This is a genomic window from Streptococcus pseudopneumoniae (genome assembly GCF_001074565.1).
GTDB lineage: Bacteria > Bacillota > Bacilli > Lactobacillales > Streptococcaceae > Streptococcus > Streptococcus pseudopneumoniae_J.
Genome location: NZ_JUQX01000057.1, coordinates 1 through 57,671, shown reverse-complemented (window position 1 = coordinate 57,671; position 57,671 = coordinate 1). Strand labels below are relative to the sequence as shown.

Annotated in this window: 57 protein-coding genes, 1 other RNA gene and 1 pseudogene (1 of these 59 running past the window's edge); 6 read left to right on the top strand and 53 right to left on the bottom strand. The window is 43.0% G+C overall.

Annotation, left to right across the window (positions count from 1 at the left end; translation table 11 throughout):
• The 4 genes from ADI74_RS08355 to ADI74_RS08340 all read right to left on the bottom strand — a co-directional run.
• Positions 1–406: the 5' portion of a potassium channel family protein gene (locus ADI74_RS08355; RefSeq protein ID WP_049538265.1), read on the bottom strand. It extends 260 nt beyond the left edge of the window; 406 of the gene's 666 nt are visible here — the first part of the coding sequence; it begins with the start codon at positions 404–406; the stop codon falls past the left edge of the window.
• Positions 407–419: 13 nt separating this feature from the next.
• Positions 420–1,799 (bottom strand): TrkH family potassium uptake protein, encoded by a 1,380-nt coding sequence (locus ADI74_RS08350; protein ID WP_049538264.1) that lies wholly within the window; start codon positions 1,797–1,799, stop codon positions 420–422.
• A gap of 33 nt (positions 1,800–1,832) precedes the next feature.
• Positions 1,833–2,597, bottom strand: coding sequence for a nucleoside phosphorylase (locus tag ADI74_RS08345; RefSeq protein WP_049538263.1), 765 nt, complete (start codon positions 2,595–2,597; stop codon positions 1,833–1,835).
• Positions 2,598–2,890: 293 nt separating this feature from the next.
• Positions 2,891–3,454, bottom strand: a complete 564-nt coding sequence (locus tag ADI74_RS08340) for a sugar O-acetyltransferase (protein ID WP_049538262.1) — start codon at positions 3,452–3,454, stop codon at positions 2,891–2,893.
• 153 nt (positions 3,455–3,607) lie between these two features.
• On the opposite strand from ADI74_RS08340, the gene ADI74_RS08335 reads away from it, so the two are divergent.
• The 3 genes from ADI74_RS08335 to ADI74_RS08325 are packed head-to-tail and all read left to right on the top strand — an operon-like array spanning position 3,608 to position 5,878.
• Positions 3,608–3,916, top strand: a complete 309-nt coding sequence (locus tag ADI74_RS08335; RefSeq protein ID WP_000468875.1) for a rhodanese-like domain-containing protein — start codon at positions 3,608–3,610, stop codon at positions 3,914–3,916.
• A gap of 20 nt (positions 3,917–3,936) precedes the next feature.
• Positions 3,937–5,592, top strand: a complete 1,656-nt coding sequence (locus ADI74_RS08330; protein WP_049538261.1) for an FAD-dependent oxidoreductase — start codon at positions 3,937–3,939, stop codon at positions 5,590–5,592.
• Positions 5,582–5,878, top strand: coding sequence for a rhodanese-like domain-containing protein (locus ADI74_RS08325; protein ID WP_049538260.1), 297 nt, complete (start codon positions 5,582–5,584; stop codon positions 5,876–5,878). Before ADI74_RS08330 ends, ADI74_RS08325 begins: the two co-directional genes overlap by 11 nt.
• A gap of 40 nt (positions 5,879–5,918) precedes the next feature.
• Here ADI74_RS08325 and ADI74_RS08320 read toward each other — a convergent pair whose 3' ends face one another.
• The 15 genes from ADI74_RS08320 to ADI74_RS08245 all read right to left on the bottom strand — a co-directional run bounded on the left by ADI74_RS08320 (position 5,919) and on the right by ADI74_RS08245 (position 18,734).
• Positions 5,919–6,407, bottom strand: a complete 489-nt coding sequence (locus tag ADI74_RS08320) for a prolyl-tRNA synthetase associated domain-containing protein (protein ID WP_049538259.1) — start codon at positions 6,405–6,407, stop codon at positions 5,919–5,921.
• Between the two features lie 42 nt (positions 6,408–6,449).
• Positions 6,450–6,707, bottom strand: a complete 258-nt coding sequence (locus ADI74_RS08315; RefSeq protein WP_049484505.1) for a metal-sensitive transcriptional regulator — start codon at positions 6,705–6,707, stop codon at positions 6,450–6,452.
• 196 nt (positions 6,708–6,903) lie between these two features.
• The gene (locus ADI74_RS08310) at positions 6,904–7,446 is read right to left on the bottom strand and encodes a DUF3592 domain-containing protein (RefSeq protein WP_049538258.1); all 543 of its coding nucleotides are present in this window, start codon (positions 7,444–7,446) and stop codon (positions 6,904–6,906) included.
• A 78-nt stretch (positions 7,447–7,524) separates the two neighbouring features.
• Positions 7,525–8,196, bottom strand: coding sequence for a hypothetical protein (locus ADI74_RS08305; protein ID WP_049538257.1), 672 nt, complete (start codon positions 8,194–8,196; stop codon positions 7,525–7,527).
• 13 nt (positions 8,197–8,209) lie between these two features.
• Entirely contained in the window at positions 8,210–8,875 is a 666-nt protein-coding gene (locus tag ADI74_RS08300; RefSeq protein ID WP_049538256.1) for a hypothetical protein, read from the bottom strand.
• A gap of 1 nt (position 8,876) precedes the next feature.
• Positions 8,877–9,449 carry a hypothetical protein gene (locus ADI74_RS08295; protein ID WP_049538254.1) on the bottom strand — a complete coding sequence of 191 codons (573 nt, stop codon included), beginning with the start codon at positions 9,447–9,449 and terminating at the stop codon, positions 8,877–8,879.
• A gap of 301 nt (positions 9,450–9,750) precedes the next feature.
• Positions 9,751–10,605 carry a VOC family protein gene (locus ADI74_RS08290; protein ID WP_049538252.1) on the bottom strand — a complete coding sequence of 285 codons (855 nt, stop codon included), beginning with the start codon at positions 10,603–10,605 and terminating at the stop codon, positions 9,751–9,753.
• A gap of 106 nt (positions 10,606–10,711) precedes the next feature.
• Entirely contained in the window at positions 10,712–11,749 is a 1,038-nt protein-coding gene (locus ADI74_RS08285) for an aldose epimerase family protein (RefSeq protein ID WP_049538251.1), read from the bottom strand.
• A gap of 146 nt (positions 11,750–11,895) precedes the next feature.
• Entirely contained in the window at positions 11,896–12,891 is a 996-nt protein-coding gene (gene lacD / locus ADI74_RS08280; protein WP_049538274.1) for a tagatose-bisphosphate aldolase, read from the bottom strand.
• Between the two features lie 10 nt (positions 12,892–12,901).
• Positions 12,902–14,068, bottom strand: coding sequence for an SIS domain-containing protein (locus ADI74_RS08275; protein ID WP_049538248.1), 1,167 nt, complete (start codon positions 14,066–14,068; stop codon positions 12,902–12,904).
• Between the two features lie 257 nt (positions 14,069–14,325).
• Positions 14,326–14,730 carry a PTS sugar transporter subunit IIA gene (locus ADI74_RS08265; RefSeq protein WP_071852005.1) on the bottom strand — a complete coding sequence of 135 codons (405 nt, stop codon included), beginning with the start codon at positions 14,728–14,730 and terminating at the stop codon, positions 14,326–14,328.
• Positions 14,731–14,733: 3 nt separating this feature from the next.
• Positions 14,734–15,555: a PTS system mannose/fructose/sorbose family transporter subunit IID gene (locus ADI74_RS08260; protein ID WP_000185285.1), complete on the bottom strand. Its 822-nt coding sequence runs from the start codon at positions 15,553–15,555 to the stop codon at positions 14,734–14,736.
• Positions 15,542–16,447, bottom strand: coding sequence for a PTS mannose/fructose/sorbose/N-acetylgalactosamine transporter subunit IIC (locus tag ADI74_RS08255; RefSeq protein WP_000616995.1), 906 nt, complete (start codon positions 16,445–16,447; stop codon positions 15,542–15,544). Before ADI74_RS08255 ends, ADI74_RS08260 begins: the two co-directional genes overlap by 14 nt.
• 26 nt (positions 16,448–16,473) lie before the next feature.
• Positions 16,474–16,950: a PTS sugar transporter subunit IIB gene (locus ADI74_RS08250; protein ID WP_000156956.1), complete on the bottom strand. Its 477-nt coding sequence runs from the start codon at positions 16,948–16,950 to the stop codon at positions 16,474–16,476.
• The gene (locus tag ADI74_RS08245; RefSeq protein ID WP_049538246.1) at positions 16,947–18,734 is read right to left on the bottom strand and encodes a glycoside hydrolase family 35 protein; all 1,788 of its coding nucleotides are present in this window, start codon (positions 18,732–18,734) and stop codon (positions 16,947–16,949) included. The genes ADI74_RS08250 and ADI74_RS08245 overlap by 4 nt, the downstream gene beginning before the upstream one ends.
• Positions 18,735–19,013: 279 nt before the next feature.
• On the opposite strand from ADI74_RS08245, the gene ADI74_RS08240 reads away from it, so the two are divergent.
• Positions 19,014–19,772 carry a GntR family transcriptional regulator gene (locus ADI74_RS08240; protein WP_192833037.1) on the top strand — a complete coding sequence of 253 codons (759 nt, stop codon included), beginning with the start codon at positions 19,014–19,016 and terminating at the stop codon, positions 19,770–19,772.
• A 304-nt stretch (positions 19,773–20,076) separates the two neighbouring features.
• Positions 20,077–24,108: an LPXTG-anchored beta-N-acetylhexosaminidase StrH gene (gene strH / locus ADI74_RS08235; RefSeq protein WP_049538242.1), complete on the top strand. Its 4,032-nt coding sequence runs from the start codon at positions 20,077–20,079 to the stop codon at positions 24,106–24,108.
• Between the two features lie 57 nt (positions 24,109–24,165).
• Here strH and purB read toward each other — a convergent pair whose 3' ends face one another.
• The 23 genes from purB to ADI74_RS08115 all read right to left on the bottom strand — a co-directional run bounded on the left by purB (position 24,166) and on the right by ADI74_RS08115 (position 48,508).
• Positions 24,166–25,464, bottom strand: coding sequence for an adenylosuccinate lyase (gene purB / locus ADI74_RS08230; protein ID WP_049538241.1), 1,299 nt, complete (start codon positions 25,462–25,464; stop codon positions 24,166–24,168).
• Between the two features lie 158 nt (positions 25,465–25,622).
• Entirely contained in the window at positions 25,623–26,432 is an 810-nt protein-coding gene (locus ADI74_RS08225) for a hypothetical protein (protein WP_152906318.1), read from the bottom strand.
• Between the two features lie 107 nt (positions 26,433–26,539).
• Positions 26,540–27,052, bottom strand: coding sequence for a hypothetical protein (locus ADI74_RS08220; protein ID WP_049538239.1), 513 nt, complete (start codon positions 27,050–27,052; stop codon positions 26,540–26,542).
• Positions 27,053–28,144 (bottom strand): 5-(carboxyamino)imidazole ribonucleotide synthase, encoded by a 1,092-nt coding sequence (purK, locus tag ADI74_RS08215; protein WP_049538238.1) that lies wholly within the window; start codon positions 28,142–28,144, stop codon positions 27,053–27,055.
• Positions 28,131–28,619, bottom strand: coding sequence for a 5-(carboxyamino)imidazole ribonucleotide mutase (gene purE, locus ADI74_RS08210; protein ID WP_000805604.1), 489 nt, complete (start codon positions 28,617–28,619; stop codon positions 28,131–28,133). Before purE ends, purK begins: the two co-directional genes overlap by 14 nt.
• Positions 28,620–28,818: 199 nt before the next feature.
• Complete coding sequence (purD, locus tag ADI74_RS08205) at positions 28,819–30,084, bottom strand: phosphoribosylamine--glycine ligase (protein WP_049538236.1); 1,266 nt, start codon at positions 30,082–30,084, stop codon at positions 28,819–28,821.
• A gap of 122 nt (positions 30,085–30,206) precedes the next feature.
• Entirely contained in the window at positions 30,207–31,754 is a 1,548-nt protein-coding gene (gene purH, locus ADI74_RS08200) for a bifunctional phosphoribosylaminoimidazolecarboxamide formyltransferase/IMP cyclohydrolase (protein ID WP_049538234.1), read from the bottom strand.
• Between the two features lies 1 nt (position 31,755).
• Positions 31,756–32,220, bottom strand: a complete 465-nt coding sequence (locus tag ADI74_RS08195) for a GNAT family N-acetyltransferase (protein ID WP_049538233.1) — start codon at positions 32,218–32,220, stop codon at positions 31,756–31,758.
• Between the two features lie 44 nt (positions 32,221–32,264).
• The gene (gene purN / locus ADI74_RS08190) at positions 32,265–32,816 is read right to left on the bottom strand and encodes a phosphoribosylglycinamide formyltransferase (RefSeq protein ID WP_049538231.1); all 552 of its coding nucleotides are present in this window, start codon (positions 32,814–32,816) and stop codon (positions 32,265–32,267) included.
• Complete coding sequence (gene purM, locus ADI74_RS08185; protein ID WP_049538230.1) at positions 32,813–33,835, bottom strand: phosphoribosylformylglycinamidine cyclo-ligase; 1,023 nt, start codon at positions 33,833–33,835, stop codon at positions 32,813–32,815. The genes purN and purM overlap by 4 nt, the downstream gene beginning before the upstream one ends.
• A 209-nt stretch (positions 33,836–34,044) precedes the next feature.
• Entirely contained in the window at positions 34,045–35,487 is a 1,443-nt protein-coding gene (gene purF / locus ADI74_RS08180) for an amidophosphoribosyltransferase (RefSeq protein WP_049538227.1), read from the bottom strand.
• Between the two features lie 94 nt (positions 35,488–35,581).
• Positions 35,582–39,307 (bottom strand): phosphoribosylformylglycinamidine synthase, encoded by a 3,726-nt coding sequence (locus tag ADI74_RS08175; protein ID WP_049538226.1) that lies wholly within the window; start codon positions 39,305–39,307, stop codon positions 35,582–35,584.
• 56 nt (positions 39,308–39,363) lie between these two features.
• Positions 39,364–40,071 carry a phosphoribosylaminoimidazolesuccinocarboxamide synthase gene (gene purC / locus ADI74_RS08170; RefSeq protein WP_049538225.1) on the bottom strand — a complete coding sequence of 236 codons (708 nt, stop codon included), beginning with the start codon at positions 40,069–40,071 and terminating at the stop codon, positions 39,364–39,366.
• A gap of 168 nt (positions 40,072–40,239) precedes the next feature.
• Positions 40,240–41,589, bottom strand: coding sequence for a competence pheromone export protein ComB (gene comB / locus ADI74_RS08165; protein ID WP_049538223.1), 1,350 nt, complete (start codon positions 41,587–41,589; stop codon positions 40,240–40,242).
• A 12-nt stretch (positions 41,590–41,601) separates the two neighbouring features.
• Positions 41,602–43,755, bottom strand: a complete 2,154-nt coding sequence (gene comA, locus ADI74_RS08160) for a peptide cleavage/export ABC transporter ComA (RefSeq protein ID WP_049538221.1) — start codon at positions 43,753–43,755, stop codon at positions 41,602–41,604.
• A gap of 165 nt (positions 43,756–43,920) precedes the next feature.
• Complete coding sequence (locus ADI74_RS11355; RefSeq protein WP_001080063.1) at positions 43,921–44,115, bottom strand: hypothetical protein; 195 nt, start codon at positions 44,113–44,115, stop codon at positions 43,921–43,923.
• 208 nt (positions 44,116–44,323) lie between these two features.
• Positions 44,324–44,512 (bottom strand): hypothetical protein, encoded by a 189-nt coding sequence (locus ADI74_RS08145; RefSeq protein ID WP_049479242.1) that lies wholly within the window; start codon positions 44,510–44,512, stop codon positions 44,324–44,326.
• Between the two features lie 9 nt (positions 44,513–44,521).
• Entirely contained in the window at positions 44,522–44,689 is a 168-nt protein-coding gene (locus tag ADI74_RS08140) for a bacteriocin (RefSeq protein ID WP_000415688.1), read from the bottom strand.
• Between the two features lie 17 nt (positions 44,690–44,706).
• Complete coding sequence (locus ADI74_RS08135) at positions 44,707–44,895, bottom strand: class IIb bacteriocin, lactobin A/cerein 7B family (RefSeq protein WP_000180817.1); 189 nt, start codon at positions 44,893–44,895, stop codon at positions 44,707–44,709.
• A gap of 447 nt (positions 44,896–45,342) precedes the next feature.
• Positions 45,343–45,579: an acyl carrier protein gene (locus ADI74_RS08130; protein WP_049538219.1), complete on the bottom strand. Its 237-nt coding sequence runs from the start codon at positions 45,577–45,579 to the stop codon at positions 45,343–45,345.
• A gap of 3 nt (positions 45,580–45,582) precedes the next feature.
• The gene (gene plsX / locus ADI74_RS08125) at positions 45,583–46,575 is read right to left on the bottom strand and encodes a phosphate acyltransferase PlsX (protein WP_049538217.1); all 993 of its coding nucleotides are present in this window, start codon (positions 46,573–46,575) and stop codon (positions 45,583–45,585) included.
• Positions 46,572–47,342 carry a DNA repair protein RecO gene (gene recO, locus ADI74_RS08120; RefSeq protein ID WP_049538216.1) on the bottom strand — a complete coding sequence of 257 codons (771 nt, stop codon included), beginning with the start codon at positions 47,340–47,342 and terminating at the stop codon, positions 46,572–46,574. The genes plsX and recO overlap by 4 nt, the downstream gene beginning before the upstream one ends.
• Positions 47,339–48,508 carry a pyridoxal phosphate-dependent aminotransferase gene (locus ADI74_RS08115; protein ID WP_049538213.1) on the bottom strand — a complete coding sequence of 390 codons (1,170 nt, stop codon included), beginning with the start codon at positions 48,506–48,508 and terminating at the stop codon, positions 47,339–47,341. Before ADI74_RS08115 ends, recO begins: the two co-directional genes overlap by 4 nt.
• A gap of 151 nt (positions 48,509–48,659) precedes the next feature.
• On the opposite strand from ADI74_RS08115, the gene ADI74_RS08110 reads away from it, so the two are divergent.
• On the top strand, positions 48,660–49,670 hold the full coding sequence (locus ADI74_RS08110) for a YeiH family protein (protein WP_049538212.1): 1,011 nt from the start codon (positions 48,660–48,662) through the stop codon (positions 49,668–49,670).
• A gap of 26 nt (positions 49,671–49,696) precedes the next feature.
• Here ADI74_RS08110 and ADI74_RS08105 read toward each other — a convergent pair whose 3' ends face one another.
• The 11 genes and pseudogenes from ADI74_RS08105 to ADI74_RS11490 form a co-directional block, all read right to left on the bottom strand.
• Positions 49,697–50,134 (bottom strand): CoA-binding protein, encoded by a 438-nt coding sequence (locus ADI74_RS08105; protein ID WP_049538209.1) that lies wholly within the window; start codon positions 50,132–50,134, stop codon positions 49,697–49,699.
• A 120-nt stretch (positions 50,135–50,254) separates the two neighbouring features.
• Positions 50,255–51,223, bottom strand: coding sequence for a ribose-phosphate diphosphokinase (locus ADI74_RS08100; protein WP_049538208.1), 969 nt, complete (start codon positions 51,221–51,223; stop codon positions 50,255–50,257).
• A gap of 214 nt (positions 51,224–51,437) precedes the next feature.
• Positions 51,438–51,932, bottom strand: a complete 495-nt coding sequence (locus ADI74_RS08095) for a beta-class carbonic anhydrase (RefSeq protein WP_049538206.1) — start codon at positions 51,930–51,932, stop codon at positions 51,438–51,440.
• A gap of 72 nt (positions 51,933–52,004) precedes the next feature.
• Positions 52,005–53,366 (bottom strand): DNA repair protein RadA, encoded by a 1,362-nt coding sequence (gene radA, locus ADI74_RS08090; protein WP_080980388.1) that lies wholly within the window; start codon positions 53,364–53,366, stop codon positions 52,005–52,007.
• A 13-nt stretch (positions 53,367–53,379) separates the two neighbouring features.
• On the bottom strand, positions 53,380–53,895 hold the full coding sequence (locus tag ADI74_RS08085; protein ID WP_049538204.1) for a histidine phosphatase family protein: 516 nt from the start codon (positions 53,893–53,895) through the stop codon (positions 53,380–53,382).
• A gap of 1 nt (position 53,896) precedes the next feature.
• The gene (locus tag ADI74_RS08080) at positions 53,897–54,340 is read right to left on the bottom strand and encodes a dUTP diphosphatase (protein ID WP_049538203.1); all 444 of its coding nucleotides are present in this window, start codon (positions 54,338–54,340) and stop codon (positions 53,897–53,899) included.
• A gap of 59 nt (positions 54,341–54,399) precedes the next feature.
• Positions 54,400–54,493: signal recognition particle sRNA small type (gene ffs / locus ADI74_RS10615), an RNA gene on the bottom strand.
• A gap of 32 nt (positions 54,494–54,525) precedes the next feature.
• Positions 54,526–54,993, bottom strand: a complete 468-nt coding sequence (gene tadA, locus ADI74_RS08075; protein WP_049538202.1) for a tRNA adenosine(34) deaminase TadA — start codon at positions 54,991–54,993, stop codon at positions 54,526–54,528.
• A gap of 199 nt (positions 54,994–55,192) precedes the next feature.
• Positions 55,193–56,479, bottom strand: a complete 1,287-nt coding sequence (locus tag ADI74_RS08070; RefSeq protein WP_049538270.1) for an adenylosuccinate synthase — start codon at positions 56,477–56,479, stop codon at positions 55,193–55,195.
• 245 nt (positions 56,480–56,724) lie between these two features.
• A complete protein-coding gene (comW, locus tag ADI74_RS11345; protein WP_049538201.1) occupies positions 56,725–56,958 on the bottom strand; it encodes a sigma(X)-activator ComW in 234 nt (77 codons plus the stop codon).
• A 341-nt stretch (positions 56,959–57,299) separates the two neighbouring features.
• Positions 57,300–57,460: pseudogene (locus tag ADI74_RS11490) on the bottom strand (transposase); the annotation flags it as partial.
• Positions 57,461–57,671: the final 211 nt, after the last annotated feature.

The window sequence follows — 57,671 nt, the reverse complement described above, 5'->3', positions numbered from 1 at the left end:
GAAAGAGGATGGTCTGTGCCAATGAGCGCCCCATTTCAAACTCTGGTGAAATGACTGCGTCTGCACCAATTTTTTCCAACACCTTTTTAGCTGTATGGCTTTTGACCTTGGCAATGACGGTCGGCACTCCTAGACTCTTACAGTGCATAACCGCGAGAACACTGGACTCCAGATTTTCACCCGTTGCGACGACTACGGTATCACAGGTGTCAATCCCCGCTGATAGAAGGAGTTCTTCATCCGTAATATCGCCCACTACCCCACGAGTTAGCACAGGTTCTAATTGATTGATACGTTCCTCGTGGTCATCAATAGCAATGATATTCATGTCATGCTTGGCAAGGGCAGCCAAAACACTGCTCCCAAAAATTCCCAAGCCTAAAATTCCAATTGTTCGATCTGACATCATTTATCCTTTCTTATCCAATGGTGATATCTGCTTTCATATAGTGAATTGTGTCTTTCTTATCTGGCTGGTATTCCGCTACACTGACCAGTAGTGTCAAGGGACCAATACGGCCGATAAACATCAGCAACATAACGATACTGAGGGCTAACTTACCTAACTCCGGCGTTAAATTTGCCGTCACTCCAACTGTCGCAAGGGCTGAAATGGTCTCAAACATGAGGTAAATAAAACGCGGATTTCCCTCTGCTGTTATCCCTAGTAGGATCAAGCCCAGCAAGAAAGTCAGCAAGAAAATAATAAAGACACTGAAAGATTTTTGCACGGTTCGGGGTTCAATCGTCCTCCGAGCAACATTGGCATGAGGCAAGCCCAATAGTTCGCTACGAGCAAAGACCAACAAGACAAAGAAGGTCGTAATCTTAAGCCCCCCTGCTGTCCCTCCAGGTGCCCCGCCCAAAAACATCTGCAAGATGTAGATCAGTAAGGTAACTGGTCGAGCCTGGGTGTAGTCAATGGAAGCAAAGCCAGCCGTTCTCATGCTGACGGTCTGGAAGAAACTAACCAGCAGTTTCTCTGGAGCGCTGAGATTTCCAATCGTCCCAGGATTGTTCCACTCAATTAAGAGAGTCGATACTGTTCCAAAGAGTAAAATTCCCACCGTTAAAAAGAGAACTAACTTGGTATGGAAACGCAGGCGGCGTTTTTTCTTTTTCCCAAACTGGGTCGCTAGGTCAAACCAGACCATAAATCCTAGACCACCCGTGATAATCAATCCTGCAATCACTAGATTGATCAAGGGATCCGTTTGAAAGGCTACCAAACTCGTACTCCCAAAATTATCAAATCCAGCATTACAGAAAGCTGAAACAGCCAAAAAGATAGAGGTTAAAATCCCTCGCCCCCAGCCAAATTCAGGAATAAAGCGGAAACTCAAGAGAAAGGCACCGAGCCCTTCCACCAGAAAAGTCGTCAGAAAGATTGAGCGGATGAAGTCCTTTAGAGACTGGGTTTCTCCATAACTGAAACTTTCTTGAATAGTCTCACGACCACGAAGGCTGAGCTTTTGCTTGCCTTGAATATAAAAGATTCCGATAAAGGTCATGAGCCCCAAACCACCTATCTGGATCAAGATCATGCAGATCAACTGGCCCCAGATATTGTAAGTAGAGGCTACCGGCTGGGTGAAGAGCCCTGTCACACAGACCATGGACACAGTCGTAAAGAGATGGTCAAAGTAGGTCGCTTGTGACGTTTCTGCTTGCACAAAGGGGAGACTTAAAAGAAGCGAACCTAAGAAGATCACTAGTGCAAAACTTAAAAAGATGCGACGGGCTGGCGACAAGCGTCCCAGTATCGTCTTGATTTTTTCCAAAAAAGATTTGAATAACATAGCTACATTCTACCATAAAAACAGTCAGAATACTCACATGTGGTGCACAATGGCAAGACAGAGTTCGAGTGCCTTATCAAAAGCTTCTGAGCCCCAGTCACGACTGTCGTAGTTGTCCAGATCTGCCAAGGAATCTGCGGTAAAGAGCAGTTCTCCCCAGACAACCCCACGTAGTTGGGCAACTGCCGCAAGAGCAGAGCACTCCATCTCCACAACAGCACAGCCTTCTTCCTTGCGATAGGCAACCTTTTCAGCTGTCTCTCGATAAAAACCATCTGTCGTCCAGGCCATGACCTCCTCGTAAGGAATGCCTCTTTGTTCCAAGACTTGCTCAATGGCAGAGATAGCCTCAAGCTGCATCTCCATATAACGAGAAGGCGCTGCATAGTGGTAGCTGGTCCCCTCATCTCGCAGAGCGCGAACAGGGACGAGAAAGGCATTTTCCTCTATATCGGCTAGGACTCCGCAGGTTCCAGTGGAAATGATTTGCTCCACACCATAGCCAATCAACCAATCCATAAACTGGGCCGCTGGGGCAGAACCAACGGGCGCCTGGGCCAGACAAATCTTCTCATCCTTGTAGTTGAGGACGTAGACTGGATATGTCTTGGTGGCCGAAACGAACTCGCCAACACAGTCCGCCTCTACTTCCTGAGCATAGTGGTCAATCTCCTCCTCCAAAAATGCATAGATACACTTCTTTGGCAACTTCAAGTCTAACCCCTCATGTGTTGGCATAAGGACCGCTTGAGGATTGTCATCAAACTCTAAAATGGGAATCGCATGCTTCTGAATCATAGCCCACCTCCTCTAATTTTGTACTATTGTATCAAAAACTGACGGAGTGTCAAGGAAGTGGCAATCAAATACTCTTCCCCAACCTACAAATAAGATGCCAATTAAAACAAGTCTAGTGAAAAACTTTAAAACCTAATAATACTACTATAAAAACGAATGATGATATTTAGTTACAGGAAACCACTTATCATTTATTCGTTTTTTAATTACTATTGGACAATATTAATCTTTAGTGTCAGCTAACTATTTACTGAAAAGAATTCCCTCAGTGAGCTCGACAAAACCGGTCTCTTTTACTTTTCTTTAACTGGGATTTCCTTGATGACACGCGCAGGATTGCCAGCTAGGACAACATTGTCTCCGAAGGACTTGGTAATCACGGCTCCTGCTCCCGCCACTACGTTATTGCCCAGTGTCACTCCAGGAAGGACAATGACGCCACCTCCAGCCCAGAAATTGTCACCGATGGTGATGGGCTTGCCGTATTCGACCCCTGAATTACGTTCATGCGGATCTAGTGGGTGGAGTGGGGTTAAAAACTGACAGTTGGGGCCAAGCATGGCATTGTTACCGATGCGAATCGGACAAACATCCAGCATGGTCAAATTCCAATTAGAATAAAAATTTTCCCCTAGATGGATATTGACTCCATAATCGACCACCAGGCGTGGATTGACATAGAGATTTTTCCCAGTTGAACCAAACCAACTTTTAATAATCTCCGCCCTTTTCAAGGGATCTAACTCCTGGTTGAAATCCGCCTGCTTCTGACGTGCTGTCTGAGCCAAGGCCCGCAACTCGGGATCAAACGGATGATAGGGCTCTCCCGCAATCATTTTCTGGTATTCACTGGTCATCTTATCACCTCACACTTAGTTTGAGGCCATCATATCAAAAAGGCTTTGAAAGTTCAAGAATATACTGCTTTCCAGTCTCTCAAAACAACTTGCTTGACAAAAGCTTGACTTCATGGTTTAATATACCCCATAAGGGTATATTTGGAGGTGCCTATGTTTCACTTATTATTTACAAAAATTGACAGTATTTCTACCAGCGAGTTAGAAGCTAAACTCAGAGAACCAATTCAGCTACTGGATGTTCGGACGCCTACGGAATTTCATAGAGGTCATATCAAAAACGCCAAGAATGTCCCTCTATCCGAAATCGGATCTTACACACCAGCGACAAAAGAAACACTTTATGTCATTTGTCATTCGGGTGTACGAAGCAAATTAGCTGCGAAGAAGCTAAAGAAAAAAGGCTATGATGTCATCAACGTCCGAGGCGGTATGAGCGCTTGGACAGGCAAGGTCATCTAGAAGCATAAAGGAGAAAATCAATGAAAATTATCATTGTCGGGGGAGTTGCAGGCGGAATGTCAGCGGCAACCCGTCTCAGACGTCTCATGGAAGACGCTGAAATCACTATTTTTGAGAAAGGTCCCTTTGTTTCCTTTGCAAACTGCGGACTTCCTTACTATGTTTCAGGAGAGATTGCAAACCGTGATAGTTTATTGGTCCAAACTCCTGAAAGTCTCAAGGCACGCTTTAATCTCGATGTGCGACCATTTCATGAAGTCATCCAGATTTCGCCAGCAGAGCACACTGTGACAGTGCGACACGATGGACAGGAATTCACAGAAAGCTACGACAAGTTGATCCTCTCCCCAGGAGCTAAACCATTTGTTCCTACTATTGAAGGCTTGGCAGAAGCGAAGAATGCCTACACGCTCCGCAATGTTCCCGATCTTGACGAGATTATGGCAGCCTTGGACAATCATCCAAAAGAAGCTATCGTTATCGGTGCAGGCTTTATCGGGCTTGAAATGGCTGAAAACCTGGCTAAACGTGGATTGCAAGTTACAATCATTGAGAAAGCACCCCATGTCTTGCCACCATTAGATCAAGAAATGGCAGCCTTTGTCCAAGCAGAATTGCTGGCAAACGGTGTTCGCGTTATCACTTCTCAGTCTGCGACTCGATTTGAAGACCAAGGAAAAGTCATCGTTCTTGAAAACGGTCAAAAGATCACTTCTGACCTCACCATCCTTTCTGTCGGTGTTGAACCTGAAAACGGACTGGCCAAAGCTGCGGGGATTGACCTGGGACTTCGTGGTGGGATCTTGGTCGATGAACATTACGAAACCAGTCAAAAAGATATTTTTGCAGTTGGGGATGCCATCGTCGTCAAGCAAGAGATTACGGGCCAAGACGCTCTCATCTCTCTCGCTTCTCCTGCCAATCGTCAGGGACGCCAAGTGGCGGACGTCATCGCAGGACTCGGGCGTACAAACAAGGGCAGTATCGGCACTGCTATCGTTCGTGCCTTTGATATGACAGCTGCTTCGACTGGTCTCAGCGAGCGTATCCTTAGCATGAATCAACTTCCTTACAAGGCACTTCATGTCAGCGGTAAAGATCACGCTGGTTATTATCCTGGCGCTACTGATATGACCTTGAAGCTCCTCTTTGACCCAAACACTGGAAAAATCTATGGTGCCCAAGGAGTTGGGAAGAAAGGTGTTGACAAGCGAATCGATATCCTAGCAACTGCTATCAAGGGAAATCTCACCGTCTTTGACTTACCAGAATTGGAGTTCACCTATGCGCCTCCTTTTGGATCTGCCAAGGATCCCGTCAATATGCTGGGCTACGCAGCCTTGAACCTTATCGAAGGTCTCAGCGACAACGTTCAATGGTACCAGCTCGAAGACGAACTGGCTAAGGGAAAGAAATTCCTAGACGTGCGAACCAGTGGCGAATTCCAAAGTGGTCGACTCAAAGTCGACACCATTCACATTCCCCTAAATGAACTACGGGAACGCTTGGATGAACTAGACAAGAACCAAGCCTACATCGTTAGCTGCCACAGTGGTTTGCGCAGCTATATCGCAGAGCGTATCCTCAAGCAAGCAGGATTTACCGTCCAAAACCTTGACGGCGCTTATTCACTATACAAAATGGCTAACCCAGAAGGAGTAGAATATGGTAACTAATATCAGCATGGCTGACTTTTATGAAAAATATCAAAATGAAAATCTAGATCTTATCGATGTCCGTGAAGTACATGAATTCCAAGCAGGGCATGCACCAGGTGCCAAAAATCTTCCATTAAGTACCTTGGAGCAAGGCTACAAAGAACTCAAACCTGACCATGAATACCATGTCATTTGTCAAGGTGGAGTGCGTTCTGCCTCTGCCTGTCAATTTCTCAGCGCCCAAGGTCTCACCGTTACCAATGTAGAAGGTGGTATGAATGCTTGGCCCGGTCAAGTAGAATAAGCAAAAAACCGATTAAATTTCTTAATCGGTTTTTTCGTTTCTACAACTCAATGATATGGAACTCGTAACCTATCGCTTCTAAAAAACGAAGCAAATCTACGGTATCCAAAAAGAGGGTTTTCTCGTTGGTATTGGGGTGGAAACTCATCCGTTTTTCCGACATGATTTCTTTGTCGAAATAAACTTGAATGTCCTTGTTGGTATTATTGAGCAAACCAAAAGGCGAAACAACTCCTGCGGGCAAACTCATTTTTTCAAACAAGCTCTCAGGCGAGGCCATCCGAACTCTATTAGCTCCTATTAGTTCTTTCAAGAGGTTCATATCCAGTCGCTTTTGATCATCCATGATTAGCAGATAGTAGGCTGTTTTCTTTTTGTTTGTGAGAAACATGGTCTTGGTACGGACACCTTCGATTCCCTCGATAAAACTATCTGCCTGCTCCGTCGTTAAGGCTGGCTCGTGCTCCACGATATCAAAGGGAATATCTAGTCCATTTAGCACCTCTACAACTTTTTCGTATGCTTCCATCTTCTAGCCTCCTTTATCAACTTGATAGCCCTAAAAAGTGGGTTATTTTCGTTTGATTAGGTACTGAACAGCCTTTTCCAAGCGTTCCTTTTGAGCCTCAGGGTCGTCTAGCGGTTGATTGATGCAAGCAGTGAGATTTTCGGTAATCATCATCTCAATCACGCGCTCAACACTGGAGCGCACTGCGGTCAACTGGGTAATGATATCTGCGCAGTCACGATCTTCATCAATCATCTTTTGAATCCCACGCAACTGGCCCTCTGAACGTTTCAGGCGTGTTATATACTTTGAGTTTGTCATTGATTTATCCTTGGTCACTTTTTCTTCATTATATCTCGAATAAGGTTCTTTGTCAAAATTCTCATCCTATCTGTCTTTATAGGAGGCAACCTTTTCTCTGTATTGGATAGAAAAGATTACTGAACAGGAAAAAGGAGAACAAAGGCTGTTCTCCTTGAAGCACGATCAAGAAATCAAGTATCCGATTAGTTATGCCTTATATCTTAGACAAAAAGGCTAGGATTACTATCCCATAGAACAGAACTAGGGCCAGTCCAAATCCGATACCGAACCACTTGTAAAACTTGTCCATCCCGCTATAGCGTTCGACATAGGCCCTGGTCGGCTTGTCTGGATCATACCAGACCGTTAACTCCGAATAAAGGGGGAAATGGGTCTGCATCAAACTATCAAAGGAAACGAAGGAGTTGCTGTGGCGAGTGATGGAAGGCGCTAGCATTTCTTCTCTTGTATAATCATTTGAAACCTTAGTAGGACCCCACGGAGTCGTGACCGTTTTGATCATAAAATACTGCAAGGTTTTCTTATAAGTAAGCCCATCTACCGTATATTCAACGATAGGCGGATAACCCTCACGAAAACGACTATAGCCGACAACCGTTCCCTGTACAGATGACTGGGCAAGCCGTACCATCTTCCGATCTCGAAGATAGAGATAGAGAAAGGTGCCGCATACAAACACAAAAGATAGAAGAGTGACGACTGTCCCAACTATCAAACCAATCATTTCTTTAGTCATATGAACTCCTCCAGTTATTCTATAGAGTAAAAGCCCAAAGAAGGAACTCGTCCAAAATCGACATCGAATCCCTCGAATCTACTCTTCAGATTTTTCTTTTGACTCTTGTTCTTTCAAATCTTTCACAGATTTCGATACGATATCTCTCACCTGTTCGTCAGTAAGTCCTGGGATCTGGTAATAAGAATTATTGGACTCGCTTTTTGACGGCTGTGTTCCTGAACTTTCTGTTTTAGAACCTTGTTCAGTCGAAGACGAGGTTTTCGACTCTGAGGAACTGGATTCTTTCATCTCAGAGGAGCTGGATGACTCAGACTCCGAAGACCTAGACTTTTCAGGAGCTTTAAAATCAATCTTAGGCAGCTTGTCTACTTGATTCACCTTTACGTTCGACTGTTTCACAGGTTTATAGAATAGCCCAAAAGACAACAGCAAGGTCATCAAGATCCCAATACTAGCCAAGGTTCTTTTATTGGCTTCTGTTGAAGGAATCTTTACTCCCTTTGTACTGAGTTCTTTCCATTCCGGGTGTTCTTCTTCGATAGCTTTTTTCTGTCTCCAAAAAGGAACAAGGAAAAAATGATTAAAAGGCACAAGGGTTGCCATAGCCGTAGTTAAAAGCGGAACATATCTGGAACGACTCGATACCAGTAGAATATCGAGTATGGCGAAAATAATAAATAGAAAAATCACCAAAAACTGACGAACTCGATACTCTTTTTTGATTTGCAAATAGCTTTCTTGTGACATCATCTCCTCTTTTCTATTTCTCTTCCCCAAATAATACTTTCCCCTGCTTGTATTTTCGTACGGCTAAGAGCCAGCGGATTGGATTGTTTTGGAATAAGAGCAGTACGACACTAATTGGGACGATTATTGCTCCGATTGGTACCATGAACATGGACGGCTCAAACCATTCATGTTCATAGTAGGGAAGAAAGGTCCCAGGTATGGCAAAGAACACAACAATAACAAAAACAAATAGAAGAACGAGGATGACAAATAGATACAAGATGATTTTATCGACTGTTGGTTCCTTATCCGGAGATTTTTTCCAAAATTTACTACTTTCTACCGCTTCTTTAAACTGCTCTTCACTTGCTGGGACAAGCGACTTAGCCCCACTGTAGAACAGTTTTTCAAATCCATAAACACTTCCGATAAAAGCAAAAAGGATTGCGGCTAGATGGATAGGCATCATCCACTCACTCAATCTAAAGGGCGCTATCAAGGAACGAATCCAAATACCGATGATAGTAACTAGCAAGAAAGCAAAGAAGAGAATCCAAGGCCACTTGGATTTCTTTGAACTGATAGCACCGTCGGTTTCTGACGAGGTGATAGATTCTGTCGTTAAAGCCTCTCTCGTCCTTGTGTTATAGTAGACGGATTGCAGGCTTCCTTGGCCTATATAAATGATTTTTCTCATCTTACATTTCTCCCTCTTTCCCTCGGCTATCGTCCTGTAATGTCTCCATCAGTTCCTTGAACAGTCGTTTGCGTGTTTTCATCCGAAAATCATAGACCATATATGTAAGAATACCAATCCCTAACATGTACATAAGTAAAAACTGAAAATCAGAAACAGCCAGATAACGATAGGCTGAAAAAATCGTTATTAAAACAAAAATGTAGCCAACTACTGTCAACGCCCTAGATTTTCTCCTAAGCGTTTTGATATTGGCTTTTGTCAGCCGGACTTTTCTAAATCTATCTGTCTTCATGTTACGTCGGGTAGATTTGGCAAGGAGAATGGTCCCGAAAACCAAAAACAGAGACATCAGGATAAAGAAAATCAGATTGAAAGGGGAGGAGACATCTCCAAAAGTTTGGTTGAGCAACTTTGACAGTCGTTGCAAGGAATAGATTGCAATAGGGGCTGCAATAGCTGAATAATTCATGCCTTGTTTTACACCGTAGAATACTTGATTCTTCAGATCATAATAGATAAAAGAGTCCTCCAGAGGGCCCATACTGATTAAATTTTTTACACTTGTGTCCATCTATTTCCTGTCTCCTAAACTCAATACGGATGTTCAAACAGAATCCTACTTTCTCTTAAAAGCATCGTGACAACGATTGCCAGCAGTCTAGCAGATTTCGGCATTTGCCTTCCTAGAGTTTATTAGTATTATAGCATGAACCCCCAGAAAAGGGAAAATATCCCTGATAGATAGATTGGCTAGAGTCAAAAAAGGCTTCGTCATTTCATAAAAAAGCGAACAAGTCCGCATTCTAAAAACAGAATACGAGCTTGTCCGCCTTTTTCTATGTCTCTAAAATAAATGACGTGTTTTCCTCGTCTCATCGCGCCAAGCGAATGCGGGTCACAATCCCATCTGGCTCTACAAAATCCAACTCACTCGAATGTAGCCATTTGATTGGTGCTTCTAGCTCTTGTGCTTGCTGAACGATGGCTAAGAGTTTTTCCTTGCTTTCGACCTCAAGGACATAGTAGGCCAAGCCGGGCAAGCCCGATTTGCGGGGATCTAGACTTTTTCCAGCCCATTCGTTGACAGCCAGGTGGTGATGGTACTGACCAGCCGCTATCCAACTAGCACTCGGAATGCTAAATTTATCTTCTAGCCCTAACACCTTTTGATAAAACTGGCTCGCCGCGCGGCTATCCTTCACCGATAGATGGATATGCCCCATTCTCGTCCTTTCAGCTAGGACAAAGGGATCTACCTTTTCCCCTAATTCATACATGTCCTGTGCCGCAAGGGCTTCGGTCACACCGATAATGCGACCGTCTTCTCGAATATCCCATGAAGACACTGGCTTATCACGGTAGAGTTCAATACCATTCCCTTCCAAATCCTCTAGATAAATAGCCTCGCTGTATCCATGATCTGCACCCCCAACCAGAGGAATCTGCAAGTCACTTAGGTGTTTCAAGACATCTGCCAAGGCTTTTCGTGTCGGCAACAAAATCGCCAGATGGTAGAGCCCATAATGCTCCCTTACTTCCCCAGCTTTTTCTGCCTGAATCAAATGAACCAAGGCTTTTCGACCAAGTCCCAAAATCGCTTCTGTCTCTGTTTGAGATAAAATCTCCAAGCCAATAATCTGGTGATAAAAAGCCGTTTGACGCGTCAAATCCTTGACATTTAAAACTACCTCGGCTAGATAAATGTGGCTTTGGTATGCATAAGTCATAGGGTGTCTCCTTTTGTTGTAACTTTATTGATTACATCAATTATACACTATTGAGATAAAATGTCAACGAAGACAACTCAAAAGAGCTGGAAACCAGCTCTTCTTTTTATTTAACAACAAGCTCGTAACGAGTTTTACTAGTAAAGGTTTGCCCTGCTTTGAGAATGACTTGGTCTTTGAGGTCACTGTGAATGGCATCTGGTAAGGCCTGAGCTTCAAGGGCAATGCCATTGTGCTGTACCATTGGCTGACCAGCTATGACGACAGTCTCATCCACAAAGTTTGCGGTGTAGACCACAAAGCAAGGAGCCTCTGTCTTGAAAAGCAGGAAACGACCTGAGTTTTGATCATAAAGGAAACCAGCATTGTCATGACCTGCAGGAAGGGCAAATGGGTGATCCAAACCAGATACCAACTGGATTTGCTCATCTTCCTCTGCAAAGATGTCCTTGAGCAAAGCACCATTGTAGATGTGTTTCACCACATCGCGATCAGCATCTGGAGTTTTTGCTGGCACACCGTCCGGAGCGATTGGGTAAATGCCCTCCGTGTTTAGCTGAAAGACATGGCGGTCAACTGTCTGCGTGAAATCACCAGACAAGTTGAAGTAGCTGTGATTAGTTGGATTAACAAGCGTATCCTGATCTGTCGTCACCTTATAGCTGACTTCGTAGGCACCAGTTTCTTCCAAGTAGTAGCTAATCCAAATCTTGAGATTACCAGGAAATCCTCCTGTCCCATCTGTACGCTCTGTGTAGAGAGTCAAGCCATGGTCGCTCACCTCGACCAATTCAAACAAGCTCGAATCCCAACCTGTTGAACCACTGTGGTTACAGTTGCTAGCATTGTTGACTTCAAGATCATAGGTCTTGCCATTGAGCTCAAATGTCGCACCTGCAATACGACCCGCTACAGGACCTACACTTGCTCCATGCTTGGGACTATTGCCTACATAGCTAGCAAAATCATCAAATCCCAAGATCACATTGGCAAAGTTTCCATCCTTGTCAGGCGTGACATAGCGCAAGATGGTCGCACCATAGGTCATAACTTCAAGCTGGTAGCCACTGTCAGTCTCAAAGCGATAGGCCAAGACATCCTTGCCCTCATGATTTCCAAATACACGCTCTGTGTATGCTTTCATTCTTCTCTCCTTTGATCCATTTCTCTTAAGTAAACAAACCATAGAGAGTGTCTGCACCATCTATGGTTGTAGTTTCCATTTTCAGAATCCTTTGTCAGAAAACCTTAAGTCTCTTCTTAACAAATGGGGATTCTTCTATTCTTATTTTATGCTTCTATACGTTTAGTCCATGAAGTCGCTGTTGTTTGAAGAACCTTGTTGAGTTCGTCAATGTTCTCAAAACCTGTTGTACGCAACCATTCACGAGCTGCTGCTTCACCGTCTTTGATGTAAGCTTCAACTGATCCAGCCCATGTTGCACGGCCACAAAGAACTCCGTTGAAGTTTGCGCCTGATTCGTGGGCAAAGACAAGCGTTTCTTGGAAGAGTTTAGCCGATACACCCGCACTCAAGTAGATGTATGGCAAGTTCGTTGCTTCATCTTGTGCTTTGAAGAAGGCTGCTGCTTCTTCGCGAGTATACACGATTTCACCATCGCCAAAGCCTTCAACGTATTTGACGTTGACTGGAACTTCCACTTTCAAGACATCAATGTTGAAGCGTGGATCTGAGAAGACCTTCATGGCACCGATAACCTTGTGTGGTTTTACTTTAGCGTATTCTGCAGAACCTGCGTCAGCGATTTTTTCATCGTAAGCCAAGATTTCAAGGAAGAATGGAATATCTTCCGCCACACACTCAGAACCAATGCGTTCGATGTAGGCTTGTTTTTGCTGGTTGAGTTCGTCAGAGCTATCTACATCGTAGTAAAGCAAGAACTTAACAGCATCTGCACCTTGTTCCTTGATGCGTTTGGCAGACCAAACATCCAAGCAGTCAGGCAAGCGTTTGGTGCTAGTTGTGTCGTAGCCAGTTTTCTCATAAGCAAGAAGAAGACCAGCATTGGCATCAAGCGCTTTTGTAGCTGGGAGACCATACTCAGGGTCAAGAAGCATAGAGGATGCGTATTTTGTCAATTCATCTGCAACCAAAACTTTAAGTTCTTCCATTTGAGCAACTGTTGGTTCTTCTGTTTGGTATTGAGCCATAAGGCGTTTCAAAGCACCACGTTGGTCAAAGGCAAGAGCTGAGATAATGCCGTTCTCGTCAGAGAGTTTTTGCAAGCAAGCTACTTTATTAGGACTTAATTGTAATTTACTCATAGACACTTCCTTATTTATGATAGTCATGAATGATAACACCTTGTACCACACGGTTTACTGTACCTGTAGGAGACGGTGTATCTGGTTTATTTTCGACCTTAAGCGAAGTCAGAAGGGCAAAGAGTTGAGCATATACGATGTAAGGGAAGACACGATAAATATCATTCAAGACTCCACCACAGCCAAGAGCTACTTCTTTGACATTTTCAAGACCAAAGGCTTGATCACTCAAAAGCACAACACGACGAGCAATGTGATCATCAGCAACTTCACGAACCAAGTCCAAGTCGTACTTGCGAGTGTAGTCTGTCGTTGTACCAAATACCAAAACAACTGTATCTTCGTTGATCAATGATTTTGGACCGTGACGGAAGCCAACTGGGCTTTCATACATGGTCGCCACTTGACCAGCAGTTAATTCCAAAATCTTCAACTGAGCTTCATGAGCAAGTCCAAAGAAAGGACCAGCACCCAGATAGATAACACGGTTAAAGTCAAGGTCAACAAGCTCTTTAACATCTGCTGCATTGTCTAGAACTTTACGCGCAAGGCTAGTCACAACTTCAAAACGTTCAGCTTTCACAGCAAATTCTGTAGGATCAAAGACCAAGAGAGCTGTTAGCATCATAGACGTAAAGCTAGAAGTCATGGCAAATCCAGCGTCATTAGAGGCAGCTGGTTGCAAGAGCAAGAGATTGCGGTCATCGCCATGGGCTTGAAGAGCCAATTTCCCGTCTGCAGCACATGTAATGGTCACTTGATAGAGGTCATCAACCAAGGCTTTAGCCAAATCAACTGTCGCCACACTTTCAGGAGAATTTCCGCTACGAGCAAAGGATACAAGGACAGTTGCCACATCTTTTTTCAGATAGGTTTCTGGATTTGCTACGATATCTGTTGTCGCAATGGCATTGAAATTCCATTTGCGTTCGTCATAGACTTCCTTAAAGTAAGGCACCAAGGTATCTCCCACATAAGCAGAAGTACCAGCACCCGTCAAGATAACCTTGATATAGTCATGTCTATCAGCGATACCTTGCAGAAAGGCTGCAATTTCTTCCCGTTTTGCTTGGTAAGATTCAAAAGCTTCTTTCCATACATCAGGCTGTTGGTAGATCTCACGAGTCGTGATTTCTGCACCCAGTTCAAGTAATTCTTCTTTTGTGTAATTTAGCATAGAGTTCCTCTAATCTATTATTGTTTCATTCCTATTGAAAATATGGGAATGGGATTGACTCCCATTCCCATGTATATTCTATATAAGATGCTCTAAGTTACATCTTATACTCAATGAAAATCAAAGAGCAAACTAGGAAGCTAGCCTCAGGTTGCTCAAAGCACTGCTTTGAGGTTGCCAGATAAGACTGACGAAGTCAGTAACATCTATACGGCAAGGCGACGCTGACGTAGTTTGAATTTGATTTTCGAAGAGTATTATTCATCTTCGTCATCATCAAAGCCCGCTAACAGGTCATTGACTTTTACAATGCTTTCTGCAGCACGGCTCTTATAATCCGCATCTGCTCCTGTAAGGCTTGCATTGATAAATTCAATCACCATTGGCAGATTCATTCCTGCGTAGAGTTCCACGTTGCGACCTTCCATAATCAAGCGGCTCACCACGTTACATGGTGTACCACCGAGAAGATCTGCAAAGACTAGGAAATCATCCAATCCTTCGATAGCAGCTTCAAATTTAGCAGTAAATTCTTCTGGACCATCTTCTGGAAGAAGAGCCACTGCATGAATGTTGTCCTGTGGACCCATGATCATTTCCGTGCTACCTTTAAGTTCTTCACAGAAACGACCATGACTCACCAAAATTAACGATTTCACCATAAATTATGCGCCCATTCCAAGCAAGAATTTACCGATGAATGAAAGACCTACTGCAAGAACGATAATGATACCGATCGCTTTAGTAGAGTTCATACCTTTCTTACCAAGCAACCAGAAGATAAAGGCAGTAAAGATTGCTGGAAGCAAGCGTGGGAAGATTGAGTTCAAGATGTCTTGGAAATCAATCAATTTTTCACCGATTGGCAATTTGTAAGAAATCTCAAAGTTGATCATTGTTGCTACAAGAGCACCCATCATGAAGACACCAAGTACAGATGCAGCATCAATCAAAGCTGTCAAAGTACTTTGCATGTTGTTGATAAGGTTAACCCCTTCTTTGTAGGCAAATTCCAATTGTTTCCAACGGAAGATGTCATATGCAACTGCAACTGCGATCCAAAGGAAGATACCCCATGGTTGGCCAGCGATAGCCATAGTTGCTGCGATAGATCCCATGATAGCAGGTACAAGTGAACCAAAGATTGTGTCTCCAAGAGGAGCGAATGGTCCCATCAAACCTGTTTTGATACCGTTAACGGCATCTTTTGAACCTACACCATCTTTTTCTTCCATGGCAAGGTCAAAACCAGCGATAATAGTGTGGAAGAATGGTGAAGTATTGAAGAATTGAGTATGAACTTTCATCATTTCTTTCAATTCAGGAGTTCCATCCCCATACATTTTACGCAATTGAGGCAAGATCATGTAAAGGTAACCAGAAGCTTGCATACGCTCATAGTTCCAACCTAATTGGAAAGTAAACAAGCTACGTTTGTTGATTTGATTAAAATCTTCTTTTGTAAGTTTGTAATTAGAATTCGTCATCTTCGATTTCCCCACTTTCTGATGGTGTAGAAGGTGCTGCTACAGCTACTTTTTGGCTGTTCTTAAAGTGAACAACTGCAAGGAAGATACCTACGATAGAGATACCGATCATAGACAAACCTTTGAAGTTGTTAGCAAAGCCAATCTTTTCAGCAACATCAGCAGGAAGAGTACCAAGGATACCCGCAACAGCGCCACCAAGACCTGTTACATATGAGTAAAGAACAGTCAACATAGCTGTCAAACCGAATCCCATTGCAAGGTAGTGAAGGTTACGTTTAACTGGAAGGTAACGAAGCAAGATTGCAAATCCGAGACCTGGAAGCATACGTCCTGCAAGTGTCAAACCGTCTGCAACCCATTGGTATTCTTTAACAAGGTTTACAACACCTTGTACGAATTCCCCACCAAAAGCAAGGGCGAAGAATACTGGAAGGGCACGTGAAAGAGCCCAAGGCACTGCACCAAGTAGGTAGTTGCGCTCGATACCTTTATAGTCAAAGCGTTCGATTGCAGCATCAATACGGTGTGCAAAGAAAGTAGTTGTCATACGTCCAAGAACGTCGAAGTATGTCAAAAGTGCTGCTACTGGTACAGCGATTGTTGTAATCGCAAGATCTGTATCAATACCTTGAGAGATAGAGAATGCTGTTGCAAGAACCGCACCAGAAGTTGCGTCGATACGAGAAGCACCACCGAAGGTACCAACCCCAAGAACGAACAACTGCAAGCTACCACCGATAAACAAACCAGTTGTCACATCTCCCATGATCAAACCAGTAATGAAACCAGCGAATACAGGGGAACCTGCAGATGAAACGATTGTCAACTCATCACAGATTTGATAAGCTGAGTACAAAGTGAGAAGTAAAATTTGCCACCATTGTATCATAACAATGACCTCCTAAAAATTTTTTCCTATTTTAATAAGCTCAAAAAGTCTGAAACTGGATCATTTGGAACCATTTGAGCAGTGAGTTTAACACCTTTTTCTGCCAGTTTGTGGAAGTCTTCCACATCCTTATCTACCACGTTGATAGAACGCGTGATAGGGCGAGTTTCTGGTGTTTGAGACATATTGCCGACATTGAGTGTTTCAAGCGGAACACCTGCTTCAACCAAACCAAGGAAACGGTCTGGTTTACGTGCAACGATAAAGAGACGTTGGCTATCGTATTTACCAGCAAGGATATTCGCTGCCGCTTTCTCAATTGGCAAGATACTAAGTTTTACACCTGGTGGTGTAGCAAGTTTCAAGCCACTCTTTTCAATATCGTTGTTAACGACTTCATCGTCTACAACCATAATGCGCGAAACGTTTAGTTTCCCTGCCCAAAGATTGGCTACTTGACCGTGGATCAAACGTCCATCGATACGGCATCCTACAATTGTCATAAGTTTTCCCCCTTTATGTGTTTTAGTGTAGGTTTACGAGTTAAATGAATCTCTTCTTTATATTCACCTTCAGTTTCAAAGATGATGATGCGGTTATCACCTTGCTTGAGATAGCTATGAGGGATATAAAGTGAGAGGGTCGGGCCGACATTCCAGAAACGTCCTAGGTGACGACCGTTGACAAAGGCAACTCCCTTACCAAACTCAGATAAATCTAAGTAGGTATCCTTAGGCTCTTCAACGGTGAAGTCGAAAGCGTAAAAGGCTGGTTGTCCTTCTGTCCATCCTTTTGAAAAATCAATTTTCTCAGGATTATCCAATGGAAGTGGATATTGTTTCCAATTTAACATGAAGTGTAGATCCTTGCAGACACCTGTACGAATTCCTTTACGTTGCGTATCTGCCAAGAACTTATGTCCATAGTTGACACGCCCCATATTTTCGACCAAGATGTCAATCTCTGAAAAACCTTCTCGATTTCCCTGACAGTAGATATCTTCACCAATTTCTGTCTGGTATTGAGTGGCAATCCATTGACCATCTACATAGAGTTGAGCTCGGTCACGTCCATCGATGATACGGAGACGTTCCTCTTCTGCATCCCAACTTGCTTCGGTACGATAAAGAAGGTAGCCATAACTTTGACCAAGTTCTTCCATCGCTTTTGGATAGAGGCTTTCAGTTGGACTTGCCAAGCTATCCAGGGTTTCAAACAAGGAAACTTTTTCAACTAGCGGAATGGATTCCATTTCCATGCTTTCCTTGTAAAGTGGTTCCAACTGTGGATACTCTGGGAAGTGTGTTGCCATCATCTTCTTGACTGCTAGGTATTTAGCAGTTGGATTTCCTTCTTCATCGAGAAGGGCATCATAATCGTAAGATGTAACTTGTGGCAAATCTAGAGTTCCTCGAGCCGAGCAACCATTCATGAAACCAAAGTTTGTTCCGCCATGGAACATATAAAGGTTGATGGAGCCTTGCTCTAACACCTCTCGAACAGCTTCTGCCAACTCTTTTGGATCACGCGTGATGATTGGTTCTTTCCAACGGTTAAACCAGCCATCCCAGAATTCCATACACATGAGGGGCCATTTTTTGCCATACTCATCAAAGAATTCTTGCATTTGTGAAAAGTTGTAGGGAGCCTTAGAGCCGAAGTTTCCTGTCACAAAGAGATCGTCTTCGATCAAGGTTCCAGCTTTCAGAGTAGCCCTCCAAGGACCGTCTGAAGTAAAGAGTGGGCAATCAATTCCACGATCTTCCATCAATTTTCGAATCGCTCTCAGATAAGACTTATCTTCTCCATAAGATCCATATTCATTTTCGACTTGCATCATGAGAATATTTCCGCCATTTTCCAACAAGCGAGGCACAAGCCTTGGTAATAATTGGTCATAATAGCGAGCAACTGCCTCAACATAAGCCGGATCGGATGAACGGATTCGCATGTTCTTAGTTAAGAGCCAAGCTGGTAAACCACCGAACTCCCACTCAGCACAGATAAATGGAGACGGACGCACAATGGCGTAGAGACCCAAATCCTGTGCGATTTGGAGGAATCTCTCCAAATCTATAGCACCTTCAAAATTAAACTCCCCTTCAACAGGTTCGTGTAAATTCCATGCTACATAAGTCTCGACTGTATTAAAGCCAAGCGCTTTTAAGTTGTAGAGCGAATGATACCAATCCTCCGCTGGAATTCTAAAATAATGAATGGCGCCGGACAAAATCTTGAACGGTTTTCCATCTAAATAGAAATCGTCCTCAATTTTAAATCTTGTCATGTTACTACCTCTGACTAATTAAGTTTGCGCTTTCATTTATTATAATATTAAATATAATCAAATCTTTTGCATTTGTCAATAGGTTTTAGAAAATTCTTTAAAATTTTTCTATTTTTTTACTTACCGTTTACCGAAATTATCAAAAAATCGCATGAAAGTCGTTTTTTTATGTATGATAATTCACAAGGCTAGAAAATGAAATTTTTTACATGTAACATAACATCTTTAATCGATTATTTTAATTTTTTTTACCTAAATACTACTATTTTCTCAGTATTTATGGTAAAATCAAGGTTGGAGAAAGAGAATCGAGGTGAAATTATGGCTATTCCAAAATACCAATATATTAAAGATGAATTAAAAAACAAAATCATCTCAGGTCAATTTGCGAGTGGAGATAAATTTTATACAGAAGCAGAATTGATTTCGATGTACGATGTTAGTTCGATCACCGTTGTTCGTGCTTTGAATGACCTTGCAAAAGACGGCTATATTGTCCGTCAACAAGGTAAAGGAACTTTCGTTTCACGTGCACGTAAGCACAAACTCGTTGAGTTTTCAGATGTTGAAATCTTTGAAACAAAAGACGATAAAGTTACTGTCCTTTCTATCGAGCGCGGAAACAAGCTTGAATATTTAGAGAAACTCGGCCTACGTGGAGATCAATTCTACTATAAGATTGAACGTATTCGTCAAACAAATGACGTTACATACATCTACCACACATCTTATGTTCCTGAACAATATATCAATGCCAACTATCCAAATCTTGATTATTATAGTTCTATCTATAAACGTTTCAAATTGGATTACCGCATTCACATGAGTGATGAGCATTTTGAGGAAATCAATGAGATTGCCTTTCCAACACCAGAGCACGCTGCTTCTGTACTTGGAATCGATACACAATTCCCAACTGTCTTCCAAACCAAGACTACAAAACTTGAGGCCACAGGCCAAGTCCTTGCCTATAGTGAAACTTATAAGCGAGCAGACTACTACAAAATCAAATTCATCTCATGTAACCGAGGTCATTAAGAAAAAGCCTGAGCCCAGCTCAGGCTTTTTCTGTATTTATTATAGCACGAGAAAGAAACTATGAAAATGACATGAAAGGTTCTTATTTAATTAGTAGCGTTTTTACTAAAAACAAGTTAAATACCTGCTTCATTTTTCCTTCTATCTTTATCTTTTATTGGCAATTTTCTCCTAAATCTTATGTTTTCCTCCATTTATTATAGTTCTTATATAAACCCACTTGACATTTTACTCCTTAGATAATAAAATAAAATTGGTTTTATGTAAACGCTATCATATACGATAACAACAAGGAGGTTTTGTCATGAAACTAGAAAAGAAACAGCGCTTCTCCATCCGTAAATATGCAGTTGGAGCAGCTTCTGTACTTATAGGATTTGCTTTTAGCGCACAAGTCGTAGCTGCCGACGGGATTACTCCGGCTCCAACAGCTGAGGAAACGGTTCAAACTGTCCAGGAGAGTCCTCAAGCAGTCAAAGAAGCTGTAGATTCCAAGGTTCCAGAAAAACTGGAAGAAAAGGCTGAAGAGCCTATAAAAGAGGATGTCAAAGAAGACCAGGAGGCTCCTCATACAGTTGCTCCAAAAACAGAAGAAACAACTGCACCAGCTGTAACAGAAAATGCTAGTCCAACTCCGACTACTGAGAAAGAAAGTCCTGCTCCAACTGAAGTTCCTGCAGAAAACTCTCCTTCAGAAAAGAAAAATGAAGCAGCCACACCTGCAGTAGCCACTCCTAGCACCGAACGAGCAGCTCAGGTAAATGAAAAACTGGCAAAAAGAAAGATGATCTCAATTGATGCCGGACGCAAGTACTTCTCGCCTGAGCAACTCAAAGAAATCATCGATAAGGCCAAACACTACGGCTACACGGATCTTCATTTACTAGTTGGAAACGATGGCATGCGTTTCATGTTGGACGACATGACCATCAAAGCCAATGGCAAAACCTATGCAAGTGATGATGTCAAACGTGCACTCGAAAATGGAACTGATGCCTACTACAAGGATCCAAACGGCAACCACTTGACAGAGAGCCAAATGACGGACTTGATTAACTATGCCAAAGATAAGGGTGTTGGACTAATCCCAACCGTTAATAGCCCTGGCCACATGGATGCGATTTTGCATGCCATGAAGGAGCTAGGTATCCAAAAACCGAACTTCAACTACTTTGGTAAGGAATCTGCTCGTACCGTTGACCTGGATAACAAAGAAGCTGTTGAGTTTACCAAAGCCCTGATCGACAAGTATGCAGCATACTTTGCTGGAAAAACTGATATTTTCAATATCGGACTAGACGAGTACGCCAATGATGCTACAGATGCCAAAGGCTGGAGCGTTCTTCAAGCCTACAAGTGGTATCCAGAAGATGGCTTCCCAGATAAGGGCTATGACAAATTTATCGCTTATGCTAATGACCTAGCTCGCATCGTTAAATCTCACGGCCTCAAACCAATGGCCTTCAACGATGGAATCTACTACAATAGCGATACAAGCTTTGGTACTTTTGACAAAGATATCATCGTTTCTATGTGGACTGGTGGATGGGGCGGTTACGACGTCGCTTCTTCTAAACTTCTAGTTGAAAAAGGTCACCAAATTCTTAATACCAACGATGCTTGGTACTATGTTCTCGGACGAAATGCCGACGGCCAAGGCTGGTACAACCTGGACCAAGGACTCAATGGAATCAAGAACACTCCAATCACTTCTGTACCAAAATCTGAAGGAGCAGATATTCCGTTCATCGGTGGTATGGTAGCTGCTTGGGCAGATACTCCATCAGCACGCTATTCTCCATCACGTCTCTTCAAACTCATGCGTAGCTTCGCAAATGCCAATGCTGAGTACTTTGCTGCCGACTATGAGTCTGCTGAGCAAGCTCTGAAAGAAGTCCCAACAGACCTTAACCGCTATACTGCGGAAAGTGTCGCAGCTGTAAAAGAAGCTGAAAAAGCTATTCGCTCACTCGATAGCAACCTCAGTCGTGCCCAACAGGACACGATTGACCAGGCAATCGCGAAACTCCAAGAAGCTGTCAGCAACTTGACCTTCACACCAGAAGCTCAAAAAGAAGAAGACGCGAAACGCGAAGTTGAAAAACTTGCCAAGAACAAGGTGATCTCAATCGATGCTGGACGCAAGTACTTCTCAGCTGAGCAACTCAAACGTATCATTGATAAAGCTAGTGAACTTGGATATTCTGATGTGCATCTTCTCCTAGGAAATGACGGACTTCGCTTCCTCCTTGATGACATGACCATCACAGCTAACGGAAAAACTTATGCAAGTGACGATGTCAAGAAGGCCATCATCGAAGGAACAAAAGCTTACTACGATGATCCAAACGGAACCACTCTTAGTCAGGCTGAAATCACTGAATTGATCGAGTACGCAAAATCAAAAGGTCTCGGACTCATCCCAGCGATCAACAGCCCAGGTCACATGGATGCCATGCTTGTTGCTATGGAAAAATTAGGTATCGCAAACCCTCAAGCTAATTTTGATAAAGTCTCCAAAACAACCATGGACCTTGAAAACGAAGAAGCGATGAACTTTGTCAAAGCCCTTATCGGCAAGTACATGGACTTCTTTGCAGGCAAGACTAAGATCTTCAACTACGGTACAGACGAATATGCCAATGATGCTACCAACGCCCAAGGCTGGTACTACCTCAAATGGTATGGACTCTATGGCAAGTTTGCTGAGTACTCTAACACCCTTGCTGCTATGGCTAAAGAAAGAGGCCTTCAACCAATGGCCTTCAACGATGGTTTCTACTACGAGGACAAGGATGATGTTGAGTTTGACAAGGATGTCATCATCTCTTACTGGTCTAAAGGATGGTGGGGCTACAACCTTGCATCTCCTCAGTACCTTGCAAGTAAAGGCTATAAATTCCTTAATACCAACGGAGACTGGTACTACATTCTTGGTCAAAAACCAGAAGATGGTGGTGGCTTCCTCAAAAAAGCAATTGAAAACACTAAAAAAACACCATTTAACCAGCTTGCATCTACCAAATATCCTGAGGTAGACCTTCCAACAGTTGGAAGCATGCTTGCCATCTGGGCAGATAGACCAAGCGCTGAGTACAAGGAAGAAGAAATCTTTGAACTCATGACTGCCTTTGCAGACAATAACAAAGACTACTTCCGCGCTAACTACAATGCCCTCCGCGAGGAACTTGCTCAAATCCCTACAAACTTAGAAGGATATAGCAAAGAAAGCCTAGATGCCCTAAATGCAGCTAAAGAAGCTCTCAACTACAACCTTAACCGTAACAAGCAAGCCGAGTTAGACGCTCTCGTAGCCAAGCTCAAAGCAGCCCGCCTAGGCCTCAAACCAGCAGCAACCCACTCAGGAAGCCTCGATGAAAACGAACTAGCTACCAATGTTGAAACCAAACCGGAACTCATCACAAGAGCAGAAAAGATTCCATTTGAGGTCATCAAGAAGGAAAATCCGAACCTCCCAGCCGGTCAGGAAAAGATCATCACACCAGGTGTAGAGGGCGAACGCACTCATTACATCTCTGTCCTTATTGAAAATGGGAAACAAACAGAAACCGTTCTAGATAGCCAAGTAACCAAAGAACCTGTGACCCAAGTGGTTGAAATCGGTGCCCCTATTACTCACAAAGGGGATGAACACGGTCTTGCTCCAGCCACAGAGGCAAAACCAAGACTAGATATCCAAGAAGAAGAGATTCCATTCACTACCGTGACACGTGAAAATCCACTCTTACTCAAAGGGAAGACTCAAGTTGTTACTAAAGGCGCTAACGGTCGTCGCAGTCATTACTACTCTGTGAGCACTACTGTTGACGGTAAGGAAGTGAAAACTCTTGTAGATAGCCTTGTGACCCAAGAAGCAGTGACCCAAGTTATTGAAGTCGGAACTCTTGTAACCCATGTAGGGGATGAACACGGTCTTGCTCCAGCCGCAGAAACAAAACCAAGACTAGATATCCAAGAGGAAGAGATTCCGTTCACTACCGTGACACGTGAAAATCCTCAATTACCAAAAGGACAAAGTCAAGTAGTCGTTGCTGGAGTAAATGGTCGCCGTACCGTCTTCTACTCTGTCAGCACTACTGCTGACGGCAAGGAAGAAAGAACCCTTGTCAATAGTGCGGTATCACAGGAAGCAGTCGCTCAGGTCGTTGAAGTCGGAACTGCCGTTGAGAAAACTGAGCAAACTGCACCAACTACTGCCAAATCAGATGAAAAACAACTCCCTGCAACAGGAAGTCAAGACTCTGCAGCCTTGGTCGCAGCAGGACTCATGGCTACTCTAGCAGCCTACGGACTGACTAAGAGAAAAGAAGACTAAACCTCTTCAACAAGAATACAAAAAAGCGAGATTGAATCTCGCTTTTTGTTGTTATGATTAGTCACCCAGTCCGATGCGTTCAAAGATATCATCTACTCGTTTGGTGTAGTATGCAGGGTTGAAGATTTCATCGATTTCATCTTGAGTGAGGCGTGAAGTTACTTCTGGATCTGCTTCCAGAAGTGGTTTAAAGTCTACTTGGTTGTCCCAAGAGTAGGCTGTTTTTGGTTGCACCAAGTCATAGGCTTGCTCACGGGTCATGCCTTTTTCAATCAAGGTCAACATAGCCCGCTGGCTAAAGATAAGACCGAAAGTTGAGTTCATGTTACGGATCATGTTTTCTGGGAAGACTGTCAAGTTCTTAACGATGTTTCCAAAACGGTTGAGCATGTAGTCAATCAAAATGGTCGTATCTGGTGTGATAATCCGCTCAGCTGATGAGTGGGAAATGTCGCGTTCGTGCCAGAGAGCGACGTTTTCATAGGCAGTAATCATATGCCCACGGATAACACGCGCCAGACCTGTCATGTTTTCAGAACCGATAGGGTTACGTTTGTGTGGCATTGCTGAAGAACCTTTTTGCCCTTTGGCAAAGAACTCTTCTACTTCGCGTTGCTCAGACTTTTGCAAACCACGGATTTCCGTTGCCATGCGCTCGATGGAAGTCGCGATGCTAGCAAGAACTGCAAAGTACTCAGCGTGAAGGTCACGAGGAAGGACCTGGGTAGAGATTTCTTGAGCACGGATACCCAATTTGTCGCAGACGTATTGCTCTACAAATGGTGGGATGTTGGCAAAGTTCCCAACCGCACCAGAAATCTTACCTGCTTCCACTCCAGCAGCCGCATGCTCGAAACGCTCGATATTGCGCTTCATTTCGCTGTACCAAGTCGCCAATTTAAGACCAAAAGTTGTAGGCTCCGCATGCACACCGTGGGTACGCCCCATCATGATGGTGAACTTGTGCTCCTTAGCCTTATCAGCGATGATGTTGGTGAAGTTTTCAAGGTCACGACGGATGATGTCGTTGGCCTGCTTGTAGAGGTATCCGTAGGCCGTATCCACCACGTCGGTAGAAGTCAAACCATAGTGGACCCACTTGCGCTCTTCACCAAGCGTCTCAGAAACCGCACGCGTGAAAGCCACCACATCGTGGCGAGTCTCCTGCTCAATTTCTAAAATACGGTCGATGTCAAAGTCCGCCTTCTCACGAATCAAAGCCACATCTTCCTTAGGGATTTCCCCCAACTCAGCCCATGCCTCGTCAGCCAAGATTTCCACCTCAAGCCAAGCACGGTATTTATTTTCTTCACTCCAAATGTTCGCCATCTCAGGGCGAGAGTAACGTTCGATCATGTTGTTTCTCCATATCTATTAAATTAAAAATACTATAAAAATTTAAACAAAATTCTTAAATAATTTTCTTTCAATATATACTTATATATTTATTTAAGACATAAGTATAAAATGATTTTATTTTTCCAACTCGTGCAATAAAGTAAGTCGACTAATTATTATTTTCTATAACGAATAGCATATCGTTTCATATTTAATTCTTCAAGATACTCATCAAATTTAACTTGATTAATCTTGAAAAATGGTTTTTCTTTTATTATATCTTTCCGATCAGTACTCTCAATATCTTTAAGTTGTTTTAAACGATTAACCAACCACGGATTAATAATAAAGTTCTTACGACTATCACAAATACTAAACAAGCCAAAAATACTATCTGGGCAAATTATTTCTCTAAGTAAAACTTCCCCTTCACTATCTGATAACTCTAATAGTTCCTTAGGGAAGCTATACAGTTGAGAGGGATCAATCATATTATTAATTTCCTCAAATCCAAAAATAATTAAACCCTCGCCTTTCTGGTTGTTACAACCCTTAGAATATTCTTGTGCAATTTCAAGACTAGAATCTCCGACAGATACCGAAATAAATTCAGATTTATATTTTTTGAATTCTAAATCGCTTTCCCCATCAATATGTTTAATTATTTGGCTCATCTCATCATCTAAACAAACTTCATTTTCTCTGTAAAATTTTACCCCTTTTTGACCAACAATGAAAAATTTATTTAATTTCTTTTCTAAAAACACCTGAGTGTCTTCTTCCATCAAATTCAGAATGTCTCCGCGATAATAAGTAAAATACTCTAGACTTTCATTAATTACACTGATATATTGTTTAAACAAATCAATCATATACGTTTCGAGAGTAATAAACTCATAGTTATCTTGATTAGTAATTGTTTTGAAACTAATTCCCTCAAAATCATCGAAAAGTCTATTATTTTTAAACTTATCTGTTTTTTTCATTTGAAATTCCTTATCTTTTATCTGTAATAACTTGTCTTCTTTTGCTAGTATCAACGATTACTGCAGGCATATTCCTTCAAAAAAATCCCTGAAAAAAACTTTAATTGTTACATATTATGCTTGATATTATTGACTAATTTATGCTTGATATTATTGATTAATTTTATTTCTTCAGAAGTATAAGCAGAATAGTTTAATTGTTTTTTCATCATCAAGTCAAATATTATTTTTTGGTTTTTTCCAATATATAAGAAAATAATCCAAACAATAAAACCAAAAACAAACAAGACAACTGAAAATAAAAATTTGTTCATAATATCTATATTATCAGAAAAAAGAGATTTAAAAGAAATCGAAAATAAAGCTAAATTTAGTAATAACTGAATTCTATTTTTTGATAAGTTCCAGTACAAATCAAAATAATCTGAATTAAAATCATCTCTGAATTTCATGCTACTAGTAATTTTGTGCGAAGCTACAAATATTTCATAAAAATAATCAAGTATTACATTTGAAACAATCAATACAAAGAGACTCTGAAATATTTCTGATACCACTACGCCAAAAAGAATAGAGTAAAAAGCAACACCAACTATTATTAATACTATTATTTTTTTCATCTAAAAATCAATCCCTTTCCCAAATTCCTCAACCTCATCCGGCACGTCACTAAACAAAGTCACATGTCCCATTTTGCGGTTGTGCTTTGCTTCTAGTTTACCATATAAGTGGAGGTGAGCGCTTGGATTTTCTGTGACATATTTTTCGGCAGCCTCGACATGCTGGCCGAGGACATTGAGCATGACGGCTGGGGCATGCAGGTGGATAGCTGGTAATGGTACTCCCAAAACACCGAGAATATGGGTGTCAAACTGGGAGAAGTCGCAGGCTTCGATAGAGTAGTGCCCAGAGTTGTGTGGTCGTGGGGCAATCTCGTTGACAATGATATCATCAGCTGTCGCAAACATTTCCACACAAAGTGTTCCAGACAAGTTGAGTTGTTCTGCGATTCGAACCGCCATAGCTTTGGCCTTGGCTGCTAGACTTTCTGAAATGCGAGCTGGCACAATGGTCTTAGACAGGATGTTGTTGCGGTGGATATTTTCCTGAACTGGGAAAACCGTCACGTCCTTGCCATTTCCTGATACGATGACAGAAATCTCAAGGTCAAAGTTGACAAATTCTTCCAAAACGCAGTCTGCTGAGTCAGCTAGCGCATAGGCTTCTTCCAAGTCTGCTTCCGAGCGAATGACTTTTTGTCCATGCCCATCGTAGCCACCAGTCGCAGTCTTGAGGACATAGTTTTTCGACAGGTCGATATCTACCAAGTCTTGGCTTGTGGTCACAACCTTGTAAGGTGCCACAGTGACTTGTGCCTTGTTTGCGAGAAAATCCTTTTCAACAATACGATTTTGAGAGATGCGGAGTAGGTCTGTTCCTTGTGGAAGTTGTCCATCCTTGATAACAGCATCCAAACCGTCTGCATCAACATTTTCAAATTCATAAGTGAGGACATCGCAACGCTCAGCCAACTGACGAAGGGCATCCACATCGTTATAAGGCGCCACGATGATCTCCGCCACGCGAGAGGCTGGGCAATCCGCCGCAGGATCCAGCGCGATAACCTTGTGCCCCATGTAGATAGCAGAAATGGCCATCATCTGACCCAGCTGACCGCCACCGATAATTCCGATTGTTTTAGATGAGCTCATTTGTAGACTCCTCTGCGATTTTCCCTTGTTCTTCTGCGAAATCAGCCAAAGCTGTCGCGATAGCCTGATCCTCTACTGAGAGGAGACGGAGGGCAAAGAGGGCCGCATTTGTCGCACCTGCTTCACCGATAGCCATTGTCGCAACAGGTACACCACCCGGCATCTGTACGATAGAGTAGAGCGAGTCCACGCCACTAAGAGCGCGCGACTTGACGGGTACACCGATGACAGGAAGGGTTGTTTTCGCTGCGACCATACCTGGCAAATGGGCTGCGCCACCAGCGCCTGCGATGATAACCTTGATGCCACGGCTGCGGGCTTCCTCCGCATGTTTGAACATGAGGTCTGGTGTGCGGTGGGCAGAGACAACTTTCTTTTCGTAGGCTACACCGAAACGGTCTAGGACTTCGGCGGTTTTTTGCATGGTTGCCCAGTCGGATTTGGAGCCCATGATGATGGAAATTACTGGTTTCATTTTTAATCCTTTTTCTTCCTTTTTTGATAATGGTCTTAGGTGGTGGGGACGGAAGCAAACCTTCGGTTTCATTCCTAAAATTTGAGCCTAAGTCTCAAATTTTCCCCGGCCAGAACAGTTTCTGTGCTGGCCTTTTCACCACGGAGACCATTATCTTACTTTGGCTCGCTTTCGCTCACCATGACAATTTTTGTGTCTGTTAATCTTTTATCGCCTTGCTTCCGATATCTGTTCGGTAAAAGAGGCCTTCTGTTTTTTGTTGGGAGAGTTCTTGGTAGATGGTACTTTGTGCTTCTTTGACGGTATCTGCTGTGGTGACGAGCATATAGACACGGCCTCCGTTTGAAAGAAGGTCTTCCCCATTTTCAGCAAATTTAGCTCCGGCATAGTAGGTGATGATATTGCCTTCTGTCTTAGTTGGCAACTCGACACCCTTTGCATAATCTAGCGGATAGCCCTTGGATGCAACAACCACACCTAGAGTCACACCCTTGTCCGTCCAGGTAATGGTTGGCTCCTTGCCATCGAGAATATCCGTGATATTTTGTGCAAAGTCAGATGTCAGACGAGGCAAGATAATCTGAGTTTCGGGGTCTCCAAAACGAGCATTGAACTCGATGACCTTAGGTCCGTCAGCTGTTAAAATAAGCCCTGCGTAAAGGACACCAAGGTAAGGACGCCCTTCTTGGATCATCCCCTCAAGGACTGGCTTGACAATAGTCTCCACTGCCGTGTCAACCACACTCTGTGGTAAGTGTGGAACTGGCGCATAGGCACCCATCCCACCAGTGTTAGGCCCCTTGTCGCCATCATAGGCACGTTTGTGGTCCTGAGCTGTTGGCATGATGTAGAACTTGTCCCCATTAACAAAGGCAAAGAGAGAAAATTCCTCACCTTCAAGAAACTCCTCGATAACCACACGCGCACCTGAATCCCCGAATTTATTGTCCAAAAGCATCTCGTGAGCGGCTTCGACTGCTTGCTCAACCGTTTCAGCTACGACAACACCTTTACCGAGTGCCAAACCATCTGCCTTGACTACGATTGGAGATCCTTTCTCCTTAATATAAGCCTTAGCTTCCTCGAAATCTGAAAATGTGCCATAGGCTGCTGTCGGAACGTCGTATTTAACCATTATTTCCTTAGCAAAATCCTTGGACCACTCCAGCTCCGCTGCAGCCCTAGTCGGACCAAAGGCTTTGAGCCCTGCTTTGTTAAAATCATCCACAATCCCAGCTGCAAGCGCATCATCTGGTCCGATAAAGGACCAAGCAATATCGTTGGCCTTTGCAAAGTCAATCAACTTAGAATGTTCGGAAATAGAGATATTTACCAATTCCAGACCATCCAGAGTCATTCCGTCATTTCCAGGAGCAACAAAAACCCTTTCAACGCTTTTTGACTCAAGCAACTTCTTAGCAATGGCATGTTCACGACCACCCGAACCAACAACTAACAGCTTCATTTCTCAACCTCTTTTGCGAATTATTCACTAATATTATATCACAAACGTTCGTTTTAATCTTGTTTCACTTAGTGTTTTAAGCTAAAAAAAGGAAAGAAACTGTTTTCTTCCCTTTTATTTTCTTAATGTCTAAAATGTCTCACGCCTGTGAAGACCATAGTCAAGCCGTATTTATCCGCAGCTTCGATAGACTCTTGGTCTCGTACTGACCCACCTGGTTGAATGATGGCCTTGATACCAGCTTTGGCGATTTCTTCCACGTTATCCGCAAATGGGAAGAAGGCATCGGAAGCAAGCACAGCGCCGTCAAGACGGTCTTTAGCTTGGTCAATAGCAATACGAACTGAAGCCACACGGTTGGTTTGACCTGGGCCAACACCAAGTGTCATGTGATCATTAGTCACGATGATTCCATTTGATTTGACATACTTGATAGCTTTCCAAGCAAACTCAAGGGCAGTCGCTTCTGTCTCAGTTGGCTGGCGTTTGGTCACCACTTGCCAGTCAGCTGGGCTTTCTTTGACCACGTCTTGGTTTTGCACCAGGAGTCCACCGACAACACCTGTGTATTCTGCTTCCACTTCACTAGCGTCTTGGGCATCAAATGGCAAGGCAAGAATGCGCAAGTTTTTCTTTTTGTTGGTCAAAATGGCTAGCGCTTCATCCGTATAGCTTGGTGCAATGATGATTTCAAGGAAAACGTCGTGCATCTTCTCAGCTGTCGCAGCATCTACCTCACGGTTAAGAACGACAATCCCACCGAAGATAGACACTGGGTCAGACTCATAAGCATAGTCCCAAGCAGTTTCGATGTCATCAGCTTGACCGATACCGCACGGGTTCATGTGTTTGAGAGCTACAACCGTTGGACGTTCTTTGAAATCGCGGATAATACGAATGGCAGCATCCGCATCACGGATATTGTTAAAGGACAATTCCTTCCCGTTGAGCTGTTTCGCTGATGCAATAGAATAATCTGTCGGCAAAGCTTTTTGGTAAAAATCTGCATCCTGTTGAGGATTTTCACCGTAACGCATGGCTTGTTTGAGGTCATAAGTCAAGGTCAGTTTTTCAGGCTTGCTTTCGCCGACCTGAGCTGTAAAATACTCTGCAATCAAGGCATCATAAGCTGCAGTGTGACGGAAAACCTTGGCTGCCAAACCTTGACGAGTTTCGTAAGTCGTTTCACCATTTGCTGCCAATTCGTCCAAAACCACTGCATAGTCCGCAGGATCTACCACAACTGTCACGCTGGCGTGGTTCTTCGCTGCTGAGCGAAGCATAGACGGACCACCGATATCGATGTTTTCGACTGCATCAGCGTACGTCACATCTGGTTTGAGAATGGTTTCCTTGAAAGGATAGAGATTGACCACTACAAGGTCAATGAGCTCGATCTTATTGTCTTTAGCCGCTTCCAAGTGGCTATCCAAGTCACGACGAGCTAAGAGCCCACCGTGAATATTTGGGTGGAGGGTCTTGACACGACCATCCATCATTTCCGGGAAACCAGTCACATCGTCGATGGCAATGGTATCAACACCGGCATTATCAAGGGCAACTTTGGTACCACCTGTTGAGATGATATCCCAACCAAGTTTTTTAAGTTCTTGGGCAAATTCAACAATGCCCGCTTTGTCTGAGACGCTGATTAAGGCCTTTTTCGTCATTCTATTCCTCTTTCTTTAGATCCAAGCGCATAGCGACTTCGTTATTTTCTTCTATAAATCCTGTTTCCTGAAAACCCAGACTAGTCAACAGGTACTTCATTTTTTCATTTCCAACCACATAATCTGCGGTAATATGACTGCAAGCTCTATCCATCTGAGCCTCTTTGATTAGAACTTCCAAGGTTTTTCGACCATAACCTCTTCCTTGGTACTGCTGACCAATCATTATCCGCCAGATAAAGTATTCCGCTTCATCCTTGTCTATTTCCAGCAGGAGAAAGCCAACCACTTGCTTATCCCAATAGATTGCCATCGGAAACACATCTTCGTTTTTCCGGTAGAGCCATGCATCAGCTAAAGAGCGTACATTTGGAGCCACGAAACGTGCTCGTTCATCAGCTTCAGATATTTTCAAATCCAGCACTGCCTGAAAACTGCTCTCATCTACTAATTTCAGTTCAATCATTTTTTCTCCTAGTAAGATTGCGCAATCAAAACTTGATTTACTTCTTACCTTCTCTCCACTCCCAAGCTATCCAGCACCTCTGGATACAACTTGTACTCTGCTTCATGAATTCGAGCTTCAAAACTGTCAATGGTATCATCAGCTAGTCGTGGTACGCGTACTTGTTTAATAACCTTTCCTGTATCCACACCCGAGTCCACCCAGTGAATGGTCACGCCACTCTCAGTAACACCAGCATTCCAAGCATCCTCAATCCCATGAGCTCCTGGAAATTCTGGCAGGTAGGCTGGATGAATGTTGATGATACGACCTTCATAAGCTGCCAGTAAGGTTGGCCCAACGATTTTCATGTAGCCTGCTAGACAAACCAAGTCAATCTGGTGCTCTTCCAAAAGTTCGACAAGGGCTGCTTCGTAGTCTGCCTTGCTCTCAAACTCCTTGAGTTCAAAAGCGTAGGATAGAACGCCGAGCTTGTCTGCACGCTCGAGCACAAAGGCATCACGATGGTCTGAAAAGACAAACTCCACCGGAAATTCTTCGGCAATCACCTGAAAATTTGAGCCATTACCAGAGGCAAAAACCGCTATTTTTTTCATTTGATGATGACACTTTCGTTTTCTTTCTTGACGATGCGACCAATTTCATAGACTGGTTCATCCAGTAATTCCTTGACACGGTCTACATTTTCAGGACTAACTGCCAACATGAGCCCCACACCCATGTTGAAGATTTCAAACATTTCTTCGTGTTTGATTTGTCCATATTTTTCAAGAGCTTTGAAAATTGGAAGAACTGGAACCTTGCTTTCATCAATTTCAGCTGCCAAGTCATCCGCGAACATACGAGGGACATTTTCGATGAAACCACCACCTGTGATGTGGGCAATTCCATTGACCAATTCTTCTTTGATCAGTGGCAGAACAGCTTTAACGTAGATACGAGTTGGCTCCAAAAGAACGTCTTTAAGCTTTTTGCCTTCCAATTCTGGGAGGACTTCTTCACCTGTATAGTCGGCAAAGACACGACGGACGAGTGAGTAACCATTTGAGTGGATACCACTTGAGGCAACTCCGAGAAGAACATCGCCTTCTGCCACTTTTGAACCGTCAATGATTTGAGATTTTTCAGCCACACCGACTGCAAAACCAGCCAAATCGTAGTCATCTTCGCCATACATACCAGGCATTTCAGCCGTTTCCCCACCGATGAGGGCAGCGCCTGCCTTCACACAACCTTCTGCCACACCAGCAACGACTTGTTCTAGTTTAGCTGGTTCATTCTTGCCAGTCGCGACGTAGTCAAGGAAGTAAAGAGGCTCCGCACCTGCAGCGATGATGTCATTAACACACATGGCCACACAGTCCTGCCCGATGGTATCGTGCTTGTCATACTTGATTGCCAGCATGAGCTTGGTTCCGACACCATCGGTCCCTGAGATCAAGACCGGCTCTTTGACACCTGTTTTTGAGAGGTCAAACATGCCACCGAAACCACCAAGAGCTCCCATGACACCCGCACGCTCCGTGCGAGCCACGTGCTTTTTGATCCGCTCAACAACTTCATAACCCGCTTCAACATCCACACCCGACTGGGCATACGCATTTTTATTTGCCATTTTATTTTTCCTTTTCTTTGAGAAGATTGCGACGTATTTTTAGATAAACAATTATTTTATCTAAAAATACTAGTCAGGGCTCTAGCTTTGGTCCCATAAGACAAAGCGTCTACTGACAAATGCTTTAGCTTTTAGTCAGTAGCGAGACGTGGAGCATAAGCATTTTTATTTGTCATCTTCTCTTCCTTTCATGGAGAGTCTTTATCCGTCTATTTGTAAAAACTGGTCTTATCCCCCAAGCTTCTACGATATTCTTCCTCATAGTCGTAGAGAGGAGTTGGGTAGTCGCCGTCAAAGTAAGCGACACAGAGACCACCGTTTGGCGCATCTGTTTCGATGCCGATAGAATCAATCAAGCCATCAATCGAAAGATAGGTCAGACTATCCGCACCAATGATTTGGCGAGTTTCTTCGACCGTATGATTGGCCGCAATCAGCTCCTGACGCGTCTGGATATCAATCCCGTAAAAACATGGATAAGCTAGCGCTGGACTACCAATAGCAACATGAACCTCAGACGCACCTGCTTCTTTCAAAAGCTGAACGATACGGCGAGAGGTCGTCCCACGAACAATGGAATCATCCACCATCACCACACGTTTGCCCTTGACAACGCCCGAAACAGCAGACAGTTTCATCCGCACCCCTTGCTCCCGCAATTCTTGAGTCGGTTGGATAAAGGTGCGTTGGGTGTATTGGTTTTTGATCAGACCCATTTCATTTGGCAGACCAGATTCTTCTGCAAATCCCATAGCTGCGCTGAGCGAGGAATTTGGCACACCGACCACGATATCCGCTTCGTGCTTGAATTCACGCGCTAATTGAGCCCCCATACGTTTGCGAGCTGTATGGACATTAACACCATGGATATTAGAGTCAGGACGGGCAAAATAGATATACTCCATAGAGCAAATCGCCAACTGGGTATCATTCGTATAGCTATCGTACTGAATCCCATTGTCATCTACGATTACAATCTCTCCTGGTTTTACATCGCGAATCCACTCAGCACCAATGACTTCAAAAGCACAGGTTTCTGACGAAACCACCACCGCTCCGTTGGCCATTTTCCCAATAGAAAGTGGACGGAAACCATTAGGATCAAGCGCAGCAATCAACTTGTCCTCAAACAGCAGGATATAAGCAAATCCACCTTTTACAAGGCTGAGCGCCTCCTTGATTTTGCCCATCAAGTTCGGATTGTGACTCCGACGAATGAGGTGTGCCAAGATTTCCGAGTCCGAAGTTGAACTGAAAATAGCCCCTCTTTGTTCCAATTCTTGCTTGAGCGATTCTGCATTGGTCAAGTTTCCGTTATGAGCAAGTCCAAACTGCATATCATGAAAGCGAAAGAGGAAGGGCTGGATGTTATCCACAGAAGCTTCGCCAGCAGTCGCATAACGCACATGCCCAATCGCGCTTGCTCCAGTCAGTTTATCCAAATTAGCTGGATTTCTGAACACTTCTGATAAAAGCCCCATATCACGATGACGCTTCAAGTTCCCCTGATCATTGGAGAGGATTCCCGCCCCCTCTTGACCACGGTGCTGAAGACTGTGGAGACCAAAATAGGTTAATTTAGCAGCATCTGGATGCCCCCAGATACCGAAAACACCACATTCTTCATTAAGAGATTTTACTTCGTATGTCATTTTTTTATACCTAATTTTTATTTGTGTAGCACCAAGAGCTAAATCTACATGACTTTTACATTACTGATACTATCTATTAGAAAATCTGTAAGTCTTATTTCCCAGTAAAGTATTTAACCGCCGACGCAAACAGGTGCTGGTCTTTATTTCCTGGGATGTTTTGGAAAAGACCGTCTTCATAACGTTCTGAGTGTCCCATTTTACCGATGATTTGACCATTCTTGCTGGTAATTCCTTCGATGGCATTTACAGAACCATTTGGATTGTACTTAGAATCCATGCTTGGTTTGCCGTCAAAGTCAACGTATTGGCTGAAAATTTGTCCATTATCACGGAGCTCTGCAAATTCCTCGGCCGTCACGACAAACTTCCCTTCACCGTGCGATACTGGAATGGCGTGGATATCACCCACTTGCACTCCAGCCAACCATGGCGAGTTGGTATTGGCAATACGAGTTTCCACCATCTTCGCTACGTGCTGGTTGGCATCATTGTAGAAGAGGGTTGGGCTAGTACTAGTAGCATCCTCAAAGTTCCCATATGGAAGAAGACCTGATTTGACGAGGGCTTGGAATCCATTACAGATACCAATAATTAAACCACCACGAGCGATAAAGCTATCAATAGCTACACGCACTTTTTCGTTAAGCAGGATGTTGACGATAAACTTAGCTGATCCATCTGGCTCATCCGCAGCTGAGAAACCGCCCGCAAAGAAGAGAATGTTTGCCTTGCCGATATTGTCAACCATGGTTTCAACTGACTTGACAATAGCCTCTTCATTCAAGGTCACGAATGGCACCAAGTTGACCTCAGCCCCTTCTTTTTCGAAGGCTTTGGCTGAGTCATATTCTGAGTTAGTTCCTGGGAAGACTGGGATGTAAACCACAGGTTTTTCAATAGTTTCCTTGGCTTTGATGACTGCGTCAGAAGCGACAGCTGGAACTGCTTTCAGTTCAGTTGCTTGGGCAAATTCAGTTGGGTAAACTTCTTCCAGTTTTCCTTGGAAGGCACTGTCAAGTTTCTGTCCATCTAGCTTCACACCGTTGACAACGAGTGTAAAGTCTGCTTTTGTTTGTCCAATTTTCTCTACTCCAGTAATTTCTTCAGCCGAGGTGAAGATAAATCCACCCAATTGAGCTGTCAAAGCTGTCTCAAGTTCAGGCAAGGTTACCTCTGCACCGATATGATTCCCAAAAGTAGCAAGAGCCAAGCTTTCAAGGACACCACCATATTTGACAGCTGATGCAGATGTCACTTTGTGATCAGCTTGGATGGCTTCAAACTTGGCAAAGTTAGACTTGATAAGATCAAAGTCAATCTCTTGTGCCAAGGCTTGACCTGGGATGTAGTAGATGTTTTCACCAGCAGTCTTGAACTCAGGAGAGAGCACCTTACGGCTATCTGCTGTCGTTACCCCAAAGGCAACCAAGGTTGGTGGTACCGTCAATTCTTCAAAAGTACCAGACATAGAGTCCTTACCACCGATAGATGGCAAGCCAAGTTGGATTTGTGCTTCGATAGAGCCTAGAAGAGCTGCTACTGGCTGACCAAAACGCTCTGCTTGCTTATCCATCCGCTCGAAGTACTCTTGGTAAGAGAAACGAGCCTTGGACCAGTTGGCACCAATAGCCACCAAACGAGCAGTCGCTTCGATAACCGCATAAGCAGCACCGTGATATGGAGACCATTCAGCTAGATAAGGGTTGAACCCTTGAGCCATGACAGACGCAGTATGAGTCACTCCATGTTGAACTGGCAATTTCTGAACAGAAGCTTCAGTTGGTGTGAGTTGATAGCGACCACCAAGTGGGTGATTGACCGTTGAACGACCGACCGAGCAGTCAAAGATGGTCTGCAAGCCTTTTTGACTCGCATGGTTGAGGTCAGATAGAACTGAAAGGGTATCTGCTTCAAGGGTTTCTGCACTTGTTTTACGCTCTTCTGGAAGCTTGACATCCTTGTCTACCACCTTGGCATCGACAACCACGCGCACACCGTTTGTATCAAGGAAACGGCGTTCCAAGTCAACAATCGTTTCACCATTCCAGTGCATGACAAGATTTGGTTTTTCAGTCACTGTTGCCACAACAACCGCGTCAATATTTTCTTTGTTACATTCTGCAACGAAGGCATCTACATCCTCAGGACGAACCACCACAGCCATCCGTTCTTGTGATTCAGAGATGGTAATTTCTGTACCATTCAAACCTTGGTATTTAAGAGGAACCTTGTTGAGGTCGATTTCAAGACCGTCTGCCAATTCACCGATGGCCACACAGACACCACCAGCACCAAAGTCGTTGGATTTCTTGATAAGACGAGTGACATCCCCATTACGGAAGAGGCGTTGAATCTTGCGTTCTTCGATGGCATTCCCTTTTTGAACCTCAGCTCCAGCAGTCTCTACAGACTCAACTGTTTGAACCTTAGAAGAACCTGTCGCACCACCGACACCATCACGTCCAGTCTTGCCACCGAGCAGGATAATGACATCTCCTGCTTCCGGTTTTTCACGGACAACATTGCCCTTGGGAGCTGCACCAACAACGGCACCAAGCTCCATACGTTTAGCAACAAAGCCTGGGTGGAAGTATTCACGAACGTAGGTCGTCGCAAGCCCAATTTGATTCCCGTACGAAGAATAACCATGAGCCGCTGTTTTAGAAATCACTTGTTGTGGCAATTTACCAGCGCGAGTTTCTGAAATCGGTGCTGTAATATCTCCAGCACCCGAAATCCGCATAGCTTGATAAACGTATGAACGACCTGACAATGGGTCACGAATAGCTCCACCGATACAGGTTGCAGCCCCACCAAATGGTTCGATTTCTGTTGGGTGATTGTGGGTTTCATTTTTAAACATGAGAAGCCAAGGTTCCTTGACACCATCAACGTCCACTTCGATTTCAACCGAGCAGGCATTGATTTCGTCAGACACTTCCATGTCGTCCAAACGCCCATTAGCACGCTCATAACGACCGAAAATAGTCGCCATATCCATCAAGGTTTGTGGTTTCTCCGAACGGCCCAACTCCTCGCGCATAGCGATATATTTGTCGTAGGTCGCCTGCAATTGTTTTTGGAATTTAGAAGCTGAGAAATCAATCTGCTTCAACTCAGTCTCAAAAGTCGTGTGACGACAATGGTCAGACCAGTAAGTGTCCAAGACCTTGAGCTCTGTTTCCGTCGGCACACGCCCGATTGACTTGAAGTAGTCTTGGATAAAGAGCAAATCATCCACTTCCATGGCCATCCCTTGCTCGGCCTTGTAGCGGGCAAAGTCTTCTGCTGTATAGCTTTCAAAGAAAGTCAATTTCGGAATGGTCTTGTCTGACTCTGAAAATTCCTGCTTGGCAATGCCTGTCGTGATATCCTTGAAACGAGAATCCACTGGATTGAGCAGGTAGTTCTTGACCGCTTCCAACTCAGTCGCATCAATATCTTTATTAACCAAGTACAATTGTGCTGTGTTGACCGTCACGTCACTCGAACTTCCCAGCAAAAGCAAGGCTTCCTGTGAAGAAGCTGCACGCTGGTCAAACTGTCCTGGCAAACTTTCGATAGCAAAGAAAGCATAGTTCTCAAGATCAGCCTTAACCTCAGCTTCATCCAAAACAGTATCGGTCACTTGCTCAGAGAAGATATGTTTTTCTGCAGGCGCAAACAAGTTCTCTGCCAAATCAAAGACATCATAAACCTGCACGATGCGAATACTTTTCAGGCTTGAAAGTCCCAAGTTGTGCTGGAGCTCCCTTACCAAACTCTCTGACTTGACCTGAAAATCAGCCTTTTTTTCAACAAAAATACGTTTATCCATCAATCCTTATTCCTTTATTTCAGCTCTTGCAATTTTTCCAAATGACCTTAAAGATGTTATTTTAAACCTTGCAACTTTTCCCAGACAATCTCGTAGACATCGGTTAATTCACCTAGACCCCGACGGAAAACATCCTTATCCATGTGGTTACCGTCAGCGTCCCAAAGTCGGCAGTTATCTGGCGAAAATTCGTCTGCCAAGATAATCTTACCATCCTTATCAAAACCGAACTCTAGCTTAAAGTCAATCAATTTAAGACCAATCTCAGCAAACCAGGCTTTCAAGAGCTCATTGATACGACGCGTTTCTTCCTTCAAGTAGGCAATCTGCTGGTCATCCGCAATTTTAAGGAATTTCACATGCTCGTCATTGATAAAGGGATCATCCAAATCATCATTTTTATAGTAAAATTCGACAATCGGAGTCTCAAATGCGATACCTTCTTCTACGCCAAAACGTTTTGAAAAGGAACCAGCCGTATAGTTGCGAAGCACAACTTCCAAAGGAATAATCTCCACCTTTTTATTGAGTTGCTCTGTATCTGAAAGCTTATCCACAAAGTGAGTCGCTACACCAGCAGCATTTAACTTTTCAAAAATAAAAGATGAAATCTGATTATTCAAGACTCCTTTACCCGCAATCTGCTCCTTCTTGACACCATTGAAAGCAGTCGCCTGGTCCTTGTAAGTTGAAATAATGAGATTTTCATCCTCAGTTGTATAGATATCCTTGGCTTTTCCCGAATAGATCAATTTTTTTGACATTTTAAAGTTCGCCTTTCGTATTACTTGAGCACATTCTACCACAAAACAAACAAAAATTCAAGATTTTTACGAACTATTAACAAAATAGCGCTTGTTGCGTAAAGAAAAAACTGCAAAACACCTTTGTCTTACAGTTTTTCAATCAGTTATCTCGAAAAAAGACGAACATTATTCTCTGTTCAAAAATTGATCCCAATAATAGCGCAAATAGCTTTTCTTCCCTGTGATTAGCGTCAAACGCCCTTCTGAACCATAGCGAAGACTTTCTGCCTGTTCAGGAGTCAGACTGGTCTCCGCCTCTATTTTAAAGAAATTGCCCTTTTCAGTCTTGGTAGCTGTCGCATCAATATTCGTAATCGCAGAAACAAGAACGAGCTCTTTATTGGCATCCTTGCTTGTAGTGAAACGAACAGAATCACCGACCTTGAGCCTTGCAACATCTTTTGAACTAAGATAAGCCGTGAGTTTAGTTTTACCTTCTTTTTCCAAGGCTGGGTAGAGTTGAGCGAGCAGGCTCCCTTCTGCAACCATCGTAGATTCACTGGTCTCAGGATTAAGGTGAATCACCCCATCCTCACTTGCTGTAATTTTCCCCTTGTCCAGCAAACCTCCTTGGACTTTCTTACCCGACTCTGCCTCCAAAATTTTCTGATCCAAAAGGGTTAATTCCTGACCGACTTTGACTAGGTGCTGAGATTTGAGCGATTCCAGTTGACTATCTAGTCCCGTTGCGTAGGCTTGTTGAGCTCCAGAACCCGCATACTGCACACGATAAGTAGCTAAACTAGACTCTAGCTGGGCAATTTGTGCATCCACCTGTGCAATAACTTGCGATTTAGCTTGCGAATCATCTCCAGCTTGGTTTTTATAAGTCTGATAAAATGAGTAGGCTGCATTTTGACTATCCAGTTGATCTCCTTTTTCAATCGCCGACTTAGCTGTTTTGTAATCTCGGATTTTATCCTCTGTTTGGCTGATAAGGTTGCCAATCTCAGCCTGACTCTGACTTGCGGCTGCATTTTGAGAAGAGATGCTGGCATTTTGTTGAGAAACATTGCTCCTAAGACTACTAGCTTGGCTGAGATAGTCTCGAAACATCTCCTGATATCCAAACTTATCCGCCTCTGGAAATTGATCACTCCCCTCTTTCAAACTGGATTGCAAATAACCCAACTGCTTTTTTTGATCCTTTAACATCTCCAATTGACTGGCGTATGCTTCAGCTTGAACAGCTTCCGCCCCCTGCTGGTACTCAACGAGTAAATCCCCCTGCTTGACCAGTTTATTTTCTTCCAGATAATTTGCCACAATCCGTTGATTGCTAGTCGACTGGATGTTGGCAATGATCCGACTAGGTTCGACAGTAGCTCTAGTAGACAAACTAATCTCTTTCTCAGCAAAGACTGCAAATCCAAACAGAAACACGAGCAGAAGCGACATAGGTAAAATCACCCGACTGGAAAAATTATGGTAACGACGATGGTAAAACTCCGCACTTTCTAAAAATTCTGGTTTCATCTTCTCCTCTTTCTAGCTATTGACCAAATGGGCGTAAAATTCACCTCGGGCAAGCAAGTCTGCATGGTTGCCTTCTTCGACAATCTTGCCCTGATCCAAGACAACAACCTTCTCTGTTCGCTCAGCAATGGTCAAGCGGTGGGCGATGAAAATAAGGGTCTTGTCTAGTGTCATGAGATTATCGACAATCCGCTTTTCTGTCAAGATATCCAGACTACTAGTTGCCTCGTCCAATATCAGAACAGGCGCATCCGTTAAAAGGGCACGCGCCAAAGCGATTCGTTGTCGTTGCCCCCCAGAAATACCTGCCCCATCCGAAGTCAATTCTGTCTGATAATTCAGTGGCATGCGCTCTATATCCTCCCGAATCTCTGCCAATTCAACTGCCCGTAAGATATCCTCCTGAGTCGTCCCCTCCTTGGCTCCAAGGAGCAGATTCTCCAAAATCGTTCCGTTAAAGACATAGGGCTGTTGAGGCAGATAGTTGATGTACTGGCGCAGGGCCTTTTTATCAATCTGATTAAGATTGACACCACCTAGACTAATCTCCCCTTGACTTGGGTCGTAAAAATTAACCATCATCTTGGCTAAGGTAGTCTTGCCTGACCCTGAAATCCCCACAAAAGCCATCTTAGACCCTTGCGGAATGGTCAAATTGATATCCGACAAGACGTCACGACCATAGCCATACTTGTAGTGAACCTGCTTAAAGGTCATATCTCCCTTCATCATGCTCAAATCTTCTACCGTTTTCTTCTCCTCAAACTCCGAAGCTACTAGATAAACCTCATTTAAGCGATTATTGGCAACCTGCGCTGTCTGAAGTTTGGTTTGTAGGTTGATAATATTTTCCAAAGGATTGGTAAAGTAAACGAGCAGGGTGTTATAAGTGATCAGCTGGCCCAAACTCATTTTCCCATCCATAACAAGAATGGCTCCTAGCCAGAGAACGGCAACATTGAGCAGAAGCTGGGCAACTTTTTTCAGTGCCTTTTGCTGGCTTTCTGCCCGACTATAGGTAAAGGATTTTTTCAGATAAGCCACAAATTCCTTGTCAATCTTTTGATAGCGCAAACTTTCACTGGTCAAAGACTTAATGGTCTCAATACCGTTGATGTCCTCGATGATAGAAGAAGACAGAACCGCATTGGCTTCCATGGTATCCCGATTCATCTTTTCAAAAGGCTTCATAAAAACAAAGATAATCACTGTATAGATGGGAAGCGCAAGCAGACTAATGAAAAAGAGTGTCATATTTTGTGAAAATAAGACAAGCGAGATAATCAAAATCGTCGACACATCTAGGAAAATCGAAAGAATGGTCGACGCCAACGCATCGATGATACTGTTGGCATCTGTAAAACGAGATACGATTTCTCCTGTCCTGCGTGTCGCGAAAAAGGACATCGGCAGATGAAAAACATGCTTGATGTAGGACAAAATCACATCAATGGACAACCGTTGACCCAGAACAAGTAAGAGGTATTCCTGCGCATAAGACAAAATCTGCTGGAGGATATAGACGATAACCAGCCCAATAGAGATAATACCCAGTGTCGAGCGCATCTGGTCTGGTACGTAACTGTCAATGATAGACTGCAGATAATAAGAACCTACAATGTTAATCAGGGTCACCAAGAGTGTCGCTAGGACGATATTGGCAATTAAGCCACGTTGTTTGAATAATATTGGCAAGAAGGATAGGAGTCCCTGTTTTTTCTCCTTATGGGGTTTATAGTCTGGAGATGGCGCCATAAAGAGACTGACCCCTGTCCATTCTTGCGCAAAACGCTCACGGGAAATCTTGGTCAGCTTAACACTGGGATCTGGATCGGCGATATGAATGTGCTTTTTATCCTGACCTGTCACCACATAGTAGTGGAGCAGCTTCCCTTCCTTGAGCACATGGGCCACAAAGGGAAAGGTCAAATCTGGCAAGTCAAAGAGCGTCATATCCGCCTTGATAGCACGCGTCTCAAAGCCAAGCTCCTCTGCTACCTTTACAACACCCAAAGCAGTCGTCCCATCCATAGTCGTCTTGGCCAACTCTCGTAGATGAGCCAAGGAGTAATAACTACCGTAGTAGCCAAAGACCATAGCCAAGGAAGCCACGCCACAATCCATCTGATCCACCTGGGGACGATAGTGTCTTTTCCCAAATTTCATATCTATCTCCTTTTTTCTAACAATCTCTTAAAAACTTTGTAAGATTATTTTAACCAAACGAAGAAGAAATAAGGGAATTGTTTCTGAAAAAACAATATCCACGCCTAAACAGCACTTTTTGTCAAAGAAAAGAGGCAGAACAAGAGTCCTGCCTAAAATATTCAATTACAGAGATTTCTTACATTTCCCACTTCTTTTGTGAATAGTGTATAAAACGATAAACGCAAACACCGGGGGCACCATATAACTATTTTCACTCATTGTTACTTGAAATCCAAGAGTTGCTAGTATCCCAAAGATGAAAATATTCATCAAAAATAGGAAAGTGAATAGTAGAACATATTTTACAATCCTATTCATTCTATTCTCCTTTTCTTTCTCCTTGGCCCCGACACAGTAAAATAAAAACCACTAAAAACAAGGAAATCGTAGGTAGATTTATTTTGTTTACGTTAGCCACGATTCTAATAATTAGATAAGCCATCGAGCTAAATAATACAGTGGTCTCTGGCCAAGTGTTTCCTAGTAATTGAACAACTTTCATCTCAAACTCCAATCTGATGGTCCATCAATTCCCAATCGTACTTTCTTTTGTTTTGTACTTGTATCCTACATAAAACAGACCAAGCAGAATTGGATAGGTTTCTGGATAAAACAGGGTATTGATCGGATTTTTCACAATCATATACGTTGCGATATAAAGAATGATCGATACGACAAAATACCCCTCAGCAAATCCTAATAAGATTTTTTTCATAGCAGACTCCTATTTACCTGAAAAGAGTGCTCGAGTTGTTAAAATAGCTCCACCTGTATATACAAATCCTTTTACAAAACCGACTGCCACAGGGATAAGAAGGGGAAAGGCTCCCCCTTGAATTTCCTGCAAGTCCGTATCAGTCATTGTTTCAAATTCTAAAATAGATTTTTCCATATCATCTCCTCCTTCTATTACCATCTACCCGTCACATAATTATAACCTGCAATTCCTACTGCAGTAATTCCACCAGCAATTTTAGCTGCTGTCACAGGATTAGCAATCACCCAAGCTACAATCGGCCATGCTCCCCCATCCACATCCATCAACTCTTCTTCAGTAAGAGCTACAAAGTTCTGTTCCATTTTGTCAAAGTTTGTCATCTTTTTTCTCCTTATTTTTTCTATATATTTAATCTTTAACCTCTAAGCCACTTAAATAGCCAGATTGGGTAAATTACTGAAATCATTTTCTTCTCTCCTTCCTTTTCTTCTCACTTATCTATTCGAGAAGTGATTTAAAATGAACAGGTAAATTTCATTTATTTTAAATACCATTTGATCAACCATGGCAATAAGATTGGTAAATACATCGCGTAGTCTCCTTCCTTTTCTTCTTACCTATCTATTCGAAAAACAATTCGAAAATGAGCAACTTATTCATTTTTATTTTAAAAACCACTTAATGAACCAGGGATAAAAACCGGTAACATACATAAACGTTCCTCCTTTTTCTTTCTCGTCTCTTTATTCGCAATTTCTACTAAAAATTTTAACGTTTTTCTTTTTTCTGCAAATAAAAAAACAACATGACTTGCATGTTGCTTTTGGCTATATTTTACCTTTAATGGTTTCAATTACATCTGTTACACTTTGAAGATGGTCAATTTCCTCATCGCTGATTTCGATTCCAAATTCATCTTCTAGCGTCAAGACGAACTCCATCAAGTCCACTGAGTCTGCATCAAGATCGTCCTTCAAACTCAAGGCTTCTGTTACGACAAAGTTTTCTCCCTGTCTTTCTTGGATAATGGTCACGATACGGTCAAAAATTTCTTTGTTTATCATCTGTTATTCTCCTGAAAATTCACGCGCAGTTTGAGCAACTACGTCTGTTTCTAGCATGGTACGAATCTGACGAATCGTACTGTACACAGCCTTGGCATCACTTGAGCCATGAGTCTTGACCACAGGTGCCTTGACACCAAACAAGACCGCTCCTCCAACATCTGAATAGTTGAGTTGTTTTTTCAAACCTCTGAGACTATCTTTAAGGAGAAGAGCACCTAGTTTAGCTCGAAGACCGCCACCTGTAATAGCTGTCTTGAGCAAGCCCATGATTCCCATAGCTGTCCCTTCGATAGATTTGAGCACTGCGTTTCCCGTGAAACCATCTGTCACGACAACATCCGCAACGCCATTCATTAGATCACGCGCTTCTACGTTTCCGATAAAGTTCAAACTTTCATCAGCTACTAGCAATTCGTAAGTTTCCTTACGAAGCGGGTCTCCCTTGCTGCTTTCTGTTCCGTTGTTGAGCAAACCAACACGTGGTTTTGCAATCCCGCGAACATTCTTGGCATAGAAGGAACCTAGGACAGCGTATTGATGGAGGTGTTGGGCAGTGTTTTCCGCATTGGCACCGAGGTCAAGCATATCAAAGCCTTTTCCATCTATAGTTGGCAATGTTGACATAAGTCCAGGTCGGTCGACATTCTTGATACGACCCACGATGAAGAATCCTGCTGCCAACAAGGCACCTGTATTTCCTGCGGAAAGAACAGCATCTGCCTCTCCCTCTTTGACTGCCTTAGCCGCCAATATCATGCTGGCATTTTTCTTCTTACGGATAGCTTTTGTCGGCTCATCGTCTGAATCAATTTTCTCATCTGTATGGATGATGCTGACACGCTCTGCGGCTGTTAGATATTGCTTGATTTTGCTTTCATCTCCGTAAAGTTGAATCTCAATATCTGAAAAGTCAGCTAGGGCTTGATTGACACCCTCAACGATGGCTTGGGGTGCATAATCGCCCCCCATAGCATCTACTGCGATTTTTTTCATTTGTCTTCCTCTTTTAGTAATTGTCCCCAGTCGGCTAGGGAATCAATGAATTTTTTTGATTTTAGGTGAATCCCAACGTACTCTTCATAGATTTGATCCATAAACTTGCGCAAGTCTTGCTTGATTTCAGGCTTGAGTGAAATGGTCTCCAAGGTCTCAAAATCAATAGCCTGAAATTGATTGAGCAGATAAGGGATGTTGGGATTCAGATGACAACGTTTCTCGTCCTCATGATAATGATCTGGACAGAGGCAGGCTCCATATTTGAAAGAAAAGTCAAAGGCCTGACCTACGCGGTGACAAAAGACACACTCATTAAAATTGAGCCCAATTCCAAATCGGGTCAAGATTTGAATTTCAAAAATATTGGTCAAAACCTGATAATCTAAACCTTCTTCCATCAACTCTAGAGTCTTTCTCAAGAAGGCAAACAAGGGAGCATCCTGCTGATTATCCTGCAAACTAGCATCTGCAAGAGCCGCAACATAAGTCGCATAAGCCATGACAAAGAGGTCGCTATTGATTTTGGGAAAGGTCATCACCTCATGATAGTCCTCGATGTAGCTAAGGCCGTCATCATTGATTCGCAAGAGAAAACGAGCTAGTACCAAGGGCTGAATAACCGGAGCTAATTTGGATTGACCAGCGTGTTTGACAAAAAACATGCGCTTCCCAGCCTGCTCGGTGAAGATTTTGACTAGCTTATCATCCTCCCGAAAGTTACGATTGTAGAGTACGAGACCTTGACTCGTTATAGACTGGATCATGCTTCTCTCATGTACTCCTCAAGTCGTTTCATGGCCTCCCTGATTATTTCCATGCTGGCTGCATAAGAAATGCGGATATAGCCTTCTCCGTAGCGACCAAAGGCAGCACCTGGAATAAAGGCAACAGCCTTCTTCTGGGCAAAATCCTTGAGAAAAGCAAAGGAATCTTGATTATAGCCTGCTGGAATCTTAGCAAAGATATAGAAGGCACCGTCTGGTTTGATAATTTCAAAGCCAAGATCAGTCATCTTCTCGATAATATAATCTCGACGCTGGATGTATTCCTTCTTCATAGGCTCTGCGTCGTTTTTACCAGCGGTCAAGGCTTCTACTGCAGCATGTTGGGCCATGGTGTTTGCCGCAGTAACCAAATATTGGTGACTCTTGATTAACTGAGCTGTGAAAGCTGCAGGAGCAAAGATAAAGCCTAAACGCCAACCTGTCATGGCATGAGACTTAGATAAGCCATTGATAATAATAGCCTGATCTCTCAGCATAGTTCCCAATGATACATGATTTTCCCCTGTATAGGTCAATTCTGAATAGACCTCATCACAGACCACAAAAATATCGTATTTACGCAAAACAGCAGCTAAATCTTCCAACTGCTCCCGATTATAGGTAATCCCTGTCGGATTAGCTGGATAATTAAGAATAACCGCTTTGAGCTTGTCACCTTGCTCCAAAATTGCCTTTTCCAACATTTCAGGAGTCAAGACAAAACCATTTTCAGTTGTATCAATCTCGACAATCTCTGCCCCAACTAGGTTGACAATAGGCTCATATCCTGGATAAGCAGGAGCTGGCAAAAGAACCTTGTCTCCTTCTTCCAAGATAGCTGTCAAAGTAGCAGATAAAGCCTCTGTCGCTCCGATAGTAACCAAGATTTCATTTTCAGGATTGTAGTCCAACTGGTATTTTTCTTTTACAAAATCACTAGCTGCCTGGCGCAAGGTCAGTAAACCGCTCATCCCTGTATAGTAGGACTGGTTCTGGTCAATCGCTCGCTTGGCCGCCTCCTTGACATGATCTGGCGTTGTAAAGTCAGGCTCTCCCAAGGTCAAACGCAGAACTCCAGGGATCTCTGAAATGGCCTGATCAAACTGACGAATCAAGGACACTTGAATCTTATCTAATTGTTTATTAAAGCGCTTGGTTAAGTCCATAGATACCCCCTTACTTACAGAACATAGTACTATTATACTACAAAAGCTCCCTGACCGCAAAATTACATTTTGAGTTAATCCTTTCTGTTTTCTATTTTACTTTTCTGATGGATAAGCTTATAATAAAAAGTGCTTATTTTCGGAGGTTTATATGTCATTTTTATCAAAAAATGGAGCAGGAATCTTGGCCTGCCTTCTCATTTCTATCATATCCTGGTACTTAGGAGGTTTCTTTCCTGTCGTCGGAGCACCTGTCTTTGCGATTTTTGCGGGGATGCTCCTCCATCCTTTTCTCTCTTCCTACAAGCAACTGGATGCTGGCTTGACCTTTAGTTCCAAGAAATTACTTCAATATGCCGTTATTTTGCTCGGTTTTGGTCTCAATATCTCGCAAGTATTCGCAGTCGGGCAATCTTCGCTCCCTGTTATCCTCTCCACCATTTCGATTTCCTTGATTGTAGCCTACCTCTTCCAGCGCTTTTTTGCTTTGAATACTAAACTGGCTACCTTGATTGGAGTGGGGTCTTCGATTTGTGGTGGTTCTGCCATTGCTGCGACAGCACCCGTTATCCATGCCAAGGAAAAAGAAGTTGCCCAAGCCATTTCCGTTATCTTTTTCTTCAATGTCTTAGCGGCGCTTATCTTTCCAACTCTAGGAACCTGGCTTCACCTATCAAATGAAGGTTTCGCCCTCTTTGCAGGAACTGCGGTCAATGATACTTCTTCTGTAACGGCCACAGCCAGCGCATGGGACAGTCTTTACCAAACCAATACCCTTGAGTCTGCAACTATTGTTAAACTCACACGCACCCTTGCCATTATTCCTATCACGCTCTTTCTCTCCTACTGGCAAAGTCGCCAACAAAAAAATAGCCAAGGTTTCCAACTAAAAAAAGTCTTCCCACTTTTTATCCTTTACTTTATCTTGGCTTCTCTCTTAACGACTCTCCTTACCTCTCTCGGTGTGTCCGGTAGTATCTTTACCCCTCTTAAGCAACTCTCCAAATTCCTTATCGTCATGGCCATGAGCGCTATCGGTCTCAAAACCAATCTCATTGGATTGATCAAATCCAGCGGCAAGTCCATTCTTCTCGGAGGCCTTTGCTGGATTGCCATCATCTTAACCAGCCTAGGCATGCAGGCATTGATTGGTATTTTCTAAGACAAAAGGTAGCCCATGGCTACCTTTTATTGTTCAAGAATTAAGCGTGTGTGTTCTCTCTTGATACAGCGATTCATTACGATGTCGTCGCATCCTCCAGCACGCAAGATTTCTTCTGCTTCTAGGCTTTCAAGTCCCAGTTGTGCCCAAAAAATCTTGGCATCAGCCTTGAGAAAATCACGCGCCACATCTGGCAAAAACTCACTACGACGGTATACATTGACAATATCTACAGGAAAAGGAATCTCAGCTAGGCTTGCATAGGCCTTTTCTCCCAAGATTTCGCCACCTGCAGCCTTGGGATTGACTGGAATGATTTTATAGCCCCGAGCCTGCATTTCCTTAGTCACTCGATTGCTAGTTGTTTCTTCACGATCGGACAAGCCTACTACTGCTAACGTTTTACTGGTTGCAAGATACTGACGTACCACACCATCACTTGGATTGATAAATTCTTGGCTCATAGAAATCCTCCTTTTCCATCAGTATAACATATTTTGAAAAGGCTTGCAGTTTTTGACTACAAAAAATCTCCCAGCAAGAAAAGAAACCTGCTAGGAGAACGATCTATTTCAAGTGAAAGTTTAGATTTTTTTCTCAATACTAAATAATGGAGAAAGAGGGCGTTTTTCGTGGATACGTACAATGGCATCTCCCAAGAGATGAGCAATAGAGATTTGCTCAATCTTATCAATCAAACGCTCTTCTGGCAAGTAGATGGTATCCAAAACAACCAATTTTTCAATAGCTGATTTTTGGATATTATCCATAGCTGGCCCTGAAAGAACTGGGTGCGTACAGCTTGCATAAACTTCAACAGCACCTGCTTCAGCAAGAGCGTCTGCCGCATGACAAATAGTTCCAGCTGTATCGATCATATCGTCAATCAAGATACAAGTCTTGCCTTCGACCTTACCGATGATGTTCATCACCTCGCTGGTATTCATCTTGTCTACACTACGGCGTTTGTCAATAATTGCAATCGGAGTTTTCAAAAACTCTGCCAATTTACGAGCACGAGTCACACCACCATGGTCTGGACTGACAACAACATAGTCTTGCCCAACCATTCCACGACGTTCAAAGTAGTCCGCAATCAATGGAGCACCCATCAAGTGATCCACAGGAATATCAAAGAATCCCTGAATCTGTGCAGCGTGCAAATCAATCGTCAACAAACGATCCACACCAGCCACTTCTAGCATATTTGCCACAAGTTTTGCAGTGATTGGCTCACGCGCTCTCGCTTTTCTATCCTGACGTGCGTAACCATAGTAAGGCATAACAACGTTGACAGATTCTGCACTAGCCCGCTTCAAGGCATCTACCATGATCAAAATTTCGAGCAGATTGTCATTTACAGGTGAGCTCGTTGATTGTAGGATAAAGACGTGTTTTCCACGGATTGATTCTTCGATATTGACCTGAATCTCCCCATCTGAAAATTGGCGAACAGTCGATTTCCCCAACTCTATCCCAATCTCTTGCGCCACACGCTCTGCCAATTCTCTATTTGAAGAAAGGGCAAACAGCTTTAAATCAGAAAAAGACATGATTTCCTCCGGTATTTATGTATCACTTGTTTTTTACACAACATTTTCCATCTACCATTGTAGCGCTTTTTCCTTTATTTTTCAATCAAAAATAAAACAAGAGCAAACATTTATACCCTTGTTTTTTACTATTTTATATTAGCTATATTAAAAATAAAATCGCTACATTTGAAGTAGCAATCTTATGCTAGGATTAGAATTCTGCAAGATGAAGTTAGTATACTTCTCTCATACTCCCTGTATCCACATCATAGACAGCACCTGAAATAACCACATCATCAGGAATCAGTGGAGATTCTCGAAGTAACTGCATATCCTCTCTCACACTCTCTTCAACATCCTGGAATGGTAGAAAATTCTGATCAGACACATCAACTCCGAGCTCGTGTTTCAAATGTTCATGAAAACTTTCATTTTGAAAGGTTTGAGCTCCACAGTCTGTATGGTGAAGCACCACGATTTCTCTTGTCCCCATTTGTTGCTGGGAAATCACCAGTGAACGAATCATGTCCTCCGTTACTCGACCACCCGCATTCCGCAAGATATGAGCATCCCCAAGGGCCAAACCTAGAGCTTGCGCAACGTGTAGACGTGAGTCCATACAGGTCACGATAGCTACTCTGGTTTTGGGTTTAAGTGGCAGATTTAACTGCCCATGAAGAGCAACATAAGCCTGGTTGGCTTGCATAAACTGTTCAAAATACGACACGATTTCCCCCTTAAAAATTTGATAATCAAATATTTCTCCTATCTTATCATTTTTGAGAGGATTTGTCACAGATTAAGCAAAGACCATTTTAAGAACTTCCTGGATAGTTGTCACGCCAATGACCTGAATTTCTTGAGGTGGTTTAATGCCTGTCAAGGAATTTTTGGGTACATAAATTTTTGTAAATCCAAGTTTAGCAGCTTCATTGATGCGCTGCTCGATACGATTCACACGTCGAATCTCTCCAGTCAAACCTAACTCTCCTACAAAGCATTCTTGAGGATTGGTTGGCTTGTCTTTATAGCTCGAAGCAATAGCCACTGCAACAGCTAAATCAATAGCAGGTTCATCCAATTTGACACCACCAGCAGATTTGAGATAGGCATCCTGATTTTGCAAGAGAAGCCCTGCACGTTTTTCCAAAACAGCCATAATCAAACTCGCACGATTAAAATCAAGCCCTGTCGTCGTACGCTTGGCATTTCCAAACATGGTCGGTGTCACCAAGGCTTGAACCTCCGCCAAAATCGGACGCGTCCCTTCCATAGTTACCACGATTGATGAACCAGTGGCCCCATCCAAACGCTCTTCTAGGAAAACTTGACTCGGATTGAGCACCTCAACCAAGCCACCTGACTGCATCTCAAAGATGCCAATCTCATTAGTGGACCCAAAACGGTTTTTGACTGCTCTCAAGATACGGAAGGTATGGTGGCGTTCCCCTTCAAAGTAAAGCACCGTATCTACCATATGCTCCAACATACGCGGACCAGCCAGAGTACCTTCCTTGGTCACATGCCCTACGATAAAGATGGCAATGTTATTAGTCTTGGCCAGCTGCATGAGCTCAGCAGTTACTTCGCGCACCTGAGACACAGACCCCTGCACCCCTGAAATCTCAGGAGACATAATAGTCTGGATGGAGTCGATGATGAGAAAGTCAGGTTGGATACGCTCTACCTCAGCTCGAACACTCTGCATATTGGTCTCTGCATAGAGATAAAACTCGCTATCAATATCCCCCAAGCGCTCTGCTCGTAACTTAATCTGCTGGGCAGACTCCTCCCCACTGACATAGAGAACCGTACCCAATTGAGACAACTGAGTTGAAACTTGTAGGAGAAGGGTTGATTTCCCAATCCCAGGATCCCCACCGATAAGGACGAGACTCCCTGGTACCACTCCGCCTCCAAGCACACGGTTAAATTCCTCCATCTCGGTCTTGGTTCGATTGACATTGATAGACGTTACTTCAGCCAGTTTCATAGGCTTGGTTTTTTCACCTGTCAAGGACACACGCGCATTCTTAACCTCGACAACCTCGATCTCTTCTATAAAAGACGACCAAGCTCCACAGTTTGGACAGCGTCCTAGATACTTAGGTGAATTATATTCACAATTTTGACACACAAATGTCGCTTTTTTCTTTGCGATGATAAACCTCTTTCTAAATCTCTACCTCACACTCAATTACTTGGCAAAAATCAATCTTCTCGTCTGGTACAAATTGGCGCATGAGCATTCGATGAGCTACCACTAGCACTGTCTGGTAGTCTCGGTACTTTATCATAGTTTCCAAAAAACGCGCCTTCATCTCCGCAGCTGTCTCATATTGAATAGGACTATTAGAAAGCAACTCCCCCTTGTTTTCTAAAAACAGAGTACGTGCTTTTTCAAAATTCTCTATACCACTTTCGTAAACCTGCCATTCATGCAATAAGGGTTCTACTCTCAAAGGAAGGCCAGTAGCACGAACCACATAAGATGCAGTTTCTAAAGCCCTAGTTACTGCAGAAGACACCAGTATATCAGCTGGGCCAAGCAAAGGATTTCGGCAAAGTTCTTTAGCTTGCAGTCTTCCTTCCTCAGATAAGGGAGCGAGGTCCATCCCAAAACCTGTATAAGAACGGTTTTCTAGTTCACGATAATCCGGCTCTCCATGACGTACAAATATAATTTTCATCTTAGTGCCCTGTCGATCCAAATCCACCTGTCCGAACACCGTCTGCCTCGTCTCCATCCGCAATTAAGAAAGGCGCAAAGACAGCCTGAACCACACGTTCCCCAACTTCAAGAACCACTCCCTGATCAGTAATGTTTTTCATCTGCGCAAAGATATGTCCCTCATTTCCAGGATTTCCATAATAATCCCCATCAATAACCCCCACAGAGTTGATCAAGACTAGACCCTTCTTACGAGGGTTTGAAGAACGGTCATAAAGATAGAGGACCTCAGTTGGTTGCATATAGGCCTTGACCCCTGTTGGGACGAGAACAATCTCTCCTGGCGCGATCACCGTACGTTCCGCAACCTTTAAGTCATAGCCAGCTGCATGAGCTGTCTCACGCTTAGGCAACAAATTTTCATCTGTAAAACTCGAAACCAATTCAAAACCACGAATTTTCATATTTTTCTCTTTTCTATTATCATTTATTCTAGGCTATTTTATCTTATTTATTCGAAAAAAGCACGAAAAAAGAGCACACAATTCACATCGCTTAGGGCTGCTGGATTCCTCCCCTGACCCGCTTCACGCAGAACTGTTGCTCCACTATTTATTATACCACATTCCTCTCTGTTTTTAAAGAGAAATTATTTTTTCCGTCGATTTCGGAAAAAGTCCTGTATAATCGCTGCACACTCACTCTCCAAAACTCCCGTTTCAACCTCTACACGATGATTGAGACGCTCATCTGTCAAGATGTCGTAAAGACTCCCAGCGGCGCCAAATTTCTGATTCTTAGCCCCGTAGACTACGTTTGGAATACGGGCAAGCCCGATTGCCCCACTACACATCACACAGGGCTCTATGGTCACAAAAAGGGTGCAATCTAGTAAACGCCAGCTCTCTTCACTCAGATTTGCATTCTCTATGGCCATGATTTCTGCATGCATAACCGCCCGTTGCAACTCCTCGCGCGCATTATGCCCCCTACCAATGATTTCTCCATCCTTGACAATCACACAGCCAATTGGAATTTCATCGTGTTCTAGAGCAATTTCTGCCTCTTTCAAGGCCTCTCTCATGAAGCTTTCTTTTTCTTCAACTGTATAATTCATCGATTTTTCCTTTTCCTACTTGACGATTCTATTATTATATCATGATTCCCAAGACAAAAAAAGCCACCCAATGGGGTGACTTAATAGGGAGATTATTATGAAAAAGAAAAGTTTAGGATTTTGCTACAACAAGTTAGGAGGTCTTCTTGTAACTGTCTATAGTATACCCGACTTCTCTTAAACTAATCTTAAAAATTTCCTATGACCAAACACTTTCTAAAATATTAGTTTGTTCACGACCAGGACCTACTGAGAATGTTGAGATGCGAACACCAACCAACTCACTTACACGACGAACATAGTTACGCGCATTTTCAGGAAGATCTTCTAAATTACGGACTCCAGTGATGTCTTCTGACCAACCTGGCAATTCCTCATAGATAGGCTCGCAACGTTTCAACTGTTCAAGGCTAGCTGGATAGTAGTCGATACGTTGTCCATCAAGATCATAGGCCACACAAATTTTCACTGTATCCAAACCACTCAAAACATCAATAGAGTTCAATGAAAGATTGGTAATACCAGATACACGACGACTATGGCGCATCACAACTGAGTCAAACCAACCCACACGACGTGGACGACCAGTTGTTGTACCATATTCATGACCTACTTCACGAATACGATCTCCCACTTCATCAAATAATTCCGTTGGGAAAGGTCCGTCACCTACACGACTCGTATAGGCTTTACATACACCTACAACCTTGTCAATCTTACTTGGACCAACACCAGACCCAATTGTCACACCACCAGCGACAGGATTTGAAGAAGTAACAAATGGATAAGTCCCTTGGTCAATGTCCAACATGACACCTTGCGCACCTTCAAAAAGCACACGTTTTCCATTATCAAGCGCATCGTTCAAGATAACGGACGTATCTGTCACATACTGCTTGATTTGTTGGCCATACTCATAGTACTCTTCAAAAATATCATCAATTGAAATAGGAGTACTGTCATACAATTTTTCAAACAGACGATTCTTTTCCGCAAGATTGCGTTCCAAGCGTTCACGGAAAATATCCTTATCCAAAAGATCTGCAATACGAATCCCAACACGAGCAGCTTTATCCATATAGGCTGGGCCAATACCCTTGATAGTTGTCCCGATTTTATTGTCGCCCTTAGCTTCTTCTTGTAGACGGTCTAATTCAATGTGATATGGCAAAATGACATGCGCACGGTCCGAAATGCGCAAATTATCTGTTATCACACCTTCCTCATGAAGATAACTCAACTCTTTCACAAGGGATTTTGGATTCACAACCATCCCATTCCCGATGACAGAGATCTTTTCAGGGAAGAAAATACCTGACGGAATCAAGTGCAACTTAAATTTCTTGCCATCAATAACAATTGTGTGACCAGCATTATCACCACCTTGATAACGAGCAATCACTTCTGCATTAGCTGAAAGAAAATCTGTAATTTTCCCTTTACCTTCATCACCCCACTGGGTACCTACAACAACAACTGAAGTCATAATAAAATTCGTCTGAGCTACTAGGAGCTCGTCCTTTCTCATATACATGGCAGGAATTTCACCTGCAATTATATCTTACAATTTATTATAAGAAAAAAACACTATTTTATCAAGAAGAAACACTAGAAAAGATTTGGAATTTCTGTAAATTATAAAAATCAAATCCTTATATTTTAAATAAAATCCTTAAATTCACAAACTAAATACTCATTATCGTTCGTGATAAATGAAATATATGACCCTTACTAGTTTAGGATAGCACCTTCTTGAAGGAATTTATCAAGATACAAGCGATATGCCGTCTGAAAATGATATAAATTAAAGTCTTTAACGCTTGTAATTCTAAATCTTATCAAGTAATAAAGTAAAAAACGAAGATGAAGTGATTCCCACTCAGCACAACTCTGCCCTAAAGAAGCATATTCTTGTTCAACTAATTTCAAAAAAACAAATGCTCGATCATAAAAATTTTGAAGCATATAAAAAATCCCTTTCTTATTATTAACACTAGTCTAACAAAAATAAGGACTAAAAAAGCTTCAAATCCTATAAAAGTAGAATTTGAAGCCAAACGAACTAAAAATAAAATATAAAGACATTTATAGATGCAAAAATTAAGTTTTGAATTTTGAGAAGTTTACTTCATTTATAAAATCATAACCCCTCGTCTAAAAAATAGTTTGCACTAGGGAATATAAGGTCAAATTATCAGCCAGTACCTACAGATGATAGCTTTCACGTTGTTTTAGACTCATTGCTCTTTACTTACCACTATCCCTGAAGGAATCCTCTCTACATATTCAAGGATCAGGTGACCCTATATAATCTCAATATCCTTATAATTTCACAAACCATGAAATATTTCTCCTAGACTACTTCGATATGGATTATAGATAACTTTTCGTCAGTACTTAGGACTAAATACAATGTGATACTTACAGTGCCACTTTGTTTTTGATAACTATGAGCCTTTTGTACCATGGTTTCTCCTTTTACTCTACAATTAGCTTGAAGACCTTGTATAAACAACAACGCTCACTCGCATAGCGGGTAGTTATTTATCTCACTTCTTTAAGTGTAAGACGGACTAATAGTAACATAAGAAAAAAGAACACCACCCGGTGTTCTTTTGATCTGACTCCGCCAGTAGGACTCGAACCTACGACATCATGATTAACAGTCATGCGCTACT

What these genes read in the sequence shown, in the direction of transcription:
- lacD (WP_049538274.1), bottom strand. Translation starts at nt 12,891, where the DNA reads ATGAGTAAATTACAATTAAGTCCTAATAAAGTAGCTTGCTTGCAAAAA.
- ADI74_RS08335 (WP_000468875.1), top strand. Translation starts at nt 3,608, where the DNA reads ATGTTTCACTTATTATTTACAAAAATTGACAGTATTTCTACCAGCGAG.
- ADI74_RS08245 (WP_049538246.1), bottom strand. Translation starts at nt 18,734, where the DNA reads ATGACAAGATTTAAAATTGAGGACGATTTCTATTTAGATGGAAAACCG.
- ADI74_RS08145 (WP_049479242.1), bottom strand. Translation starts at nt 44,512, where the DNA reads ATGAAAAAAATCTTATTAGGATTTGCTGAGGGGTATTTTGTCGTATCG.
- ADI74_RS08310 (WP_049538258.1), bottom strand. Translation starts at nt 7,446, where the DNA reads ATGACTAAAGAAATGATTGGTTTGATAGTTGGGACAGTCGTCACTCTT.
- ADI74_RS08070 (WP_049538270.1), bottom strand. Translation starts at nt 56,479, where the DNA reads ATGACTTCAGTTGTTGTTGTAGGTACCCAGTGGGGTGATGAAGGTAAA.
- ADI74_RS08080 (WP_049538203.1), bottom strand. Translation starts at nt 54,340, where the DNA reads ATGAAAATTCGTGGTTTTGAATTGGTTTCGAGTTTTACAGATGAAAAT.
- ADI74_RS08295 (WP_049538254.1), bottom strand. Translation starts at nt 9,449, where the DNA reads ATGGACACAAGTGTAAAAAATTTAATCAGTATGGGCCCTCTGGAGGAC.
- purK (WP_049538238.1), bottom strand. Translation starts at nt 28,144, where the DNA reads ATGAGCTCATCTAAAACAATCGGAATTATCGGTGGCGGTCAGCTGGGT.
- purE (WP_000805604.1), bottom strand. Translation starts at nt 28,619, where the DNA reads ATGAAACCAGTAATTTCCATCATCATGGGCTCCAAATCCGACTGGGCA.
- ADI74_RS08220 (WP_049538239.1), bottom strand. Translation starts at nt 27,052, where the DNA reads ATGAAAAAAATAATAGTATTAATAATAGTTGGTGTTGCTTTTTACTCT.
- ADI74_RS08225 (WP_152906318.1), bottom strand. Translation starts at nt 26,432, where the DNA reads ATGAAAAAAACAGATAAGTTTAAAAATAATAGACTTTTCGATGATTTT.
- ADI74_RS08110 (WP_049538212.1), top strand. Translation starts at nt 48,660, where the DNA reads ATGTCATTTTTATCAAAAAATGGAGCAGGAATCTTGGCCTGCCTTCTC.
- ADI74_RS08350 (WP_049538264.1), bottom strand. Translation starts at nt 1,799, where the DNA reads ATGTTATTCAAATCTTTTTTGGAAAAAATCAAGACGATACTGGGACGC.
- ADI74_RS08130 (WP_049538219.1), bottom strand. Translation starts at nt 45,579, where the DNA reads ATGATAAACAAAGAAATTTTTGACCGTATCGTGACCATTATCCAAGAA.
- ADI74_RS08275 (WP_049538248.1), bottom strand. Translation starts at nt 14,068, where the DNA reads ATGCTAAATTACACAAAAGAAGAATTACTTGAACTGGGTGCAGAAATC.
- ADI74_RS08115 (WP_049538213.1), bottom strand. Translation starts at nt 48,508, where the DNA reads ATGGACTTAACCAAGCGCTTTAATAAACAATTAGATAAGATTCAAGTG.
- purD (WP_049538236.1), bottom strand. Translation starts at nt 30,084, where the DNA reads ATGAAGCTGTTAGTTGTTGGTTCGGGTGGTCGTGAACATGCCATTGCT.
- purF (WP_049538227.1), bottom strand. Translation starts at nt 35,487, where the DNA reads ATGACATACGAAGTAAAATCTCTTAATGAAGAATGTGGTGTTTTCGGT.
- tadA (WP_049538202.1), bottom strand. Translation starts at nt 54,993, where the DNA reads ATGAATTATACAGTTGAAGAAAAAGAAAGCTTCATGAGAGAGGCCTTG.
- comB (WP_049538223.1), bottom strand. Translation starts at nt 41,589, where the DNA reads ATGAAACCAGAATTTTTAGAAAGTGCGGAGTTTTACCATCGTCGTTAC.
- ADI74_RS08140 (WP_000415688.1), bottom strand. Translation starts at nt 44,689, where the DNA reads ATGGAAAAATCTATTTTAGAATTTGAAACAATGACTGATACGGACTTG.
- plsX (WP_049538217.1), bottom strand. Translation starts at nt 46,575, where the DNA reads ATGAAAAAAATCGCAGTAGATGCTATGGGGGGCGATTATGCACCCCAA.
- ADI74_RS08315 (WP_049484505.1), bottom strand. Translation starts at nt 6,707, where the DNA reads ATGACAAACTCAAAGTATATAACACGCCTGAAACGTTCAGAGGGCCAG.
- ADI74_RS08305 (WP_049538257.1), bottom strand. Translation starts at nt 8,196, where the DNA reads ATGTCACAAGAAAGCTATTTGCAAATCAAAAAAGAGTATCGAGTTCGT.
- purN (WP_049538231.1), bottom strand. Translation starts at nt 32,816, where the DNA reads ATGAAAAAAATAGCGGTTTTTGCCTCTGGTAATGGCTCAAATTTTCAG.
- ADI74_RS08135 (WP_000180817.1), bottom strand. Translation starts at nt 44,895, where the DNA reads ATGACAAACTTTGACAAAATGGAACAGAACTTTGTAGCTCTTACTGAA.
- ADI74_RS08285 (WP_049538251.1), bottom strand. Translation starts at nt 11,749, where the DNA reads ATGAAAGCATACACAGAGCGTGTATTTGGAAATCATGAGGGCAAGGAT.
- purC (WP_049538225.1), bottom strand. Translation starts at nt 40,071, where the DNA reads ATGTCAAAAAAATTGATCTATTCGGGAAAAGCCAAGGATATCTATACA.
- ADI74_RS08265 (WP_071852005.1), bottom strand. Translation starts at nt 14,730, where the DNA reads ATGGTGAAATCGTTAATTTTGGTGAGTCATGGTCGTTTCTGTGAAGAA.
- ADI74_RS08195 (WP_049538233.1), bottom strand. Translation starts at nt 32,220, where the DNA reads ATGATTGAACTGAAATTAGTAGATGAGAGCAGTTTTCAGGCAGTGCTG.
- purH (WP_049538234.1), bottom strand. Translation starts at nt 31,754, where the DNA reads ATGACGAAAAAGGCCTTAATCAGCGTCTCAGACAAAGCGGGCATTGTT.
- comW (WP_049538201.1), bottom strand. Translation starts at nt 56,958, where the DNA reads ATGCTTCAAAATTTTTATGATCGAGCATTTGTTTTTTTGAAATTAGTT.
- ADI74_RS08340 (WP_049538262.1), bottom strand. Translation starts at nt 3,454, where the DNA reads ATGACCAGTGAATACCAGAAAATGATTGCGGGAGAGCCCTATCATCCG.
- ADI74_RS08105 (WP_049538209.1), bottom strand. Translation starts at nt 50,134, where the DNA reads ATGAGCCAAGAATTTATCAATCCAAGTGATGGTGTGGTACGTCAGTAT.
- ADI74_RS08345 (WP_049538263.1), bottom strand. Translation starts at nt 2,597, where the DNA reads ATGATTCAGAAGCATGCGATTCCCATTTTAGAGTTTGATGACAATCCT.
- recO (WP_049538216.1), bottom strand. Translation starts at nt 47,342, where the DNA reads ATGATCCAGTCTATAACGAGTCAAGGTCTCGTACTCTACAATCGTAAC.
- ADI74_RS08255 (WP_000616995.1), bottom strand. Translation starts at nt 16,447, where the DNA reads ATGATACAATGGTGGCAAATTTTACTTCTCACTTTGTACTCAGCTTAT.
- ADI74_RS11355 (WP_001080063.1), bottom strand. Translation starts at nt 44,115, where the DNA reads ATGAATAGGATTGTAAAATATGTTCTACTATTCACTTTCCTATTTTTG.
- purM (WP_049538230.1), bottom strand. Translation starts at nt 33,835, where the DNA reads ATGGCAAATAAAAATGCGTATGCCCAGTCGGGTGTGGATGTTGAAGCG.
- ADI74_RS08100 (WP_049538208.1), bottom strand. Translation starts at nt 51,223, where the DNA reads ATGTCTTTTTCTGATTTAAAGCTGTTTGCCCTTTCTTCAAATAGAGAA.
- ADI74_RS08300 (WP_049538256.1), bottom strand. Translation starts at nt 8,875, where the DNA reads ATGAGAAAAATCATTTATATAGGCCAAGGAAGCCTGCAATCCGTCTAC.
- ADI74_RS08320 (WP_049538259.1), bottom strand. Translation starts at nt 6,407, where the DNA reads ATGGAAGCATACGAAAAAGTTGTAGAGGTGCTAAATGGACTAGATATT.
- ADI74_RS08250 (WP_000156956.1), bottom strand. Translation starts at nt 16,950, where the DNA reads ATGACAATTGTAGGATGCCGTATCGATGGACGTTTGATCCACGGTCAA.
- comA (WP_049538221.1), bottom strand. Translation starts at nt 43,755, where the DNA reads ATGAAATTTGGGAAAAGACACTATCGTCCCCAGGTGGATCAGATGGAT.
- ADI74_RS08240 (WP_192833037.1), top strand. Translation starts at nt 19,014, where the DNA reads ATGGTAAAATCAAGGTTGGAGAAAGAGAATCGAGGTGAAATTATGGCT.
- ADI74_RS08085 (WP_049538204.1), bottom strand. Translation starts at nt 53,895, where the DNA reads ATGAAAATTATATTTGTACGTCATGGAGAGCCGGATTATCGTGAACTA.
- ADI74_RS08290 (WP_049538252.1), bottom strand. Translation starts at nt 10,605, where the DNA reads ATGACTTATGCATACCAAAGCCACATTTATCTAGCCGAGGTAGTTTTA.
- ADI74_RS08260 (WP_000185285.1), bottom strand. Translation starts at nt 15,555, where the DNA reads ATGACGAATTCTAATTACAAACTTACAAAAGAAGATTTTAATCAAATC.
- purB (WP_049538241.1), bottom strand. Translation starts at nt 25,464, where the DNA reads ATGATCGAACGTTACTCTCGCCCTGAGATGGCGAACATTTGGAGTGAA.
- ADI74_RS08175 (WP_049538226.1), bottom strand. Translation starts at nt 39,307, where the DNA reads ATGGATAAACGTATTTTTGTTGAAAAAAAGGCTGATTTTCAGGTCAAG.
- ADI74_RS08325 (WP_049538260.1), top strand. Translation starts at nt 5,582, where the DNA reads ATGGTAACTAATATCAGCATGGCTGACTTTTATGAAAAATATCAAAAT.
- ADI74_RS08330 (WP_049538261.1), top strand. Translation starts at nt 3,937, where the DNA reads ATGAAAATTATCATTGTCGGGGGAGTTGCAGGCGGAATGTCAGCGGCA.
- strH (WP_049538242.1), top strand. Translation starts at nt 20,077, where the DNA reads ATGAAACTAGAAAAGAAACAGCGCTTCTCCATCCGTAAATATGCAGTT.